Below are 57,671 nucleotides of genomic sequence, written 5' to 3'. Positions count from 1 at the left end.
GCTGTCAAAGGCTTTAAAGATGCGGTCAAAGAAGACGACAAGCCCAAACTCACCCAAGCCGATGACACCCAAAACGCCAAAGTAGAAGAGATTAAGGTCAAAAAAGACGAGACGGTCTGATAGGCTATGTTTAATCTTGGGCTGTTTGAACTTGGGCTGTTTGGGGTCATCGCACTCATCATCTTGGGTCCTGAAAAACTCATCATCACCGCACGCACGCTTGGCAAATGGTACGGTAATTTTCGCCGTATGTCGGCACGCCTACAAAGTGAGCTGGTAAGCGAGCTTGAACTCACCGAAGTACAAAACGCCCTAAAAGCGGAAATTGATGAGATTCGTGCGTCCGAAGCCAAGATGAAAGCCCAAATGCAGGAACTGCAAGCCAAAATCCGCCAAACCGACCAAATGGCACGCACCAATCAAAGTGCGATTTTGGATAATTGGCAAGAAATTCAAGACACCAAGCAAGCCAATCAAAACACCGACACAAAAAGCACAAATCCCCAAGCAAATACCCCCCAATACGATACCTTGCCTTTAACTTATCGCTTTTTTTTATTGGGCGATTATGACAAAAAACGCCGTCTGCCCCCCGCCCCATTTTTACCCAATTATAAAGCCGACAAACTCTTATATCAGGGGGGCGTGTGAGCGAGCTAGATAAACACAACACGGACGGCGATATGCCACTCATGGCACATTTTGCTGAGCTAAGAACCCGATTTATTCGCATGGCGGTGGCGGTGCTTGTCGTGTTTTTACCGCTCATGTATTTTAGTCGCCCCTTGTATGACTTGATTTCAAGCCCGCTTGTCGCCCTACTACCCCATAACGCCAGTATCATCGCAACCCAAGTGGCTTCTGGCTTTTTGGCTCCGATAAAACTGGCATTTTTTGTGGCGTTGTTCATCTGTGTGCCGTTTATCATCGCCCAGATTTGGGGCTTTGTCTCGCCTGCTCTATATAAGCATGAAAAGCGGGCGGTTGTGCCACTGTTACTATCCGCCATTGTGCTATTTTATGTGGGCATGGCGTTTGCGTATTTTGTGGTGCTTGTCCCTGCCCTAAAATTTCTCGTCTTGTTCGCCCCTGACAACGTCCTGCCGATGACCGACATTGAGAGTTATTTGGATTTTGTCATCAAGCTGTTTTTGGTGTTTGGACTCATGTTTGAGATACCTGTGGCGACCATGCTACTGGTGCTCATGCGTATCGTAACGCCTGAATGGCTCGCCGACAAACGCCGATACATCATCGTGGGCTGTTTTTTTGTCTCGGCAATCATCACACCGCCTGATGGGGCAAGTATGCTCATGCTTGCCATTCCCATGTGTATTTTGTTTGAATTGGGGCTTGTCGTGGCAAGGATGATTGTGAAGCCTGATAAACAGATTGCTGATAATGGGGCGTAGGGATAAAGTGTAATTTGCCCAAGCTTATTTATCTTAGCTAAATTAAGAATAAAAGGCGTGTTTATCACGTCTTTTTTGTGATTATTTTTGACCTATTTGGCAAAACAAACAGTTTTTTGGTAATTTTTAATGGTTTATGCTACAATGCCAAAAATTTTTATCTCTTTTAAATTTGTCTAATTTGGCACCTGTCATGTCCATTGAGCTACCCCCATACCGACCGATAAAAAAACGCAGTGGACTGGCCGTCATGGGTGCGGCGTTTCATGCCCTGTTCATGCGTGAGTTACAGACCCGTTTTGGCAGTTATCGTTTGGGTTATCTGTGGGCTCCCTTAGAAGTCATTTTGCAAATGGCGATTATGATGATTATCTTTGGAGCCATCATGAAACGTGCCTTGCCTGGCATGGATTATATGCTGTTTTTGGTGGCAGGGTTTACGCCGTTTTTTATGATGCAAAAAATCGCCACTCGCTCACTAGGAGCGGTCTCTGCCAATGCTGGATTGCTCATGTATCGGGCGGTACGGCATATTGATGTGATTATCGCTCGCTCGTTTTTGGAGCTGGTGATTTATTTTATGACCTTTGTCATCTTGTTGTGTGGGCTTGCCTTTTTTGGCATTGGGTTTAGTACCGAGCATTTGGACATGGTGCTGTTTTGTTGGCTGATGATGTTCTTTTTTGCCTTTGGGCTTGCCATGATACTCATGATTGTGGGGCATTATGGGGGTGAGCTAAGTAAGATTATTAGCATTATTTTCACGGTGCTATACTTTGCCTCTGGGGTGATTTATTCGGTGCATATGATACCTGAGCCGTATTTGAGTTATCTGATGTACAACCCCTTTATTCATAACTTAGAGATGATAAGGCACTCGCTGTCGCCGACATATCCGATTTATCATGTGGACATGTGGTATTTTGCCAAATGGACGGTGTGTGTGAATTTTTTGGGACTGCTATTGTATAAAGCCTTTGAGCGTGATTTGATTCGTGCCAAATGATGATAAGAGATGATTGAGATTAAAAACATTACCAAATCCTTTATGACCCCACACGGTCGACACTATCTTTTTAAGGATTTGAATTTGACCATTGCCGATAAGCAGTCGGTAGGACTGCTTGGGCGAAACGGGGCGGGTAAATCAACCTTGCTACGCATCATCTGTGGGCTAGACACCCCCGATAAAGGCGAGGTGGTTACTGATAGTACCATCAGCTGGCCGGTGGGCGTGGCAGGGGGCTTTCAGGGCAGTCTGACAGGCAGACAAAACGTGCGTTTTGTGTGCCGTTTGTATTCAAGTGGTGATTATATCGATGAGAAGATTCGCTTTGTTGAAGAGTTTGCTGATATTGGTAAATACTTTGATATGCCAGTCAAAAGCTACTCATCGGGCATGCGTTCACGGCTGACCTTTGGGCTGTCGCTTGCCTTTGATTTTGATTATTATATGTTAGATGAAGTGGGTGCGGTCGGTGATGCGGCGTTTCGTAAACGTAGCGAAGAGATATTGGAAGCCCGCCGTAAGCAGGCAGGATTTTTGATGGTGTCGCATAACCTAAAAGACATCGAGAAAAATTGTGATATTGGCATTGTGCTGATGGAGCAGACCGCCAAAGTCTTTGACGACCCCAAAGAAGCCATTGAGGTGTATAACGAACATGTTCACAAAGCTAAAAAATAAGCGTAATCGCTCAGCCATCATCTTGTTTATCTTGGTGGTGATTTTGCCGTGGATTGCCATCAGTGCTTATACACTCGTATTGGCTCACCCACGCTACGTCAGTACATCGGATGTGGTCATCAAGCAAGTCTCCGAGCAGGGCGTATCCGCCACGGGCATCTCATCACTGCTTGGGGTTAATAACACCAACCGTGAAGATGCTCTATATTTGACCAAATATATTCTGTCTAATGACATGATAGATAAGCTGGATGCAGAATTTAAGTTTCGTGAGGCGTATCATGTTAATGGGGCGGACTTTATCAATGAAATCCCAAGTGATGCTACCCAAGAAGAGCTAAGAGAGTACTTTAAAAAACGTGTGTCGGTGTCGCTTGACGAGCTAAGTTATGTACTTACGGTAACAACAGAGGGCTTTGAGCCAGAATATGCCTTAAAGCTCAACCAAGCCATCTTGCGTGAATCTGAAAAATTTGTCAATAACATCTCAAAAGATGTGGCAAATGAACAGCTCGCCTTTGTCGCCGCCCAAGCTGCTGATGCCGAGCAAAAGCTTAATGATGCCAAAAAGGCGGTGATTGACTACCAAAACCAAAATGAAATCTTTGACCCGCAAATCAATGCCCAAATGGTCAATCAAGTCATCGGCACCTTGCAAGGACAGCTAAGCTCACTGCGTACCGAAGAACGTCAACTGCTCAGCTATCTTAATCCAGAAGCTCCGCAAGTGGTGAGCCTGCGTAGTCAGATACGTTCGGTAGAAAAGCAAATCAAAGATGAACAAGCCAAACTCACCTCGCCACGAGATGCCAAGCTTAACGCCAAAACGGTGGAATTTGAAACCCTAAAAGCAGAGGCGGAGTTTGCCAGTGAGCTTTATAAAATCGCCTTGACGTCCTTAGAGAGTTCTCGGGTAGAAGTCATGCGTAAGATGAAAAACTTGGTGGTCATCACCTCCCCTCATCGGGCAGAAGATGCCTTATACCCCCGTGTGGGCTATGTGTTGGGAACGTCGCTTGTGCTACTACTCATCTTGTATGGTTTTATCGTATTGGTACTGGCGGTCATCAAAGACCACGCCAAATAATGGAAAATAAGACATGAAACATTTGCTAATAAAAACACCCTTAGCCGCCGCTTTGATGCTAAGCGTTACTGCCTTTGCCAATACCAATTTTGCCACGGACAATAATACAGGCAGACTGGCAGGCGTGGTCAATGGTACGGGCGTGCCGTCAGAGGCAACCACTGCCGAAGCGGTGGCAATGGCAAGTATGCCGACCAATGCCATCATTAACAATAGTCCCGTCATCCAAAATGTCAAAACAGACGTGCGTATTTTTGGTGAACAGCTCTTTCGTGGGGCGTTCTCTACCACATCAGGCTCCACTTTTAATGACAGCTATGTCATCAATGTCGGCGATAACGTACAAGTGCGAATGTGGGGGGCGTATCAGTATGCCGCCACGATGACGGTGGACCCGCAGGGTAATATCTTTTTGCCAAATGTGGGGCCAGTACGCATTGCAGGCGTGCAAAATGGGCAATTACAAAGCGTGGTACAGTCGGCGATAGGACGGATTTACCGCTCTAATGTGGGCGTGTATGCGTCTTTGGAGCAAGCCCAACCTGTCAAAGTGTTTGTCACGGGCTTTGTCAATCAACCAGGGTACTATGGCGGATTGGCAGCCGATAGTGTCTTATCCTACCTAGACCGTGCAGGGGGCGTGGACCCTAAGCGTGGCAGTTATATTGATGTGCAAATCCTGCGTGGCGGTCAGGTTGTCCAACAAATTAACCTGTATGATTTTCTTATCATGGGGCGTTTGTCGCCATTTTCGTTCAGAGATGGGGATGTAATTAATGTCGCCCCCCAAAAACAGACCTTTTCCATCTCAGGTCGAGTACAAAATGAATATGTCTTTGAGTTTGGGGTCAATGACTTGACCATCTCGGACGTGCTTGCTGTTGCAAACCCCCTGCCAGATGCGACCAACGTCAGTATCACAAGAGCTTCAGGTAAAGCGAAGACGGCAGAATACTATGCTCTAAATGAAGCACAAAACATCCCTGTCCAAAATGGCGACACGCTCGTGGTCACCTCCGACCGTCATGCAGGGACGATAGCGGTGCAGGTCACGGGGGCTCACAAGGGTAATGGGGCGGTGGTACTACCCTATGGGTCAAGATTAAAAGATGTCATCGCACAGCTTGAACCGTCTAGCCTTGCCAATGTCAATAATTTGACAATTTATCGTGAATCAGTCAAAGCAAGCCAAAAAGTGTCTATCAACAGAGCCTTAGACCGCCTAGAAGAGATGACACTGGTTACCCAGTCCACAACCCGAGAAGAAGCCCAGCTACGCTCTGAGGATGCCAAACTGGTGGAGCGGTTCATCAATAAGGCTCGCCGCATTGAGCCGACAGGGCGTGTGGTGGTCGTGCCAAACTCATGGCAGGACATCATCTTGGAGCAGGGCGACATCATTCATATCCCTGCCCAAACGTCCGTCATCACCGTAAATGGTCAAGTGCGTAACCAAGGGGCATTGACCTTTAATGCCGATTTGACGGTGGGCGATTACATCGCCAAGTCAGGCGGATTTGATGATAATGCCGACAGCGAAGAGATTTTGGTCATGCATCAAAACGGCGAAACCAGCGTGGTTAACACCGCCTATCGCATACAGCAGGGCGATGAGATTATGGTGTTGCCAAAAGTCAAAACTCGCAAAGTGGAAATCGCTCGTGGCATTGCACAGGTCATCTATCAGCTTGCCGTGGCGACAGGCGTGATTGTCAAACTCTGATGATGCGTTTGTCTTGTGCCACCAAAGGGATTATTAAAAATAATCCCTTGCTTGGCGTGGCACTTGGGGCGAGCATTGTTTATAAAGACAAAACTGCCCAAGCCGTGCTAGCATGGGGAAAAAAACCAAGCCGTAGCAAGGCGACCGCTTTTGCTGAAATGTACAACTTACCACTCATCACGGTAGAAGACGGCTTTTTACGCTCGCTTGGCAGTGGCATACACAGCGTGGGGGCGAGTTTTATCAAAGACGATTTGGGCGTGTATTTTGACCTAACCACCCCCAACCGCTTGCAAGCACTCATTGCTGATTGCGTAGCACAGTGGAGTGATGACAAAGAACGACACGCACAGCAGTTAATCAACGAAATCATCACACACCAATTATCCAAATATAACCAAACCACCACCGCCCCTGATTTATCGGCATTGGCAAATAACGACAAACCCCACATCATCATCATCGACCAAGTGGCAAATGATGCGTCCATCACAGGAGCAGGGGCGAGTGCGGACAGTTTTTTTGCCATGCTCGCCCACGCCAAAGAGCGGTATTCCAATGCTAATATCTGGATAAAGGCACACCCTGCTGGCAAGGGCTATTTTACCCCGACCGACATCGCTCCGCCGTTCTATTTAGATACGCCCTGCAACCCTATTGCCCTTATCCGTCAAGCCTGTGCGGTCTACACAGTCAGCTCGCACATGGGATTTGAGGCGTTAATGCTTGGCAAGCGTGTGTATAATTTTGGGGTAAATTGGTACGCAGGCTTTGGCTTGACCGATGATGATTTTGTCAAAAATACGCCCATTTATCAAAACCTTATCCGTCATTATCAAACATTAAATATCACACAGGCAAGCCTTAGTCAGCTTTTTTATGCCAGTTATGTACGATATAGCCATTATGCCAATCCTGCCACAGGAGAGGCGTGCGACATAGAGACGGTCATGGACTATCTCATCACCAACCGTGATTGGCAAAATCGGCTTGGCAGAGAATTGCTCGTTTATGATTTTAGTCGCTGGAAAGTGCCATTTGTGCGGGGATTTTTGGGATTTGATAAGGTAAATTTGACCGTCAAACCCAAAAGCAAATGGTGGTTTTTTTTGCCATATGGTATCAATGAAAAACGTGCCAAACGTGCCGACAGTAAAGTATTTGACGCTTTATCTAATACTACCAATTATGTCGTATGGGGGCAAAAATCCAAACGCCTGTTAAAAGACAAGCTTGCCAAACGTGGCATGACAAACCCCACCATTTGGTGCATGGAAGACGGCTTTATCCGTTCAAATGGCTTGGGGGCAACGCTCATCGCCCCGTTGTCGGTAGTCATGGACGATGTGGGGATTTATTTTGATGCGACCGCTCCGAGCCGTTTGGAGCAGATTTTAAACGGCATTTGCCTAACTGATGACGAGATACAGCGTGCCAAAGGCTTGCATGAACTGCTTTTAACCAAACGAGTGAGTAAATACAACGTCCCCACCAAAAATCATGATTTTGTCAGACAAATCAATAGTTTAAAATCAAACCACCCCATTCGTCTGGTGGTCGGACAAGTTGAAGATGATGCATCTGTACAGACATGTACGAGCGTGATTAAAAAAAACAGCGAGCTTTTGGCAAGGGTGCGAGCCGATTTCCCTGATGATGTGATTATCTACAAGCCACACCCCGATGTGGAGGCAGGGCTAAGGGTCGGCAAGGCGGACAATCATCATCTGGCGGACATCATCGCCCACGATGTCGCCATGCCCGACTGCCTAGATGTGTGCGATGTGGTGCATACAATAAGCTCTTTGACAGGGTTTGAAGCCCTGCTGCGAGATAAAAAGGTGGCGTGTTATGGCTTGCCGTTTTATGCAGGTTTTGGACTAACCGATGATGTGGTTGAGATTGATAACAACCCCAAAATCAATGCCTTAAACAGACGCACTCGCCCCAATCTGCTCCCATTAACCCTAAACGAGCTGATATATGGCACGCTTATTACTTATCCTATGTATCATCTACCGCATGGAATAGGACTTGCCACGCCTGAGCAAGTCATCGAGTATTTGTACAATCAAGCTCATACCGCCAAGCCAAGTCTTGCCAAACGACTGACCCAAAACGCCAAAACCACCGCCATGCAATTACGCAAAATCATCATACGGTAAAAAATTGTATAAAAACTATGGTAAAATACGTCAGCCAACTGTTTGTATTTTAATCAGTTTTTATTTTCATTTGTTAGTTTTTATCATCTTTTTACTTGTTTGATTGTCTATGTCTTTAACCTTAAAACGTCTGCTATCTCATGATGATATTTTGCTACTGCAAGGCAAAATGGGGACGTTTTTTTGTCGTTTTGCCACATTTTTGATGAGTGAGGGCAAGCGAGTGCATAAGGTTAATTTTAATGCAGGCGATGCTCTTTTTTATTGCCACAAGGACAAGATGAGTAATTTTCGGGGGCGTCAAAGTGAGTTTGATGAATTTTTAACCAAACTCATTGATGACAAACAGCTAAAAGCGGTGGTTTGTTTTAACGACTGTCGCCCTTATCATGAGATTGCACGGCAGGTGTGCGAGCGGTTAGGGATTGCCTTTTTTGTCTTTGAAGAGGGTTATCTGCGACCTGATTATATCACCCTAGAAGAGCATGGCATTAACGGCTATTCACGACTGGACTCAACGCTCATTGATACCCTGCAACGGGCAAATGACAAGCCAGAATTTACCGACAACCGTTTTTATCGGCTGTGTGTGGCGAGCATGGTGTATTATGTGGCGGTGTTTGTGGGGCAGTGGCGATATCCGCATTATGAGCATTATCGGGGCTTGTCCCTATGGGCGGAAGCGTGGGCGTGGGTCAAAGCCCCTGTGCGTAAGTTTACCCGTTATCATTCGGACAAACGTTTGCAAGAGCGACTGGTTGGGCAAAAAAACTTCTATCTCGTTAGTTTGCAGGTGCATAACGATTCACAAATCAGCCATCACAGCGACTATCAGGACGTGCGTGATTTTATTCGTGAAGTCATGATAAGTTTTGCCAAGCATGCCCCCAGTGGCACGAGTCTGCTGTTTAAACATCATCCGCTAGACCGTGGACATCGTGACTATACTCGCATGATTGCTAAGCTCGGTGATGAGCTTGGGGTGCAGGGCAGGGTGTTTTATGGCTGTGACATGCACTTGCCAAGCCTGATGAAGGCAAGTATGGGCATGATTACGGTAAACAGCACCACCGCATTGCAGTCGGTATATCATCAAAAACCCACCAAAATCATGGGGCGTGCCTTGTATGATGTGGCAGGGCTGACCGACCAAAAGCCTTTGGATGAGTTTTGGGTAAATCCGACCGCCCCTGACCGTGATTTTTATCTAAAATTTAGGGAATATCTCATTGAGCAGACGCAGTTGAACGGCTCGTTTTATGGTAAAGCCCCGTGGGAGCTGTCGGGCTTTTATCAAAGTTTGGCACAGGATGCGATAACAACCAAATAAGCCCAACCCCTTTTCACAACCACCATATTTATCATTTATCACACCGTGATGAATTTTTATAGGCATTTTTTTAAAAAACTGCTACAATATCCTGTTATCATTTAAATTTTATAGACACCATGACCGCACTTTCTCATATCCGTAATTTTTCTATCATCGCCCACATCGACCACGGCAAATCCACCCTTGCCGACCGTTTTATTCAGGTGTGTGGCGGTCTATCTGACCGTGAAATGCAGGCTCAGGTGCTTGACAGCATGGATATTGAGCGTGAGCGTGGCATTACCATCAAAGCCCAATCGGTAACGCTATATTACAATCATCCGAGTGGCGAAAAATATCAGCTCAACTTCATTGACACCCCTGGACACGTGGACTTTTCTTATGAAGTATCTCGCTCGCTTGCTGCCTGTGAAGGGGCGTTACTTGTCGTGGACGCTGCCCAAGGCGTAGAAGCCCAAAGCGTGGCAAACTGTTACACTGCCATTGAGCAAGACTTAGAGGTTTTACCTGTGTTAAACAAAATTGACTTACCACAGGTTGAGCCTGAGCGTGTCATCGAGGAGATTGAGGACATCATCGGCATTGAGGCGGTGGATGCTCCTAGGGTGTCCGCCAAAACAGGCGTGGGCATTGATGAATTGCTACAAGCCCTAGTGGAGAAAATCCCTGCCCCGCAAGGCGACCGAGATGCTCCCTTGCAAGCCTTGATTATTGATTCATGGTTTGATAATTATCTGGGCGTGGTGTCTTTGGTGCGTGTGCGTGAAGGGCAAGTCAAAACAGGCGATAAGATTTTTATCAAATCCACAGGCGAGAGCCATTTGGTTACTTCCATTGGCGTCTTTACCCCAAAACGCCTTGAAACGCATCGTTTGCAGGCGGGCGAAGTGGGCTTTATCATCGCAGGGATTAAGGACATTGCAGGGGCTCCTGTGGGTGACACCATTACCCTTGCCAAAACGCCCGAGGTGGATAGCATTGCTGGCTTTAAAAAAGTAACTCCGCAGGTGTATGCGGGTATGTTCCCCATTGATTCGTCTGATTTTGAAAAATTCCGTGAAGCCTTGCAAAAGCTACAAATCAACGACACTGCTTTATTTTTTGAGCCTGACACGTCCGAGGCATTGGGCTTTGGTTTTCGCTGTGGCTTTTTGGGAATGCTCCATATGGAGATTATCCAAGAACGGCTTGAACGAGAATATGACCTTGACCTTATCACAACCGCCCCAAGTGTGATTTATGAAGTCGTCAAAAAAAATGGCGACATTGTCTATGTGGACAACCCGTCCAAGCTCCCCGATACAGGCACAATCCAAGAGTTTCGTGAGCCGATTGCCCGTTGCAATATTTTGGTGCCACAAGAATATCTGGGCAACGTCATCACGCTTGCCATTGAACGTCGTAGCGTGCAGGTGGACATGAAGTTTATGGCTCGCCAAGTGCAAGTCGTCTTTGACATTCCGATGGGCGAGGTGGTCATGGACTTTTTTGATAAATTAAAATCGGCAAGTCGTGGCTTTGCGTCCTTAGATTATGGCTTTGAACGTTATCAAGCGGATAAATTGGCTCGTGTGGACGTACTTATCAATGGTGAAAAAGTGGACGCCCTTGCCATGATTTGCCATCAAGAACACGCTCGCCGTCGTGGTAATCAGCTTGTTGAAAAAATGAAAGAGCTGATTCCAAGACAGATGTTTGATGTTGCCATTCAAGCGGCGATTGGTTCGCAGATTATTGCTCGCTCCACCGTCAAAGCCATGCGTAAGGACGTACTTGCCAAGTGTTATGGCGGGGACGTAAGTCGTAAAAAGAAATTGTTAGAGAAACAAAAAGCAGGTAAAAAACGCATGAAGCAGGTAGGTAGTGTAGAAATCCCCCAAGAGGCGTTTTTGGCAGTGCTAAAAGTGGACGGCTAAGGCTTTCTAAATTGGTATAAAACTTGCAGATATTTATGATAAAGGTGGCTTGTGGAATTTGACATTAATTTAATCTTGGTGCCTGTTACGCTGGTGTTACTGGTGGCGTATTTGGCGGATAAATTTGTGTTAAAACAGCATAAATTGGTCGCCAAGCAAACCAAGCTCATCTTACACGCTCAGACTCATTTGGAGCAAGTGGAAAAAGAGTTTAAAGCGACACTCGTGCGTTTTGGACATGATGAGGCACCGGCTGAGTTCATCGGCAATGAACATACGCCAGAGATGCTCAAAAATCAGTCGCTTGTCTATAATGAAGCCAGACGTACCCTAGCCGAGGCACAAAAGCAGGCAGGGATGAACGTGGGCGAACCGGCGGTTGAGCCAAAATTAGTGCAGTGGGCGTATGAGTACCTGCCCATCTTGCTCATCATCGTGTTGGTGCGTTCGTTTGTGGTTGAGCCTTTTAATATCCCATCAAGCTCGATGGTGCCAAGCCTATACACGGGCGATTTTATCATTGTCAATAAAGCATCTTATGGACTAAGATTGCCAATTACGCATACCAAGATTTTAAACACGGGCAGTCCCAAGCACGGTGATGTGGTGGTGTTCCGCTATCCTGAAAACCCCAAACGCTACTACATCAAACGCATGATAGGTCTGCCGGGAGATACGGTGGCATTTAGTAATGGCGTGCTGTCTATTAATGGGCAAGCGGTAAATACAACACCCGTGGATTACCAAATGGCGGATAAGCTCAATGCCAAGCTGATGCCAGCTGTGATTGAGAGTCATCGCCTGTCCGATGAAGAGCGTGCCAAATATGGCTTGGAAGAAGAAAAGCATGCTCACTATTACCGTGAGACATTGGGTGAGCACGACTATACGGTGCGTTATTTGGGCGATTTAAATAGTGCGTCCATTGCTCCATTCTTATTAAAAAACTCACCACAAACTGCCATATCAGGTGGCACAGCATGGCAAATTACCGTGCCAACTGGACAGTATTTTGTCATGGGCGATAACAGAGACCGCAGTGAAGACGGGCGGTTTTGGGGCTTTGTGCCAGAGAGTCATTTGGCAGGCAGGGCAACTTATATTTGGATGCACAAAGAGCCTGGGTTTAATCTACCCAGCTTTGGGCGAGCAGGAGCGATTGATTAGTCGCTTAACATAAACTTAACAGGTGTGATATGCAACAACTAACTTCATTAACCAACCAACGTGGGGCGAGCGTTACCACGATTATTGTCGGTTTGGCGATGGCAGGTATCATCATCAAGCTGGGACTTGGGATTATTCCTGCTTATGTTGGTGATTATCAATTCACCAAATTGGTGGCAGGCGAGCTTAAAAAAGCCAATGATGCCAAGCAAAACGAGCGTCAGTTCATGCAGAGCTTATCTCAGCAGTTGTCTATCAATGCCAACTATAATACCAAGCCAGAAGAAATGATTGTCTTTACCAACAAAACCCCTGGGGCATTGGCGGTCAAAAGCCAATACGAGGTAGAAAGCAACTTCTATGGCAACACCTTTATTGTCAATCGCTTTGAAAAAGACATTACCGCAGCCGACGCCAAGTAAGAGTTATGTCTAAACACACCACATTGCCGACACATTTTGCTACCTTCGAGCAGGGCTACCCCGCCCTTTGCTCAAAATTGGGCTACACCTTTAACGACCCCAATTTGCTCAGACGTGCCTTAACACACCGCTCGTATGACCCCAAGATGAGCTATGAGCGTTTGGAGTTTTTGGGTGATGCTCTTTTGGGGGCGGTGATTGCCGAGGCATTGTTTACCTTTTTTCCCCGTCATGACGAGGGTAAGCTGACCCGTATGCGTGCCACATTGGTACGCCAAGAGACCCTTGTGCAGATTGCCGAGAAGTTGGAGTTGTCATCTCATCTGATACTGGGCGTGGGCGAGCGTAAAGGTGGTGGGCGACACCGTGCTAGTATTTTAGCTGATGCGGTGGAGGCGATTTTGGCGTCCGTGTATTTAGACAGTGGCGATATTGAGCGAGTGAAAGGCTTGGTTAAATGCTGGTATGAGACCTTGATTACCGAAGTGGGCGAAGAAAAAGTGCTAAAAGACGCCAAGTCCCGCCTGCAAGAATGGCTTCAAGGCAATAAACTGCCCCTGCCGACTTATACGCTTATGGATACCATTGGCAACGCCCCCAATCAAACCTTTGTGGTGAAATGTACTGTGGCTGTGGCGGACTGCACGCCCATTACCGAGACGGGCGAGAGCAGACGTATTGCCGAGCAAAAATGTGCCGAACGCATGATAAATCAGCTCAATAAATTGGAAAAACCTAAGGCGTTATAAAGCATATTGTAAATTTTGAACCGTAGGGGCGAATCATATTCGCCCAAAAATCAAGACGTTATCACAGGGCAAATGTAATTCGCCCCTACAAATCCACAACCCTAAAACAACCCAAATCACCACCCATTTTTAATCATTCGTATTTTAAATTCCCAAACCAACCCACATTTACAAATACCATTTGCCCCGCCTGTGTTGTCGTTATATAATGACAGCATTGCCCTTATTTTTACAATTTAGGAAAACCATGACAAACGCACACGACCAAAACCAGACCAATAACGAAAATACCATTTCCGCCTTTTTCAATGACAATCCCACGCCTGTGATTTCTGATGACTTTAAAGCAGGGTTTGTGGCGATTGTCGGTCGCCCCAACGTGGGCAAATCCACGCTCATGAACCATTTGCTTGGGCAAAAATTATCCATTACCAGCCGTAAACCGCAGACCACACGTCATCGCATTCATGGCATTTTGACCAACGACACTTGCCAAATGGTGTTTGTGGACACCCCCGGCATTCACACCAAAGAAGTTAAAGCAATCAACGAGCGTATGAACAAAACTGCCGTGTCCGCCTTGTCAGACGTGGATTTGGTGCTGTTTGTGGTGGACAGTGTCCAGTGGCGAGAAGACGACCTTTTGACCCTTGAAAAACTGTCAGCGACCAATCTGCCTGTGGTGCTTGTCATCAACAAAGCTGATACTATTAAGGATAAATCCAAACTTTTGCCACTCATCGGCGAATACCAAGAAAGTTTTGATTTTGCCGACATTGTGCCTGTGTCCGCCTTGCGTGGGCATAACTTAGATAGGCTTATGGACGTGATTGCAGGCTTTTTGCCGACCCGTCCGCCGATTTTTGACCCCGAGCAGATTACCGACCGCAGTGAGCGGTTTTTGGCGAGCGAGATTATCCGTGAAAAAATCATGCGAGCGTCTGGCGATGAAGTGCCGTATGATTTGACCGTGCAAATTGACACTTTCAAAGACGAACCTGCTCACAAAGACCCCGAAACAGGCAAATGGCGAAAAGCCTGTACCTTTATTGATGCCACCATTTTTGTGGAGCGGGCAGGGCAAAAAACCATTGTCATCGGCGACAAAGGCTCACGCATTAAGCAAGTCGGCATAGAAGCTCGCCAAGACATGGAAAAGCTGTTTGATAAGAAAATCATGCTCACCTTATGGGTCAAAGTCAAAAAAGGGTGGAGCGATGATGAGCGGGCGTTAAATAGTTTGGGGTATTAAATTGGGCTTTTAAAATTTGCCAATGTGGGGGCGAATTGCAATTCGCCCTTGATAAATCCATCACTGATACAAAGTTGAGAATAGGGCAAGCCCCTTTATTTTGATACATGCCATTTTACGACACCATTTAACAAGGAAGACATTCATCATAAGGAAAACCCATGTTTCACACCCTAAAACATGCTTGGGCAAAGCACCGCCTACCTGCTAATTCCCCTTATCTGCCCCTATACGAACCGCACCCTGATGAGCTAGTGAGTTTTGATTGTGAGACCACCAGCCTAAACGTCAAAGAAGCCCATATCATCTCCATCGGGGCGGTTAAGATTCGGGGTAATCGCATTTTAACCGATGAGTCTTTTTATGTGCTGGTCAAGCCTGACGGTATCATGACAGCAACCAACGTTACCATTCATGGTTTGCGACCTAAGGATTTAAAAGACGGACTGGACACCGAAACGGCGATACGGCAGTTTTTGGACTTTGTCGGTGGGCGGACTCTTGTGGGCTATTTTTTGGAATATGATGTGGCAATGGTCAATAAATTTTTAAAACCGATGGCAGGAATAACCCTACCCCAAAAACAAATAGAAATATCAAGGATTTACCACGCCCAAGAAACCCGCCATAAATATTATGATGCCGAGATTGACCTAAAAATGGCAACGATGGTAAACGCCCTAGGCATTCCCGACCTGCCACGCCATGATGCTTTAAATGACGCCATCAACGTAGCGATGATGTATTTGGCTTTGAGGCATCGCAGAGTTTGATGATAACCATTCTTTTTATTAACAAAAAAATTTTTGTATAGACTATTGCAATTGCTCACAGTTGTGCTATTCTAAATCAAGGTGCAAGAAAACACCTGTAATTTGCAAGGAAGCAATGAATTATTCAAGGGAGAAAACCCACCAAAATCTGCTTTCTTTGCTTTTTTACCAACTTTGGAGAAAGCAATGTCAGAAACTTCAAATAACACTCACACCCCAACAAACACCCCGCCCGCAGATGCCCAAGGCTATTGGCGTGCCAACGTGCGTATCATCATCGGCTGTTTGGTCGTTTGGGCGGTCGTATCGCTCGGTTTTGCCATTATCCTACGTCCTGCCTTGATGGGTATTAGCTTTATGGGGACGGATTTGGGGCTGTGGTTCGGTCAGCAAGGGGCAATTTTGACCTTTGTCGCCTTGATTTTCTTTTATGCGTGGCGAATGAATAAATTGGACAAACAATATGGCGTTGAGGAGGACTAAGGATGAGTCAATTTGCCATTAACTTGATTTTTGTGGGGCTGTCCTTTGCCCTGTATTTTGGGATTGCCATTTGGGCAAGAGCAGGCTCAACGAAGGAATTTTATGTCGCAGGCGGTGGTGTTCACCCTGTTGTAAACGGCATGGCGACAGGGGCGGACTGGATGAGTGCCGCATCCTTTATCTCCATGGCGGGCATGATTGCGATGGGCGGTTATGCAGCGTCCGCTTATCTCATGGGTTGGACGGGTGGATTTGTACTGCTTGCTCTGCTACTTGCTCCGTATTTGCGTAAATTTGGTAAATTTACCGTGCCTGACTTTATCGGCGACCGCTTTTACTCAAAACCTGCTCGCTTGATTGCGGTGGTCTGCCTTATCCTAGCATGTACCACTTATGTCATCGGACAGATGACAGGGGCGGGCGTGGCGTTCTCTCGCTTTTTGGAAGTGGATAAAAACACAGGGCTTATCATCGCTGCCATTGTCGTGCTGTTTTATGCGGTACTTGGCGGTATGAAAGGCATTACCTACACGCAAGTGGCTCAGTATGTCGTTTTGATGATTGCCTATATCATTCCTGCGATTTTTATCTCTTTAAACATTACAGGTAACCCTATTCCTGCTCTTGGTATGTTTGGCACGGTAGAAGGTGGCGAAACCATGCTTGCCAAGCTCGATGGGCTGATTACCGACCTAGGTTTTGCCGCTTATACTGCCGATGTGCCTGATAAGCTCAATATGTTCTTATTGACCTTGTCGCTTATGATTGGTACGGCAGGTTTGCCCCACGTTATTATCCGCTTTTTTACGGTAAATAAAGTCTCGGACGCTCGCTCATCAGCAGGTTGGACGCTGGTATTTATCGCACTGCTATACACCGCTGCCCCTGCTGTAGGTACGATGTCTCGCATGAATTTGGTGGATACTGTATATCCAAATGGCACGCAGTCTGCCCCCATTGAGTACGAAGCTCGCCCTGAGTGGATGAAAAACTGGGAACAAACAGGTCTTTTAAAATTTGAAGACAAAAATAATGATGGCAAAATTGACTACTATAATGACAAGTCAAAAGATGAAGCCTTCCTTGCTGCTGCCGAATCCAAGGGCTTAAAAGGTAATGAGCTTGACGTAAACAATGACATCATGGTGCTTGCCAACCCTGAGATTGCCAACTTACCACCATGGGTCATCGGTCTGATTGCCGCAGGGGGTATCGCTGCTGCTTTATCTACCGCCGCAGGTCTACTGCTTGCCATCTCGTCTGCCATCTCGCACGACCTTATCAAGATGGTTATCAAGCCTGATATTAGTGATAAAGGCGAACTTAATGTCGCTCGTGCCTCGATGATTGTGGCGATTGCGATTGCAACATGGCTTGGCATGAATCCCCCTGGTTTTGCCGCCCAGACGGTTGCCCTTGCCTTTGGTATTGCAGGTTCGTCCTTGTTCCCTGCTCTCATGATGGGTATTTTCTCAAAACGCATCAACGACAAAGGAGTGGTGGCAGGCATGCTGGCAGGTCTTATCGTAACGTGCGTGTACATTTTCCTATTCAAAGGCTGGTTCTTTATCCCTGGTACTAATATGCTTGCCGATGACGCATCAGGTTGGATTATGGGGATTAGCCCACTAGGCTTTGGTCCAATCGGGGCATTGATTAACTTTGTGGTTGCCTTTGCTGTGTCGTACATGACCGCACCGCCATCACAAGAGATTCAAGACTTGGTTGAAAGCGTGCGTTATCCAAAAGGAGCGGGTGCTGCTGTTGACCACTAATCGGCTCTCATCAAAAACTGCTTAAAATCTCGGTTTTAGGCAGTTTTTATATGGATTTGATTTATAATGATAAAAATTTGGGTGTTGTTCAATACGGTAATGTTGAGTTTAGACACTGTGTGTAACTCTATTTTTTAAAATATATTTTAAGGAAAAGACATGATGTTTTGGGACATTACGGCAATGATTTTTGCAGGCTTTTTATTTGCAGGGCTTGCCATGCCGATTAAGATTTTTTATAAAAAAACGCCAAAATGGTTCATTCCTGCCATGGCAGGGCTTGGCATGATGAGTTATCAGGTGTACAGCGAATACCAATGGTTTGGCGATACCAGTGCCAAACTGCCAGACGGGAGCGTGGTGGTGGCAAGCGTGCCAAAGACGACTTGGTTTCGTCCGTGGTCGTATGCTAAGCCCCAAGTTTTTCAATTTGTGGTGTTAGATACCGCCAATGTTGTCAGCCTTGATGAGACAACCAAACAAGCCCAGGTGTATTTTTTTGAAAGGCGATTGCCTGCCCAAAAATTGGACGTACTATTTGACTGTCAAAAGGGCGTGCAAAGTTATGTGATAAATCGGGATTTTAGCCGTCTTAATTGGCAAAAATTGGACTATACCGATAAGGCGGTGGGGCTGGTGTGTCGCTAGGTTGGGCGGAACAGGAAGAAAGGGAAAGAAAAAAAGGGTATTGTTAATTAACTATACCTTTGGGTGGATTTGTAGGGGCAAATCACATTTGCCCTGTGATAACGTATTGATTTTTGGGCGAATATAATTCGCCCCTACACGTTCAATTTTAAAATATATCTTTATTGAACAATACCGAAAAAAGTAAAAGCGGTCTTGATTTTACTGATAAATCCGTGTCTAAATAACTTGCCATTAAGACACGGATGTTAAATTAGGAAGTATTCATTGTGATAAGGGCTTGGCAAAATCCAGTCCCTTTCCATCATCAAATCACGGTGTTTCGGCAGGCATGGACGTATCAGCCACAGGCACATCTAGGCGTAGTTGGTCACGGGCTTCTTGTTGGGCATGATAACCTAATGCCAAGCTCGTGCAGAAAAATATGGTGGCAAGGATGGCGGTGGTGCGAGTTAGAAAGTTTGCCGAACCTGCCGCCCCAAACACCGTGCCTGCCGCTCCAGAGCCAAAACTTGCCCCAGCATCCGCCCCTTTGCCGTGCTGAATGAGTATGAGACCTGATAAGGCAATGGCGACAATGATATGAATGGCTAAGATAAATGTAAACATGGTGTTCTCGTTATTTTGATTGGCTAAATGCGTGGATAATGGCGGTAAAGCTGTCGGTTTTCAAGGACGCTCCGCCCACCAACGCTCCATCGATGACATCCGATTTGGCAAATTCGGGGGCGTTTTTGTCGTTCACGCTACCGCCATATAAAATGGGGGTGGTCATACCAAATGTAGCTAATTCGTCTTTGATAAAGCGGTGTGTTTTTTCAATTTCATCAAAGGTTGGGGTTAGTCCCGTGCCGATTGCCCAAACAGGCTCATAAGCAATGATAAGTTTGGCAGCATCGGTATCTGCTTGATTTACAAACGCCTTTAAAATGGCTAATTGGTTTTTTAAAATCCCAAACGTCTCGCCACGCTCATACTCGTCTTTGGTTTCGCCAATGCAGTAGATGACCGATAAGCCGTGAGCAAAAGCGTGGGCGACTTTGGCGGATAAAACCTCATCGGTCTCGCCATGATATTGACGGCGTTCGGAATGTCCCACAAGGGTAAAAGTTGCCCCAATATCCGCCACTTGGCAAGCTGACACATCGCCTGTAAACGCCCCTGTCTTAGCCGTCTTATGGGCGATGTCTTGCACGCCGAGCAGGATGCCGTCCGCCAAAACTGATTTGACAGCTGATAAATGCACAAGGCTCGGCACCACGCCCACAGTACAGCCATCATTGGCAGGCAGGCTTGTGGCAAGGGCGGCCGCGTCTGATGCGGTGGCAGGGTTTAACTTCCAGTTGCCGATGACGTATTTTTGGCTCATGGGATTTCCTTTGGCTCTATTGTAATTTTAACCTAGCAACATATTATAGCAAACATTCCCCAAAAAATCAGCACACAAATGATGGGCGGTATTATTGGCGGTGTTTCTCCCGATAATCCCAAAACTTTGCCCTTTGAGTAAAATTTTATGCTAAAAGCACAGCAAATTTTTTATTTTTGGAGTAAAATAAGCAAAAATATATGCAATTTTCACGCCAATTTTCATCTGATGACACATTTCTTTTAAAATTTGTCGCTCATTTGATTTTAATAAACATTGGCAAATGATTTAGGAAAATATTATGTCCGCTCCGAATTTTGGTGGTTTGGCACACATTTTGGTGTCAAATGGCTTGGTTGCCCCCGAAGCCATGACCAAGGCTCTGACTGAAGCCCAGCAGCAAAGCATGGCGATTGTGCCATATTTGGTAGAAAACAGAGTTGCCCCTGCAAATAAGATTGCCAGTCTGCTTGCTCATGAATTTGGCGACCCATTATTTGACCTAAATGCACTGTCTCCTGATGCGGTCAATAAAGAGCTGGTTGATGAAAAAATCGTCAATCAGTATGGGGCATTGCCACTCTTTAAACGGGGTAATAAACTTTTTGTGGGTTTGTCCGACCCCACCCGCTTAGATGCCATTGATGCCATCTCCTTTAACGCCAAGCTGACCGTTGAAACCATCGTTGTCGAAGAAGACAAGCTCAAAAAGATGATTGAGGATGTCTACTCAGGCGGTGGCGGACTGGGCGACCTAGGCGATGTCGATCTGTCAGGGGACTTTGATGGTGGGTCAGGTGATGAAGACGATGAGGGTACTGACGTCAATTCAGGCGGTGGTGAAGATGCCCCTGTTGTTAAGTTTGTCAATAAAATGCTCCTTGACGCCATTCGTATGGGGGCGTCGGATTTGCACTTTGAGCCATATGAGAAATCTTACCGTGTGCGTTTTCGTGTGGATGGGGTGTTGCAGATTATCAGCCGTCCGCCCATTCAACTTGCCGGTAAAATCGCCGCTCGTCTTAAAGTCATGTCACAAATGGACATCTCCGAACGCCGAGCCCCCCAGGATGGTCGTATTAAGCTAAAAATCTCCAAAACAAAAGCCATCGACTTTCGTGTGAACTCCTGTCCGACACTCTTTGGTGAGAAGCTCGTACTGCGTATTCTCGACCCGTCATCAGCGATGCTTGGTATTGATGCACTCGGCTATGAGCCTGACCAAAAAGAGCTGTTCTTAGAAGCTCTTGATAAACCTCAAGGCATGCTACTTATCACAGGCCCGACAGGTTCGGGTAAAACGGTATCGCTCTATACTGGTCTTAACATCCTAAACACGCCCGAGACCAACATCTCTACCGCCGAAGACCCTGTGGAGATTAACTTGGAAGGGATTAACCAAGTAAACGTCAACCCCAAAGTGGGTCTCACGTTCGCCTCCGCCCTAAAAGCATTCCTACGTCAAGACCCTGACATCGTCATGGTCGGTGAGATTCGTGATTTGGAGACTGCCGAGATTGCCATTAAAGCCGCCCAAACGGGACACATGGTTTTATCCACCCTGCACACCAACTCTGCCCCCGAGACCTTGACCCGTCTACGCAACATGGGTGTGGCATCATTTAACATCGCAACCTCAGTAAACCTAGTAATCGCTCAGCGTCTGGCTCGCCGTCTGTGCAAAAACTGCAAAAAGCCAACCAACGTACCCAAGCAGAGCCTGCTAGAAATGGGCTTTACCGAAGAAGATCTTGCCAACCCTGATAACGTCATCTATGAGCCAGTAGGCTGTTCTGAATGTCGTGAAGGCTACAAGGGACGTGTGGGTATCTATGAAGTCATGAAAATCTACCCAAGCATTTCACGGATTATCATGGAAGACGGCAACGCCATTCAAATCAAAGACGAGGCAATGAAGTACGGTTTTCGTGATTTGAGACGTTCAGGTATTATGAAAGTACTGCAGGGTACAACCAGTATCCAAGAGATGTATCGGGTAACTTCTGAATAATATCGCTTAAATAATCAAAGCCCTTGTATATTCAAGGGCTTTGATTGTTGGGTTGTTTTTGATATTTGTCTTTACTTGACACTAAACGCTGACGGTGTACGTCCAAAAAACTGCTTAAATGCCTTACTAAAGCATTCAGGATTATCATACCTTGCCAAATACGCCGCACCACCTACACTCTCGCCACGCCTTAGAGCGTTGAGTGCCACATAAAGGCGGTATTCCCTGCTATATTTGATGACCGACACGCCAAAGATGTTTTGAAACTCCTTTTGTAATGTTGTACGGTTTGTCAGGCATTGTTTGGCAAGCATATCAATACTCGGTATTTGTTCGCAGTGCTGTAATAATTGTCCTGCTTGAATGATTCGATGATGATACTGATAAGAATAATTGTCCTGACATACCTGCTTAAAAACTTGTTTTGTCAATAAATGGTATTGTTAATTGAGTATACTTTTCTAGAAAGCCGTTCGTGGTGAGCTTGTCGAACCATAACGGTTTTCCTAGACTTCGACAAGCTCAGTCCGAACGGAAAACCTTAAAATCTATCTTTATTTAACAATACCCAATAAATTAATCAGCTTTTTTGGAGTGGTTTTGTGGATGTGATAATGGGTAATGATTTGACTTAACAGCCCTGCCGTTGCATTCATGTCAATAGTAAAAGGCATTAAATGAGCATTTCTAAACATTTTGATAATCATCGGAGAGATGCCTAAATTCTCCAAATAATAATAATTGCAAAAAATCACAAGCTCGCTTTGCCTGCCCTGCACAAAACATTTATCGCCCAATGTCTTTTGGTTGATGGGAAATAACAAACCCTGCCCTTGTGCCTGATAAATATGCCAATACTCGCCGTCTCCCCCATCAAACCGTAAATGTGTCTGCCCATCCAAGGTAAATACCAGTCGCACACCTGGTTCAAAATAATCCCAAGCTGTCGTATATGTAGGTGCAAGCGTATCAACATGGGTTATTTTTAAGCAAATATGCACGTCAATCACGTCCGTGATGAGCCGAATGTGCTGACAATTCGCCTGATGCTCGTGGGGATTTATGGTGATGCTCATTGGTTAAAAAATTGCTTTTTATTCGGTTGGGTGTGTTGCGATTGTGTTAAAATTTTATTAATTATCATTTATATTATTATTTTTGTCAAGAATTAGGAGTTAAAATGCAAAACTTTTCAACCTATCCTTTGCCAAAATTACACCCCTTAGCCCTTGCTGTACTCGGTGTTTTGGCGTATCCTACGGCATTTGCTAACACTGATGATAATGTTGGCGAACCGCACGTTACTCTTGCACCAGAAACCATTATTATTCAAAGAAACGGGGCAAGGTACAGCTATATCCGCCCTTATGATGAAATTACCGCCCTAAAAACAGATGCGTATCTAGATACCACGCCTCAATCTATCAACGTGGTAACACGCCGTCATCTGGATGAGCGAGAGCCGATTGACGTGGCAGAGACACTTGCCTATACCAGTGGTGTGCAAGGGGGTTATCGTGGTGAGAATGGCAATATTGAAATGACGGTGCGTGGCATTGGTAACAAGCATGACGGTGGTGGGTCAGCCTTGCTTGTGGATGGCATGAGCTATGCCACTTCTCTTGAAATGAACCCCTATCTTATCGATAGTATTGACGTACTAAAAGGCGGTATCTCTGCTCTATATGGCAAATCTTCCCCTGGTGGCGTGGTTAATATTAACCTAAAAAAGGCAAGTGGTAGTAATGAGAAAGAGATTGCCCTAAAAGTAGGGGCAAATAACCGTACCGAGCTTGGCATTGATATCGACAACAAATTAAATGATAAGGTGGACTATCGTTTGATTGGGGCGGTTAAAAAACTAGAATGGCAAGCAGGCGATGCTAAGCAAGAAAGCCATGCCTTATCTTCATCTATCAATTGGGCAATCAGCGACAAAGCCAATTTGCAAGTGTTTGCCTTACATGAAAATCAGCCCAAAGCGGGCGACCGTAATTTTCTGGTGGCGCAAGGTTTATTAACCCCTGTCAATGGCAAATACATACCCTATGACTTTTTTGGTTCTGACCCCAATTTTCACGACATCAGAACCAAACAAACCCAGCTTGGCTATCAGTTTGATTATGATGTTAATGATAATTTAAGATTCAGCCAAAAAACCCGTTATGGCAAATATAGCGACATTCTAAAATCCGTCATCGTTTGGTATCCTGATAGCAACAACCCCAGTACTCTGGTGCGCAAGGCTCGAATGTGGGATTATTCACATACCTCTTTTCAGACAGATAATTCTGTGAATTTCAAGCTTAATACAGGTGGTCTATCGCACAGCATGATGGCGGGTGTGGATTATACTGATATTGACCGTGATGAAACAACTCATCTTGGTGATGCCCCGAGCATTGACTGGCAAGCTCCTATTTATGGTGTTAATATTGCTCCGCCTGCCCTTCGTACCAAAAGCAAGCAAGAAAATCGCCAAATTGGAGTGTACGCCCAAAATGAAATGGCATTTGATAAGTGGCATTTTTTGGTAGGGGGTCGTTATGACAAATCAAAAACAAGCGAGCTAAACCTGCTTAATAATCAATTCACAAGCCAAAAAGACAGTAAATTTACATGGCGAGCAGGGGCATTGTATGCTTTTGATAACGGTGTGTCGCCCTATATCAGTTATGGCACGTCTTTTGTCCCTGCCATCGGTACAGACGCAAATGGCAACGCCCTAAAACCAACCACGTCCACCCAGGCCGAACTTGGCGTAAAATACCAAATCACGCCACGGGTACTTTTGACAGGGTCGCTATTTGACATCAAACAGCAAAATCTTGTGCAGTTTGACCGTGCCACTCGTAGCAATAAACAAATTGGCGAAGTGCAAACATTGGGGGCTGAGATTGAGTTACAAGGCGACATCACACCAAATTGGGGGCTAAGTGGCAGCTACACTTATCTTGACAAAACCATCAAAAGAGATACTGACCCTAGCAATGTTGGCAAAACCCATTGGAATGTACCAAAACACAACTACTCACTATGGACGGACTATCGTTTTTCTGGCACTTTGGACGGTCTAAGCGTAGGCGTGGGCATGCGTCATCAAGACAAAACTTATGACCGCACTAACACACTGACTGTACCTAGCTACACACTTTGGGATTTAAAAGTTGGCTATCGCCCGGCAGTACTATTCCCACGACTAAAAGGCATAACCCTACAACTCAATGTCCAAAATGTTGGCGACAAGCATTATGTGGCATCTTGTAGTAATGCCGATTCATGCTTTTATGGCAAAGAACGCCAAATCATCGGTTCGGTGAGTTATCGTTGGTAATCAAATCACGCTTGATGAAAAAAGAGCAATAATGATTGCTCTTTTGTTCTTTAAAGTGCCAATTTAAATAATAAAACAGGACGCTTATGAAACATTCTGCCAAAACCTTAGTCATCTTAATCGCTTTGTCTTTTTATCAAATCAGCCATGCCGACATCACAACCAAGCATAGTCATAATGATATTTTGCAAGCCACACATCAAGGTTGTATTCATGGCAATTACGCCCAAATTCCTCTAGATAGTAAGCAACTAAATACCCTGGTAGCGGGCAAAATCTCATTTAGCAACAACGACAAACTACATGGCATGACGCTTGATTTTCATCAGGATAAGGTCAAACGTGTGATTTTTAATAACAAAGTCAATGAGCAAAGTTTTTTGCTATGGCATGCTCATACCAATGATCGGCTGATCTTAGACGCTCCCACAGGATCACAGGCTTGCTATACCCTGTCTTTAACCTATAATCACACCGTTCAAGACGACACAGATTACCATAATGATAAACCACAAAGCCCTCTGTTACAACAAGTACAACAAGACCCAACCGCCCAAAACTTAGCCAATTTTTGGCAAAATGTTGCCAAAAATGGCACTCCCTTGATAGAGCAAGTGGGCGATAAGACATTGATGACATTTTTGTGGCGTGAAAGTGAGCCGACCGTCAACGTCCGCCTGCTTGGCTCGCCCAGTAATGACCATGAATGGCTATATAAATTACCAAAGAGTGATATTTGGTATAAAAGTTTTTGGGTTAAAGATTCTCTTTTGCTAAGTTATGAATTTGCCCCCAACGTCCCCATGCTTGCCCCAAATCCTGCAATGAGTGCTGATGATATTCGCTACAAAAAACGTCAAGCCATGCTCGCTAAACTCACGCACGACCCCCTAAATCCCCATCGTTTTGGTAACGGCTCTTGGGTGGGTGTGAATGCTGCATTTTCACAGACCAAGGCTCATCAGGGTAAACTGGTAGAGCGGATTTTTAAGAGCGAGTTGCTAAATAATCAAAGACGCATTTGGCTTTACCAAACCAATAATGTCAAAAAAGACAGTCAGCCGATTGTGCTGTATCTGTTCGATGGTGATGTGTATTTAAATGTGGTTGGTGTGCCAAGCTTGCTTGATGATTTTGCCACGCGCACAGGCATCGGTGTGATTGCCGTGCTGATTGATAATGTCAATCGCCATGCCGAGCTACCGATGAATGATGAGTTTGCTAAGATGATGAATGATGAGCTTGTGCCATTTGTGGTGCAACAGATGGGTGTATCGACAAGTGCAGACAGGACAGTGATTTCAGGGTCAAGCTATGGCGGACTGGCTGCGGCATTTGTGGCATATCGCCATCCTGATATTTTTGGCAATGTGTTGCCATTATCTGGTTCATTTTGGTATAAAAACGGACAAGACCAACACCTATACGACCTAATCCAGCAAAATCCTGCAAAACACACCCAAAAATGGCATATCATGGCAGGTAGCTACGAGACACACCGTCAGGGCGAGACAGTTAATGACAGCATTTTGGGGTCAAGCCAAACACTGGTTGCCAGCCTAAACAAACAAGGCAATCAAGCGACTTTTCGGCTATATGAAGGCGGACATGATTATGCTGTATGGCGTGTGGCGTTGATTGACGGATTGGAGAAATTGTTTGCAAGATAAGAGAATCGGGCGTTATCACAAAATAACGCCCTTATTTTTGGTCATTTACCAGCCTTTGACCACACCGTCTTTAAATTGGTTTTTGGCTTCGGCTTCTACTTCATCAGACTGATAGGCTTGAACGAAGTTTTTGATGGCGTCCGAGTCTTTGTTGTCGGCACGGGCAACGATGATGTTCACATAAGGCGAGTCTTTGTCTTCAACAAATACGCCGTCATTGGCGGTTAAGCCCACTTGACCTGCATAAGTGTTGTTCACCACCGCCAAATCCACGTCATCTAAGGCACGAGCGGCGACTGATGTATCCACTTCTTTGATTTCAAGTTTTTTGGGGTTTTCTACTATGTCAAGCGATGTTGAGAATAGGTTGGTGTTGTCTTTGAGTTTAATCAGCCCTTGCTTTTCAAGCAAAATGAGTGCACGAGCTAGGTTTGACGGGTCGTTTGGTACTGCCACGATAGCACCGTCTTTAAGCTCGCTTATGCTTTTGATTTTCTTAGAATAGCCTGCCAATGGATAGACAAAGGTATTGCCTACGATGACCAGATTATCCAGTTTTTTCTCTTGGCTGTCTTTGTCAAGATAAGGCTTGTGTTGCATGGCGTTGGCGTCTAAGTCGCACTTGGAGACGGCGGTGTTGGGCAGGGCGTAGTCGTTAAACTCAACGTATTCTACCACCAGACCGTATTTTTCTTGGGCGACTTTGGCGGCCACTTCGGCAACTTTATGTTCAGGCCCGCTCATCACGCCCACTTTGATTTTGTTGGGGTCGCCAGCAGGGCAAGAGGTAGCGGTTGCCGTTGTGGTTTGGGCGGTTGTGTCGGTTTTGGTTTCGGTTTGGGCAGGTTTGTCGCCACCACAGCCAACTAGGGCAATGCCTGATGCCAAGGCACACAGACCAAAAAATTTGTTTGCTTTCATAAGGGGTCTCTATTTAAAAAGGAATGATATTTATCTGTTTGTCAATTTAAAATCATTGAATTTATCAAATGACAAAATCATGACAACAATAAATTTTAACATATTAAAGCAAAAAATTAGTCAAACTTCAATATGAATTTTGACTAACATAACGCACTATACTTATGCCATTTTGGCATATCATCTATGGTCAAACCGCTCGGCAAGCATATCCCCCACCTTTTGGCATATCATGACAATCGCCACGATGATGACGGTCGCTATCCATTTGACATAGACCATACCACGATGTTCGCCATAGCTGATAGCAAGATTGCCCAGACCGCCACCACCTACCACACCTGCCATTGCCGAATAGCCGATGAGCGAGACGAGCGTGAGCGTTATGGCGTTGATGAGTATGGGTAGGCTCTCGGGGAAGTAGTATTTTGTGATGATTTGCCAGTTGGTTGCCCCCATGGCATGAGCCGATTCGGTCAAACCTGTGGGAATCTCGGCTAGGGCGTTGGCGGTAAGCCTTGCCACAAAAGGAATGGCGGTCATGGCAAGTGGCACAATGGCGGCGGTCGTGCCGAGCGTTGTCCCTACAATCAGGCGAGTAAAGGGCAATAAAATAATGAGCAAAATGATAAACGGCACCGACCGCCCCACGTTGATAATCACGTCCAATATGGCAAATAAAGGCTTATTCGCCAAAATCCGCCCCTTACCCGTCAAAAACGCCAAAAATCCAAGCGGTAGCCCCACCAGCACCGATATGGCGGTAGAGACCAGTCCCATATAGACCGTCTCGTAAGTGGACTTATAGACCATTTGCCACATTTGGGGGGTCAGCTCGCTCATAAAGCCTTGATAAATCTCATGCCACATAGCCTAACACCTCAAATCCAACATGATGTTCTGTAAAAAACGCCAATGCCTCCACGCACGCCGTCCGCTCGCCAATCATTTGGCTTATGGTTACGCCAAACTTGACACCGCCCACATAGTCCATTTGTGAAGTCAAAATGTTAAACGCCACGCCAAATCGCCGTGTCGCCTCCGAAAAGAGCGGACTGTCCACCGTTTTGCCACTAAATTCAAAGCGTATCACAGGATAAGTGCCGTCCGTCTCATGGGCGTGCAGGCGTGCCAAAAATTCATCAGGCAAGCTCACATGAAAAGTCGCCTTGATAAAGTCGTGGGCAAGTTCGGTTTGGGGATTGGCAAAAATCTGCCCCACCGTGCCTTGTTCCACCAACACGCCCTTGTCAATGACCGCCACTTTATCACAAATGCGTTTGACCACGTCCATTTCGTGCGTGATGAGCAGTATGGTAATGCCAAGTTCGCTGTTGATTTTTTTTAATAAATCCAAAATCGCCCCTGTTGTGGCAGGGTCTAAGGCACTGGTTGCTTCATCGCAGAGCAAAACTTTTGGGTCGGTTGCCAATGCTCGGGCAATGGCGACACGCTGTTTTTGACCGCCTGATAGGCTAGACGGATAGGCGTGATGACGCTCGGATAAGCCCACGAGTTCAAGCAGGGAGCTTACCTTTTCTTTGATGTTGTGTTTGGGTGTGCCAGACAGTTCAAGGCTTAAAGCGACATTATCAAACACCGTGCGAGATGAGAGCAGGTTAAACTGCTGAAAAATCATGCCGATATGACGGCGAGCCTTGATAAGGTCAGCATTGTCTAGGTTCATCAAGTCCACACCGTCCACAAATACGTGTCCTGTCGTGGGGCGTTCTAGGAGATTGACACAGCGAATGAGCGTGGATTTGCCTGCTCCGCTGGCTCCAATCACACCAAAAATCTCGCCCTTTGCCACCGTCAAATCGGTCGGTTGTAGGGCGGTAAAGGTCGTGGGTTTGCCGTCTTTTTTTATGGCGAAAGTTTTGCTAACGCCTTGTAATCTTATCATAATGGGTAAATTTGGGAAAATTGGTTATTATAGCATGGATTGCGTGAATATTATGGCGAAAATTGACTGATTGATGGTCTTGTTATTAGAGCATGCCTACCATTGACAACATTTTTATGAAATAGATGAAAATTTGACAATTTCAATCAATTTTTGCATGAAAATGGCTAAAACACAAATGACAAATCATGAAAAACCAAAAAATTGCCCAAAATTTACTCAAAATCAACACTTCTCCCCACAATCACGCATAACTACGACAGTTGCAACAATGGCGTAACATTTTTAAAATTTCTAGGGCAAAGCACGCACAAGACCGCCGATGATTTTACATTTTATGGCTATCACGCACCCCGAAAATCGCCTATCATACACTCATCACCAACAAGAAACATACCAAATGAATGCTTAATATCTGTTGGACTAATGATAAGCATGAATGACGTAGCATGGTTGGTGTCGTGGGTAAAGCCAATTTTGGATGATTTTAATGATGATTTGCTAGGTTGTTATGTTAGTTTAAATAATGCATAAAATCAACGTTAAATGAAAATAGAATTTCACTTTGCCCAAATCAGTAATAACCAAGTGACAACTCCATCTTTAATAAGGAATTCATCATGAGTAACTATGACCATATCGACCGTGACGTTGTAAAAAATATGTCCGATGAGACTAAAGCAGACCTAAACGCTGACCCAATCACAGGCGAGCCAGGTTCACACCCAGTAGGCACGGCAGTCGGTGGTCTAGGCGGTGCAGCCGCAGGGGCAGCCATTGGTGCATTGGCAGGTCCACTAGGGGCACTTATCGGCGGTGCCGTGGGTGCAATCGTTGGTGGTGGTGCAGGCAGTGCCGCAGGCGAAGCCTTTGACCCAACCATTGAAGAAGCCTACTGGCGTGCTCACTATGCCACATCGCCCACTTATGTAGCAGGCTATGACTATGACCGTGACTACCTACCTGCTTATGCCGTAGGTTATGCCAACCGTCCACATTATCCTGCTGATGCTCGCTTTGAAGATCATGAAAGTGATTTGGAGCGTTCATGGAATGAAGTTAAAGGCGAATCACGTCTGGCGTGGGAACAGGCCAAACTTGCTGCTCGTGATGCATGGTATCGTGTAAAGTACTAAGAAGTGCTAAATAATAAGTTAAATTTACCTGATTAATTTTAATTGGGTTCATAAAATAAAACCACTTAAATGCTCTGCATTTGGGTGGTTTTTTGTGCTGTTTTATCATTGTACACTCTGCAAAATGAAAAAGTGCTACAGTTTCCGTTCGTGGTGAGCCTGTCGAACCATAACGGAAACCGACCCACAGGCATAGCTCAGGGCGAACAGTTTCCGTAGTAAAATTCAATTTTGTTAGCTGTAAATTTTGGTTATTGCTATTTCAAATTTTAAAAACACCCCCATTTATAAACCTATCGTATTTTAAATACCTAAACATTTATCAAAATATTAAAAGGTACATCATGGCACACGAATACATCAGTATCAAAGGGGCAAAAACCCATAACCTAAAAGACATCAACGTGGACATTCCACGAGATAAGTTGGTTGTCATTACAGGTTTATCGGGTTCGGGCAAATCATCGCTCGCCTTTGATACGCTCTACGCCGAAGGGCAAAGACGTTATGTGGAGAGTCTGTCCGCTTATGCTCGCCAGTTTCTATCACAAATGGAGAAGCCTGACGTGGATAGTATTGAAGGCTTGTCCCCTGCCATTGCCATTGAACAAAAATCAACCAACCACAACCCCCGCTCCACGGTCGGCACGATTACCGAAGTGTATGATTATTTGCGATTACTGTTTGCTCGTGTCGGCACGCCCCATTGCCCTGAACACGGTTTGCCCATGGTCGCCCAAACGGTGAGCGAAATGGTGGACGACATTCTTGCCAAACCTGACGGCACACGGCTCATGCTCCTTGCCCCTGTCGTGCGTGAACGTAAGGGCGAGCATATTGCCCTATTGGAGAGCTTACAAGCACAGGGTTTTACCAAAGTTCGCATTGACGGGGTAGTCTATGACATGGACGAATTGCCCACGCTTGCCAAAACGCACAAACACACCATAGACGTGGTGGTGGATAGATTTAAGGTGCGAGATGATTTGGGTAACCGTGTGGCGGAGAGTTTGGAGACCACGTTACGCCTTGGCTCGGACATTGCCATTTTGCACAACATGGACGATGAGAGCGAGACGGTGCTGTCTGCCAAGCACTCTTGCCCTGCCTGTGATAGGGCAGTGAGCGAGTTGGAGCCACGCCTGTTTAGCTTTAACAATCCTGCTGGGGCGTGTCCGTCTTGTGATGGACTGGGCAAACGCCAGTATTTCTCTGCCGAACGTATCGTTACCGAACCTGCCAAATCCCTAAATCAAGGGGCGATACACGGTTGGGACAAACGCCACGCTTATTATTTTGGGCTTTTGACAACCGTTTGCACGCATTTTGGCATTGACATGGATAAGCCGTGGCAAGACTTAACCAAAAAAGAGCAAACTATCATTTTAAACGGTTCGGGCAAAGAGAAACTCACCTTTAACTTTACCGATGAACGTGGGCGTAAAACAACCAAAACCGTGCCATTTGAAGGGATTTTACCGTACCTAGAACGCCGTTATCACAGCACCACAAGCAACATCGTGCGAGATGAGTTAGCCCAATATTTATCTGATACCACTTGTAATGTCTGTAATGGCGTTCGCCTAAATGACATCGCTCGCAATGTCAAAGTGGACGGACGGGGCGTGGGCGACATCATTGCCCTGCCGATAGGGCAAGCGTGGCAATATTATGAAAACCTGCACATCGGCGGACACAAAGGCGAAGTGGCGGATAAGATTTTTAAAGAAATCCGTGAGCGTTTGGGCTTTTTGACCAAAGTGGGGCTAGAATACCTAACCCTTGCCCGCTCTGCCGAGACCCTATCGGGCGGGGAAGCTCAGCGTATCCGTCTGGCAAGCCAAATCGGAGCAGGGCTTATGGGGGTCATGTATGTGCTTGATGAGCCGTCCATTGGCTTGCACCAACGAGACAATGACCGCCTATTATCCACGCTGACTCACCTGCGAGATTTGGGCAACACCGTCATTGTCGTGGAGCATGATGAGGACGCCATTCGCACCGCTGACCACATCATTGACATTGGTGTGGGGGCAGGCGTGCATGGCGGACGTGTGATTGCCACAGGGACGGCGGACGAGATTGCCAAGAATGACAACTCATTAACAGGGCAATATTTATCGGGCAAAAAACGCATTGAGATTCCCAAAATCCGCCACAGTGCCAAAACAGGCGAGATTAAAAAAGGCAAAAAAACCGTAACCGAACCCCTATATATCCGCCTAGACGGAGCAAAGGGAAATAATTTAAAAAATGTAAACCTAGCCATTCCAATCGGTGTCATGACCTGTATCACAGGCGTATCAGGCTCGGGCAAATCCACGCTCATCAACCGCACGCTCATGCCACTGTCTGCCACGCACCTAAATAACGCAACCACGCTTGTGCCTGAGCCGTATGACAAAATCACAGGGCTAGAACACCTTGATAAAATGGTGGACATAGACCAGTCGCCAATCGGTCGCACGCCACGCTCCAACCCTGCCACTTATACGGGCGTGTTTACGCTCATCAGAGACCTATTTACCCAAACGCCAGAAGCTCGGGCAAGGGGCTATAAGGCAGGGCGGTTTAGCTTTAATGTCAAAGGCGGTCGCTGTGAAGCCTGTCAAGGGGACGGCATGATTAAGGTAGAAATGCACTTTTTGCCAGATATGTATGTGCCGTGCGATGTCTGTGCAGGCAGTCGCTACAATCGTGAGACCCTAGAAGTCCACTACAAGGGCAAATCTATCTCGGACGTGCTAGACATGACGGTAGAAGATGCCTTGGTGTTTTTTGAAGCAATCCCTGCCATTCATCGCAAATTAGAAGCCCTGATGCAGGTGGGTTTGGGCTACATTCAGCTTGGGCAATCCGCCACGACATTGTCAGGGGGCGAAGCACAGCGAGTTAAGCTCGCCAAAGAGCTTGCCAAACGGGACACAGGGCAGACACTCTATATCCTAGATGAGCCAACCACAGGGCTACATTTTGAAGACATTGCCAAACTGCTTGACATCTTGCACGCCCTTAGAGATAAGGGCAATACGGTGGTGGTCATTGAGCATAATTTGGACGTCATCAAGACCGCTGACTACATCGTGGATTTGGGCTATGAAGGTGGCTCAGGTGGGGGCGAGATTGTCGCCACAGGCACGCCAGAGGAGGTGGCGGACGATGAGAAGTCGCATACAGGGCGGTTTTTAAAAATGGTGCTGGATAAGGGCTGATGAAAAAATCCAAACTGCTTAAACTGACCCTAACCGCCTTGGTATTGTTATTGATACCAAGGCGAAGTAGTCCCAATCCGCCAAAAAGGTAGCTCATGTATTTATTTGACACCCACACCCATTTTGACGTACCCGAATACGACAATAAGCGTGATGAATACAATCACACCGCCTTTACGCATGGCGTGCGTCATGTGGTGCTTATTGGCTATTTGGCAAAATATTTTGATAGAATGAGACAGGTCAAATACCATGCCGATAGCCATTATCCAATCAAGCACCATTTGGCGTGTGGCTTACACCCGTTATATATCAAAGAACATAGCGATGATGATTTGGATATTTTAGATAATTATCTAAACAAATATCCCAACATTGCCATTGGCGAGATAGGGCTTGATACTTATCCTGATGAATTAAAATCGGTGGATAATTATGATAAGCAATGCCGTTTTTTTATAGAGCAAATCGGCTTATCAAAAACGCATGATTTACCCATTTTATTACACATTCGCAAATCGCACGCCGATACCCTAAAACTTTTAAAGATGCAAAAATACAACGCTCACAATCAAGGCGGTATCGCTCATAGTTTTAGCGGTGGCGAAAATGAAGCGTTGCATTTTGCCAAATTGGGTTTTAAAATTGGCATTACAGGGCAAATCACCAACCCTAATGCCAAAAAATTACGCCAAGCGGTAAAAACGGTATTTGATAAAATTGGCATATCTGCTTTTGTGATTGAGACCGATTGCCCTGATATGAATCCTATCCCTGCTCAACTGGGCGGTAATTATTTTAATGAACCCAAAAATTTAATATATGTTTTAGATGAATTGGCGGTGTTATTTAATATGGATAAAGAAACCTTGGCATATCAATTTTGGCAAAACAGCAATGAGGCATTTAAAACTAATTTTGAATATCATTAAATAATTTTTAAAAATAAAAATTGGTAGGGTGCGTATTACGCACCATTAAATGATTTAATTTTAATTTAAAATGCCTACTTATCAATTATTAAATAATTATTTTGGCTCTGGTTCAAAAAGTATGCTACAAAGAAAACCGTTCGTGGTGAGCTTGGGAAACCTAACGGTTTTCCTACCCGCAGGCAGGCTCAGGGCGAACGGAAAATCTAGTTCAGCATACTTTTTAGACCACTACCATTATTTTTAGCTTGTAGGGGCAATTTATTCGCCCAAAATTTAAAGAGTAAAATAAAATGACCAACCGCAGATTTGCAGGCACCCGCACGCTATATGGCGATGATTTTGACAAATTTACCCACGCTCATGTTTATGTGATTGGCATTGGTGGTGTGGGGTCATGGGCGGTGGAGGCGTTAGCTCGCACAGGTATTGGTGAGATGACGCTCATTGATATGGACGTGCTGGTGGAGAGTAATGTCAATCGCCAACTGCCCGCCCTAACCGACACCTTTGGCGAATCAAAAATTGGCGAGATGACAAAACGAGCAATTGGCATTAACCCCAATATCAAAATCAATGCCATTGATGACTTTATCACGCCTGATAATATTGATAAGCTATTACCAAGTATTGATGTTATAAAAGACTATAAAGCCAAAAAAAGACCGCTTATTATATTAGACTGTGTGGATGACATGAATGCCAAATTGGCAATTGCCCTATATTGCCGATTTAATAAAGTTAAACTCATCATCTCAGGTGGAGCAGGGGGCAAAATCGACCCTTTGCAAATAAAAGTGAGTGATTTAAAAGATGTATATCAAGACCCCTTACTTGCCAAATTACGCCAACACCTAAGAGATAAAAATATCAATAAATCTTTAAAGGAAAAGTTTGGCATGAAATGTGTCTATTCGTCCGAACCCTTAAAACTTGCCAATGCCTGTGAAAGTGGACTTAACTGCGGTGGCTATGGCTCGGCGGTTACGGTAACGGCAAGCGTGGGTATGATAATGGCGAGCGAATGTTTAAAGATGATTGCACAATCATCAAAACCCCATTGATAAATATTTAACCCAACTATTTAACCCAATTCATTGACGGAGCATATTATGAAAATTTTAAATTCCCCTTATTATAAACCCAGAAAAGTATTTAACGAAAATTACATCAACAACCAACATCAAGTCGTCATACAAGACTTAGATGACAAAATCAAAGTCAATGACAATCCTTATGACAACCTACTATACTCTATTTATCCTTACATCATTTTTGAGGATATGGTCATCAGAAGAGACAGGCTTGCTGATTTTATCAAATGCACTGATTATTATACCGTCTCTTTTGATAAAAAGAGCGGGCAATTTTATGAAAATGAGCATTGCTATTTTTATGAAAAATACAAATTTTTTATCGTTGCCAGTGAGGATTTGAGCAATGACTATCATAAAACGATTTTTGAGGCTGGATTATTGCAGGTACATAGTGTCTATTATGACCCCACCGATGAAAATGTGCTTGCCAATATGCGTGAATTTTTTAACAACTATTTTGAAAAATATGTCTCGCCTGAAAGTAAGATTTTGCTATTGTTAAAAGAATGCCAAAACTTAGTTTTTAAACACCAAAGCATTAAGCCTTATACGCTGGATTTAAAGACGATGTATAATGATGACTTTTTGCCAGTACACACCAAAATTAAAAACGAACTGGGTCAAGGCAAAAAAGGCGTGGTATTATTGCATGGTTTGGCAGGTACGGGTAAGACCAATTATATCAAATGGCTGACCGCTCAAATTCCCGATAAAGATTTTATTTTTGTACCAAATAATATGATTGGTGAGCTTGCCAAACCTGAATTTATGAGTATGCTCATTGAGCAAAAAAATTCGGTGCTGGTATTAGAAGACTGCGAAAACTATATCGCCGAGCGTGTAGGCGGTGGCAATCAAACGGACGTGGTGGGGATTATTCTAAATATCGCTGATGGGATATTGTCAGACGTATTAGAATGCCAGTTTATTTGTACCTTTAATGCCGATTTGATGGATATTGACCATGCACTGCTTAGACGAGGGCGACTGATTGCCGAATATCAATTTGGTAAATTGTCCATTGAAAAATGCAATGCCTATCTAAAATCCATTGGCAAAGACATCACGGTGGATAAAGAGATGACCCTTGCTGAATTAACCCATATTGATGAAAAAGAATATAAAGCGGTTGATGATAAAAAAGTGGGATTTGGGTTTGTTTAAATCTATTGGTATTAATATTTTAAATAGATAAATAAGGGTAAATTAAATTTGCCCTTATTTTAATTGCTCTTAATAAACACCAGCATATCCATAACGCTGATTATTCACTTGGGTAACAAAGGTGATGCCATAGCGTAAATGGGTGTTATCATGCCATTTATAAACAAAGCTATACGGTTTATAAAATTGATGTGTATCATACATCAAGCTTAAATGCAGTCGCTCTAAATCGCTAATGTCTTCGGTGATAAGTCGGTCATTATCAAGATAAATAAAATGGCATTGCGACTGTGCTTGTGGCGTGGTAAAAATTTGCTCACTAAAATGATAGTGGCAATATACCGCTTTATCCTGTCCGATATTGGGCGGAGCATAGCTGACATAATCCACATCATCAGGGATATGGGGTGCTAATTTGGGATTGACGTGCTTGGCGTGGTAGTTAAGATTGGAGATATGGCAATTATCCGCCCACGAGTGCGTATTTTGGCTTTGATTAAATTCATCTTGGATTGTTTGAATGGTTTGTTTATTGCCAGTCACATGAAGGGCAGGCATATCAAAATCGTGATTGGTCATAAAATCCGCCCCGTGTTTTAGGGCAATCTTGCCCCGTGTTTTAGGGCAATCTTGCTCAGCTCTTTATGCATGCACATATCATAGCTGATATGGGTAAATTGGCTTTGATTATTGGGTAATAAAATCATGGCGATAATCGCCACGCATGATAGGACGATAAGCAAGGGAGTGATAAATTTCATGAGTGGCAATCTTTTTGAGTTATCCTAAATCAGCCAAACAATTTTGTCAAGGATGGAGAATGCCTGCCTTTTAAACGGATGTTTTCGTTGTAAATACAAAGGGTGGGTAAGATCTATGTTTCATGGCTTTTTAAAAACCACTAAACAAAAGATTGATTTATTACAAAAGATAAAAAATAAAAAACAGCTTATAAGCAATTTTAAGCTGTTTTTTTGTGAAAAGGGTGCCCCAACCACTGCTTATCGAACGTATCAAAACGGTTGTCAGATTGCTTTATTTTGGCTTGTTTGGCAACTTCTTTGGGGTCTATGCCTTGTGTTAACTGCTCTTTGATTTCTATATTTTTGGCTCGTGCTTGTGCCAACGATAAGGCAGGGTATTTGCCTAATGCCTTTTCTTTTTACTTGCCATTGTGGCTGTAAATTGATACAAAAACCTTTGTGCCTGTATGTCGAATATAAAGCCATGGCCCATTACCATCACTGATTTTATTGGGCTTATTCGGTGTGCATTTTTCATTGAACTGTAAGCATTTAATGGCGGTATCTGTAAGGCTCATTTTTGGTATATTTCGGTTACGAACTCGTATACCAGTTTTTTATGGATAGCAATAGATTATGACGGACAGCCAAAGACAAGAAAAGGGCTAAACACAAGAAAAATCAAGGGCTATCTCACAATGTGAGATAGCCCTAGACTGTTATATGGTCGGAGTGGCGGGATTCGAACTCGCGACCCCTTGCACCCCATGCAAGTGCGCTACCAAGCTGCGCTACACCCCGAATAGGCGATTATTATAGCAGGTTTTTGGTAGATTGCAAGCGATTTTTAACTTGTATTGTGATTGTAAGGCAAAACCGCCCAATAAATTTGGGCGGTTTTGTATGGCGGTTTATCCTGCTTGATTGTCATCAGATGATGGGGTATCAAGCGGGGCGGTGTCATCGGCTTTGGGTTTGCGTTTGACGACTTCTGCCTTTTGGGCTGCCTTGGATGTTCTTTTGGCAGGGGTTTTGGCAGGTTTTGGGGTTTTTGCTTTGGCAGGTTTGGGCTTTTTGGGCGTTACCAAATTCAAAATCCCTGTTGGTTGTAGCAGTTGACCTGAGACGCTCTCAATCATGTCCTTATAACTGGCAGGACTGGTTTTGGTGGTCTCATCATTTGTCTTATTGTCAGTTTTATCAGCTACTTTGGGGGCTTTGGCATCTGACATTTTACCGTCGTCTTTGGATTCATCGGTTGGGCTGATGATATCATCCAAGGCTTGCACCAAAGATTCTAAGGCGGACTCAGCGGATTCTAACACTTTATCCATGGTGTCGCTGGCAGACTCTAATAAGCTTGGCTCGGTAGTGTCATGTGTACTAGGCTCCGCCATGTCGCCTACTGGCAGTTCAGGGCTGTCCACAGGCTCAGGCTTGTGAGTTTCCGTGGCAGGGGTTGCCGTCTCGTCTGTAATCGTACTCGGGACGGATTCACCTGCTGTCTCATCAAGGATGGGACTTGTGCCTAAGTCAGGGTGTTGACCACGAGGGTCGTTACTGGCACGCTGAGTGATGGGGCGTGGAATGGCTTCGGTTTTGCCTTGTCCGATGTGCCATGCACGCTGTGCGGTGGTATGCTTGGCAAAGTCCGCCAGATATTCGCTTGAGAGTGGAGCGTAGCCATAGTTGACGAACTGCTTGGCGAACGCCTGTTCAAACTCTTGCTCTCCGTCTGTCGCAGAGTGAGTCTCTGTGGGTTTGTCAGCGTGAATGGCGTCTACCGCACGCAAAAAGTGTGCCACAAAGTCATCACGCCATGCTTGGGGCAGGGTGTCGCCCAGTACGCTTTGGATGAACTCGCCTGCCGTGCCTGTGATGGTCGGGCGAGTTGTGGTGGGGGCTGACTGTGCTTTGGTCAGACCAAGCTTCTCACGCAGGGCGACCGCCACGACTCGGGGGTCGTTGATTGCCTTATTCATCTCTTGGGCGAGCGTGGTTAGGCGTTCTGCACTCACGACATCAGCGGTTGGCATGTCTGCTTGTTGTACCATGTCATGAGCATTAGCACTTACTTCATCTGCTTGGGCGGATGTGGCTTGCTCTTTCTGATTTACCCCTGTATCATTGGCAGGTGTGGTAACAGGAGTGGTAACATTATCATCCACATTGATGGTTTCTGTCACCACTTCTGCTCGTGCTTCTGCTTGCACCGCCAAGTCTACCACTTCGCTGTCTTTGTTGGGTTTATCGGCGGGTTCGGCTTTTTCAGCTCTGGCGCGTTTTGGTTTGGGTTTGCTGTTGTCTAGCGAGACATGCACCACATCGCCTGTCATCTCAGGCTCGATGATGGGGCTGATGTATAGCACCACTTCATCAGGGTTGGCAGATTTGTGTGCGGTGCGGTCAGCTTTGGCAGGTTTATCAGTATCCTTATCTGCTCTTGGCTCATGTTTTGATTCTGGCTTTGGCTCATGGGCTTGGGGCTTGGTTGCCGATTTGTCCATGCCCTTGTCTGTGCTTTTATCTGTTTCTTTGTCTGCTTTGTCGGCAGGTCTTAGTGTCTCGCCACGCACCATTTCGCCACGAGATTCACGCTGAGAGTTTGGCTCACGCTTGGGATAGTCTGGCTCTTTTCTGCGACGGTCGGTTTTTTCGTTTCTGTCCTTATCATAGTTTTCGCGTTTGTCGGTCTTGTTCTGACTGTCACTGTCGCTGTGGTCACGTTTGGTCTTTTTCTTGTATTTGTCATCACGTTCAGAGCGAGCAGGGCGTTCTGTCTTGTCATGATGTTTGTCACTGCTCTTGTCGTGGGCTTTGTCGTCAGCTTTTGCTTCTTTGTGTTCTTTTTCGGGTAGAGCTAGGGTGCCAAACGAACCTAGGCTCACGCCCCCGCCATTGACGATAGATTCGATGGCAGCGGCGGCGTCTTCGTTATTTAGGGCGTGAGCAAGGCGTGCCTGTGGTTTGGGAGCGAACAAGTTGGATAACCATGCCACGGCTTTGACTTCTTGGGACTGTTTGGGGGTCTCTTGGGGGATTTTGTCTCGTTTGTTGTCGCCTTTTTGGTCTTTGTTTTTGGCGGTGGCATTATCTGCCTTTTGCCAACGGTTTGCCACTGTGGTTGGTTCATCGGTTTTGGTTTGCCAGTTCACTTCATAGCCACGGTCAATGTTTTCACGCTCTTCAACATCAACAATCCGCTCATAGCTTGACGGGGCAAAGCCGTCTGGGTTGAAGTGCAGGCTAAAATTGGGCGATTCTAGATGAGCATGGGGCAAAATGGTAATGCGTGTGCCTGAGTCTTGCTCTAAATAGACAAGGCTTTCACGTTTTTCGTTAAGCAAAAAGGCGGCAATCTCGGTCGGCACTTCGGCTTGAATCTCGCCCATACGCTCTTTTAGGGCAATCTGCTCAATCTGACGCATGATAGACAGAGCAAGCGAACGCAAATCCCGTATCATGCCGTTGCCATGACAACGAGGGCATAGATAACCTGTGGCTTCTTCTAGGGACGGACGCAGTCTTTGACGACTCATTTCCATCAAGCCAAATTTGGAAATCTCGGCAAACTGCACTCTGGCACGGTCGTAGCGTGTGGCATCAATCAAGCGTTTTTCCACGTCCTTTTGGTGGCGTGGGTCGTTCATGTCAATAAAGTCAATGACGATGAGTCCGCCCATGTCTCTTAGGCGTAGCTGACGGGCAATCTCATCGGCGGCTTCTAAGTTGGTGTGATAAGCGGTCTCGGCAACGTCTGAGCCTTTGGTGGACTTGGCGGAGTTGATGTCGATTGCCACCATGGCTTCGGTTTGGTCAATGACAATAGAGCCGCCAGATGGCAAGCGAACTTCACGCTGATAAGCGGTCTCAATCTGGCGCTCTACCCCAAAACGGCTAAATAGTGGCTCATAATCGGTGTATTTACGTAGTTTGCCCATCTGGGTAGGCATGACGGACGCAATAAAATGCGCCGCTTCGTTATAGGCGTTCTCGCTGTCAATCCATACCTCACCGATGTCATCGCGCAGATAATCACGCACCGCACGAGTGACCACGCCTGCTTCTTGGTGGACAAGGCAGGGGCTGGGGCGAGTGCGTTTTTGCTCTTGGATGGCTGACCATGCTTCTAGCAGGTGGTTTAGGTCGTTTTGTAGGTCATCAAAGCCCTTACCCAGTCCTGCGGTGCGTACAATCACGCTCATGCCACGGGGTATGGACAGACTGGCGATGATTTGTTTCATCTCTTCACGGACTTTACCTGAGATTTGGCGGCTGATACCGCCTGCCTTGCTGTTGTTAGGCATGAGTACCAGATAACGCCCAGCGAGCGAAATGTAGGTGGACAGGGCAGCCCCTTTGTTGCCACGTTCTTCTTTTTCGACTTGAACGATGACGCTGTCGCCTTCTTTGATGATGTCTCTGATGTTGTCGGTGCGTGGGTTGCCTTTGAGATATTCTGGGGCAATCTCTCTGAGGGGCAAAAAGCCCTGACGAGCCGAGCCGTATTCGACAAATACCGCTTCTAATGACGGCTCAACACGGGTGATATGTCCCTTGTAGATGTTGGCTTTTTTTTGTTCACGAGTGCGATTTTCTAGGTCAAAATCGTAAAGGTGGTGGTCTTTGCACAGTGCCACACGAATTTCTTCGTTGTGGGTGGCGTTGATAAGAATGCGTTTCATGATGTTCCTTAAAAAAGTAAACATCAAGGCGGTAAGATAGGGCGTTGCCTATTAGACAAATGGTTGGGCTTTATGGTGTGTTAGGTTTGCAAAAATCGGGTACATAAGCACCCATGTTTTGGCTTTTTACAATAAAAATCTACAAAACTAAAAACCCATTTGGTAAATCATTACCAAATCAGTTCAACGCCTAAAAATTGGTTGGGAATAACCCTTATCATACAGTCATCGCTTGCACCGATGAGACCAAACAGCGGATTCTACAAAAACAGTGTTTGTCTTGTGTTTTTGTGTGTGTTTGGCAAAAAATCTTACGCACCTTGATGTGCAAAATAAAAAAATTGGGTGGGCTACCTGTGATGAATATAAATAATCAATACCAAGATTATGTTTGGTATTTTTAATCAATACGCCATTTTTGGCAAAAATTTCACTTTTGTCATCACTTTATTTGGTAACGTGCTAAACTATATCAGATTTACCCAAATTTTCCTATCAAAATTTTAAAAATTTAACAATATGATCCAAAATTCCCCCAAAACGCCCCAATCGGCTGATGATGCGATTAGCGATTTTAGCCGTGTCAATTTTTTGACCGTAACTGAAAGCCAAGACGGACAACGCATTGATAATTTTTTGCTCGCTCGCCTAAAAGGCTTGCCCCGCTCGCACCTATATAAGCTCATCAGAGACGATGAAATCCGCATCAATAAAAAACGCTGTAAGCCCCATGACCGCATTAGTACAGGCGATGTCGTGCGTGTCGCTCCCATTCGCCTATCGGTGCGTGATGAACCTGTGGTGTCAGACGACTTTGCCAAAGGCTTGCTTGGACGAGTGGTGTTTGAAAATGACGGCTTGATTGTGCTAAACAAACCGCACGGCTTGGCGGTGCATGGCGGAAGTGGCGAGAGTTTTGGGGTGATTGAAGCCATGCGAGTGGCAACGGGCAAAAAATATTTAGAACTTATCCATAGGATTGACAAAGACACGTCAGGGCTACTGCTTATCGCCAAAAAACGCAGTACCTTAAAAGACTTACAAGCCCATTTTAGAGAAAAAACCATACAAAAAGACTATCTGTGCGTGGTGCATGGCACGGTCAAGAGCGGTCAAAAAATAGACAAACCACTCCTTAAATACACCCTAAAAAATGGCGAAAGACGGGTCAAGGTGGACAAAGACGGCAAACCGTCCCAGACTGTGATAGAGGTGCTGGCGACTTTTGAGATGGACGGCATGGCGGTAAGCCTTGTCAAGGCAAGTCCCTTGACAGGACGCACGCACCAAATCCGTGTGCATATGGCAAGTATCGGTCATGCCTTGCTTGGCGATGACAAATACCAATCGCCCACGCAAGCAAGCCTTGCGACCCAAAAAGGCATAAAACGGCTGTGTCTGCACGCATGGCGGATTGCTGTGCCGAGCGATGATGGTGTGCAGGTGTTTGAAGTGGATATGCCTGATGATATGAGGGGGTTTGTGGGGGATGGGGTTTAGGATTGTGTGCGATTATTTAACATGGGTTAAGAGCTGGTTAAGAGTAAGTAAGGTGTATACCACGCACCACTATGTTTTTAGGCATTGTTAATGGGTAAGTTTTTTGGATAAATTGGTAGGGAAAAATTGCAATTTGCTCCTACAAATCCATCCAAAATTATCATCAATTAGCAAAGGCTTAAAAAAATATTGGTGCGTAATACGCACCTTATCATTACGACAGACAAACACAGAACGCTTCCCCAAATCAACCCAATTTCCCCAAAAAGCCCTAGACAATTTGCCAATTTTATTTTACAGTAGTCATTTATATTTTTTGGAAAAACCGCCATGAAACCTGTAATGATAGACACGACCGCCCGCCATGAAGCCATTGCCAAATCCATTTCTGACACAGGACTATCTCGTGATGAGCTGTTGGGGGCGATTGATTTGGGGTCGAACAGTTTTCATTTGGCAATCGCTCGGCTTGACCACGGGGAGGTGCGCCGTATCGCCAGCATTTCTGAAAAAGTGCAATTAGGGGCAGGGCTTGACGAAAACAACGTCCTATCTGAGGAAGCCATGGAGCGTGGCATTGACTGCCTAAAACGCTTTTTACCCCATGTTAGCGAAATCAGCCCCGACCGCCTAAGGGTGGTGGCAACCAACGCCCTAAGAAAGGCGGTGAACGCCCAAGAATTTATCCGCCGTGCCAATGCTTTTTTGCCAAAGCCCATTGAAGTCATCGCAGGGCGTGAAGAAGCTCGCCTTATCTATCTTGGCGTGTCGCACTCCAACGCCAGCACCGACAAACGCCTTGTGATTGACATCGGTGGGGGCAGTACCGAATTTATCATCGGGCAAGGCTTTGAACCCATTGAAATGGAAAGTTTGCAAATGGGCTGTGTGTCTTTTACTCGTAAATTTTTTGCAGACGGACGTATCAGCGAGCGTGCGTTTGACGGGGCGATGACGGCAACCCAAACCGAGCTGTTAAGTATCGCCAAACGTTACAAAAAAACAGGCTGGGACAATGCCATCGCGTCATCTGGCACAGCAAAGGCGTGTAAACTTGTGCTAGAAGAGCTGGGATTTGCCAAAGATGTCATCACGCTGGACGGCATGATAAAATTAAAAAAACACCTTATCAAACTTGGTAATATTGACAAAATCACCTTTGAAGGGGTAAAAGCTCATCGCCAAGCGGTATTCCCAGCAGGAGTGGCGGAGCTGTTGGCAATCATGCAAACGCTTGATATTAAAGAGCTTTATTATTCGGACGGGGCGTTGCGTGAAGGCGTGATGTATGACATGCTGGGGCGACTTGACAATGAAGACGTGCGAGACCGTTCGGTGTCCGCCCTTGCCGAGCGGTATTCGGTGGATTTTAAGCAGGCGGGGCGTGTCATGACGACCTGTGGGCGACTGTTTGATATGGTCAAGGCGGATTTGGGCTTTGATGATGAAGACAGGGACTTGCTCCGCCGTGCATCCAATTTGCATGAGATTGGGCTTGCCGTGGGTCATAGCAACTATCAGCGTCATAGTGCGTATTTGCTTGAATTTTCGGACATTGCAGGATTTGCCCAGACAGGGCAGGCGAGCATGGCTCAGATTGCCCTAAACCACAGACGAAAACTCAAATCCGAAAACCTAGATATTATTGAAAACCTAGGCGGTCGCAAACTTGCCTATCTGTGCCTGATTTTACGCCTTGCCGTTACCGCTAACCACTCACGCACCATAAAATCCGCCCCCATTTATTTATCCATTGGCAAAGACAAAGACCACTGGAAAATCACGCTAGGGGACGGCTTGCACAAAGAGCTTATCGTTAATGAACTAAATAATGACATTGCCCAATTTGCCAAATGGGGGGTGAAATTGTCGGTGGTGGGGTAAATCCATGACCGCACACAAGAGCAATGATGACATTCCAAGCCGTATGAGTATTCCCTTACCATTTGTCATCATGCGTGAGAATGTCGACAAAGAGCAACTTGTCGAGCAATATGGCAGAGTTTTTCAAAATGCTTGGCGGATTTATGGTTTCTTTATGATAATGATGATAATGCCAATAGCATGGTCGTTTATTGGTGGTGCGACACCAGATGATTTAATAGCGGTTGGGCGTTTTTGGTTAATTATAACAGTGACAATGACTGGAACTGTGTTTTTTCAAAAACGCCAAAAAGAAAACACATTAAAAGAAATCAAAAATCTGCCAAAAATTACCCCTTTTATCGCTATCACTCATCAGGACGTGCGTGTGTACAATAGGTTTGGCAAAGAGCTTGTTGCGATACCGATTGACAATATCGCAACAATGTATGCGTTTGATTTATCAGGCGGTAGCAAATTGCACATTCATTACAAAAGACCATTTTGGCGGTTTTTTGTTTATACAATTGGCTCCAATGAAATGGGGGCGACTTTTTATTTTGAACATCAAAATGAAAAATACATTCCCGAAAGTCTCAAAAGTTGCGTCTGGATAATTAGTAATATGGTAAAAATGCTCCAACAAGACCGAGTCGCCAGCCATTTCCCTTTTGTTAAGAAAAACTACACCAATGGGCGAGCGTGGGACGACCCCTAAACCATTTCCCAAACGCCAAAAAATATGCTAAACTATTTAAGTTTACATTTGTATAGATTATAAGGAAAAACCTATGAGCCAAGCTGTTAGCCAAGTTTGGGAAAGTGTCAAACTTGCCCGCCATGCCGACCGTCCGCTGTTTTTGGATTATGTCAAGACGCTATTTACTGAATTTGATGAGTTGCATGGCGACCGTGCATTTGCAGACGACCGTGCGATTTTGGGCGGTCTTGCTCGTTTTGACGGCAAGCCTGTCATGGTCATCGGTCAGCACCGTGGGCGCTCTACTCGTGAGCGGATTACCCACAATTTTGGTATGGCAAGCCCCGAAGGTTACCGCAAGGTCATTCGCCTTGTGCAGATGGCGGAACGCTTTGGCTTGCCTGTTTTGACCTTCATTGACACCCCAGGGGCGTACCCTGGTGTGGGAGCAGAAGAGCGTGGGCAGGCAGAAGCCATTGCCCGTGCCATTGCGGTATTTAGCAGTCTTAACACCCCAATCATCGCTACCGTCATCGGCGAAGGCGGTTCGGGCGGAGCGTTGGCAATCGGTGTGGCGGATAAGGTCAATATGCTCCAAAACAGCATTTATTCGGTCATCTCCCCCGAAGGCTGTGCGTCTATTCTATGGAAAACCGCCGAAAAAGCCCCTGATGCGTCCGAAGCGTTGAAACTGTCGGCAAATAATTTGCACCAGTTAGGACTCATTGACGAAGTTGTGGACGAAGGGCAAGGCGGACACATTGAGCCTGATGTGGTGATGACAAATTTGAAAAATTTGTTAAACGAGCAATTAAACGAGCTTGAAATGCTGGGCAAAAATGAGTTGCTCGCTGGGCGGTACGAGCGTCTTATGAGATTTAATTCTAAGATTTCGCTGTGATTGTGATGTCAGACAAACCGCCAAAAAGGGCGGTTTATTATTGCCAAAACTACCGACAATGCAGGCAAAATTTGCTATAATACCACGTTTTATCCAGACCGACCGCCATGACCGCATACGCCCCCACCGATGAGCAATTATCCGCCCTAAATATGGCGATGACAGGCGATTCCTTTAAAATCGTGGCGTATGCAGGGGCAGGCAAGACCACGACACTCAAACTCATCAGCGAGAATTTGCGTGGGCGTGGGCGTGGGCTGTATTTGGCATTTAATAAGTCCATCGCCAGTGAAGCCCAAGGCAAATTTCCCCCCAATGTCAAATGCCAAACCTTTCACTCACTTGCCTATCGCCATGTGCCACGGGGCATTACCGCCAAAGTGAGCCTGCCACGGCTGACCCCTGCTAGACTGGCAACGGAGCTTGGCTTGAGTGCCATCGAAGTGGAGCGAAGTTTTGACGGGGTCAAAAAATCCGTGGTGCTGACCCCTGTCAAACTTGCCAATATCATAAGCGAAGCCATCATTACGTTTTGTAAGACGTCATCTGCCTATCCTGCCCCACGCCACATCACGCCCCCGTCTTGGCTATCGGATGCTGACAAGGTGCGCTTGCAAGAGCTACTCTATCCTGCCTTTGAATATCGCTGGCTGTCGTCTATCGACCCCCGCCATCAAGCAGGGATAGGGCATGATGTCTATCTAAAACTGTGGACGCTCTCAAATCCCATCATTCCTGCCGACTTCATCCTGTTTGACGAAGCCCAAGATGCCGACCCGCTCATGATGGGGGCGTTATTACAACAAAATAAGCAGACCATTTATGTCGGGGATGCTCATCAGCAGATTTATGAATGGCGGGGGGCGACCAATGCCATGAAACGCTTGCCGTATCCTGCCACGCTACTCACGCAGTCGTTTCGCTTTGGTGATGAGATTGCCAAAGTTGCCAATATTTTTTTAAAGGCATTACAAGAAGAAATCCCTCTAAAAGGCAACCCTGCCAAACATTCGATGACCGCACGCCTGCTGGCAAATGGACAAAAAGATGCCATTCTTTGTCGTACCAACGCCAACGCCATGGCACGTCTGTTGGCAGGGCAAAAGATGGGGCATAAAGTCGCCCTGCAAGCCGACAGTGCAAGAATACTGCGATTTTGCCAAGGGGCAGACAGCTTAAAACATGGCAAATCTGCCTATGGCACGCCCGAGCTTGCCTTTTTTAGTCATTGGGGCGAAGTCCAAGAGTTTAGTGAGACAGGCGAAGGCAGTGACCTAAAAACATGGGTGCGACTCATCGAAGAGCATGGCACCAAGACCATCACATCCGCCATCAATAACCTAACCACGCATTCACACGCTGACTATGTCGTCTCTACCGCCCACAAATCCAAGGGGCTAGAATGGGGCAGGGTGCAGATAGATGATGACTTTTTGTACGATGTCAATCGCCAAACCGTCAAAATCAGCCCAGAAGAGCTACGCCTGCTCTATGTCGCCTGCACTCGGGGCAAGGACGTGCTGGACGTGGACGGCATTAAGGAGCTGTTGGCAGGACTGGTCAGTGGTAAGAAATTGGTGTATGGGTAGGGTAATGGGTGTAGTGATTTAAATTGGGGATGACACGGGGCGATTTGTTACATCCATTTTAAAAAGGGACGTGTAAAAAAGGCGTGTATGCCACGCCCCTATGCATTATGCATTTGATAAATGAGTTGTTATTTACCAGACTTGCCAAACTTTTTACCAAACGCCTTATTGGTAAAATCAACCGCTTTATTTAGATAAGGACGAGCCTGCTCAAAATACGGCTTGGCTTGTTTGACATAATCAGCATAAGGCTCAGGCAAGCTCGCCCCTTGCTTGGCAACACCTGCAAACCACAGTACGAGCTTATAATCGCCCGAGATGACCACATCGCCATCTTGGACGGCACTCATAAAACTGGCGATGTCGCCTTTGGCAAGCAGTCGCACGCCCGTCATGGAGTCTTTAAAATCAATGGTCAAATCAGCATGTCTGGCAGTCCCCAACGCCTGCCCAAAATGCCCATCAACAAAGCGGTAGTAGCGTGCCACGTCATCGCCACCTTTAAATTGAATGGCAAGCTCTTTGTCTTTGACTAGGTTGTGATAAGTTTCGTTATCGCCCTTGGATAGGGATAACAGTCGCAGTCCCAAGCCGTACAGCAGGGCATCCAAAGGGTTGGTTTTTACGTCAATGATGGGTAAAGTTGGCATGGTGTTCTCAAAAATGATAAAAGACAATACTCTAACGCAAATCTGAGCGTTTATAAAGTGTTTTTTGGTAACTTGCATTTATCAGTGCTTATCAAAGCGATGACCCATGGCATACAGTACGCCTTCTAGTCCTGTGATATTGACCGAAGTGTCAGCTTTAACACGCACGATGGGCTTGGCTTTATAAGCAACACCAATGTCACTAATCGCCATCATCGGCAAATCGTTTGCCCCATCGCCTACGCACACCACTTCTTCCATGTCTATCGCCATCTTGTCAGCGACATGAGCGACAATGCGGGCTTTGGCTTTGCCGTCAATGATATCAGACCCAACCCCGCCTGTCAGCTTACCGCCTGTTGCCAGTAGGGGATTGGCATGATATTCATCCATGCCCAACGTTTCAGCAACGTATTTGGCAAACGGGGTAAAGCCCCCTGATATCAGCACCGTGCGACAGCCTTTGCTTTTTAGGGCTTTGATGGTGGCAAATGCCCCCTCTGAGAAGCTGATGTGGTCTTTGATAATCTCATCAACCACCGAGACATCCACGCCCTCTAAGAGTGCCACACGTTTGGCAAAACTTTCATTAAAATCTATCTCACCACGCATGGCAGATTCGGTGATTTCTGCAACCTTGTCCGCCACGCCAGCAATGCGTGCCAACTCAACGATAACCTCTTGATGAATGAGCGTTGAATCCATGTCAAAACAAACAAGTTTATGACGGCGAAGCATTTGGGCGATGGATAGGATATGAACGTCAATATAGTCTTTTTTGAGTTGTGCCATCTGCTCGGGGGTAAGTTCGGATACTTGCCCTGTCTCATCAACTTGAAATTGATAGTTGGGCTTGGGCTTTAAGGTTTTTCTTAGATAAGCGGTCAGCTGTTCATCGATGATGTGGGCGACCGCCTCACGCTTGTCGGCATTCATCTCTTTGTGGTCGGTTGGGATGAGTAAATAACGATATACCGCCACGTCAGAGAGATGCTCATGAGTACCAATCAGATGTGCATTAGCAACCGCCATCTCATCATCAGCGACCACCACCGCTTGCCAGCCCCTTTGCTCACTGCTCCATGCTTGCACCACGTCATCCATTTGCCGACCACTGTCTGTCAGTTTATCAACTGCTGTCTTTGCTACCACCACAATAATGGCAAAAACGGGCAGCTGTTTTAGAGCTTGAATACTGCCTGTTGTACCCTCAGGCAAAAGATGTGCCACACGGTCAATGGCATTTTGCCATGCCTTAGAATCTTTGGGAAGTGCATAAGTATTCATCGTTAGTACTCGTTATTGTTGATGTTGCGTTTTATTGTAACATTTTTAGCTGGGCAATGAAAAGTTAAAATTGGCATGAACATGAATTATTGAAATTTTATAACAACTTGGTCAATATTATGTAAAAATTTTATCCAAATCATGCCAGTATGAGTTTAAGTGCTTAAAATTTCACAAAAAAAATGATAAAATCTACACCCTATTTGTCCACATGCCCAATGAACGATTCATCATGACCTATCCTGCCCCCCGTCACGGCTTATTTGCTGTTTTTATTTTGGTAAGCCTAACCCTAAATTTGCTGTTTTTTGTCATCAGTGCCGAGCGACAGCAAAAAGAGCGTTATGAGCGTAGCATACAGGCAGAAGCGGTGGCGATTGCCGAAGAGCTGTCCGCACCGCTTAGCATTAACGACCGCATCAGCATGAGCGTGGTGGCAAATCGCTACATTCGGGGCGATGACGTGGCATTTGTGGGGGTGTATGATGTTAATGACAATCTGCTCGTGCCTGTGGGCAAAGAGACAAACGGGGAGGCGGTCAAAGAAGTGGTGACAGGCAGTCAAAGCGTGTTGGGCTATGTGACGGTGCAGACGCATGAGATTAATCGAGCCAAGATTATCTCTGATAACTGGATGTATCTGGTGGGGGTGGCGTTTTTACATGCACTGCTATTGCTTATTTATGGCTATGTGGCACGCCCGACCGACGCCATCCGCATTGAGATTTCCCATGACGTGCGTAACCGCCTGCTTGCCAAGGGACTGCTGTATGATGTCAATCAAAAGAACCACGCCCACAGCAGTGGCGACCCCATCGGCACTCAAACAGGCTCATCTAGTACACATCACGCCAAGCATGATACGCCCCCCGCCCAATCTGAACCGTCACATCAAACACAAAGCGAGCATACTTATGTCATCCAAGCCCGCTTTGACGACCCCAATGACCTGCTTGCCACGGTGGGCAATCAGACCAAAAACGTCTATTTTTCGCTGTGCCATCAGCTACTGAGTAAGGCGACCACAGAACTGCTTGCCCTGCCGGTGTTTCATGGGGTCAGTGTCGAGAGTATTTCGCCCTTTGGTGACCAAGGCTGTCGTATCGTGCTGTCAGGCAAAGACAAATACAGCAAATCTGCCCTAGCATCCATCCTGCTGGCACGACTGACACTCATGCTCAATCAAACCATCTATGACAAGCACCGTGAACTCAAACGCTTTGCCCTACCCATGCGTACTTATGTCAGCGACGTCGCCCGTCAAGATGAAGTGGTGAGCGTGGGCATAAAACACCGCAAAACACCACTGGTGCTGATGCCAAATCGTGTCATCACGGGTCTGTCGCCCCATGGTAATTTTCTAAAACTTGCCGACCCGATTAGTGTTGCCGAGCGTGAATGCCGTCATCTAAGACACGTGAGCGTCTCCCATGCCGAGACATTGGAGCGAGTGCGAGACAAGGTATTGCTGTCTGGCTGATGGATAAACATGGGGAATGGTGGCAATATTTTTAAAAATTTACTTGACAAAAGATGATTTTACCTTTATAAGGATTTTGAAATTGGGTCAGTTTGTTTTTGCCAAATTGATTTAAAAATAAAAACAAATTTACCCATTTTACCCGTTATTTATTTACCCCAACCCATTTATCCAAAAGGAGTTATCATGAGCGGTCTTGATGATGATTTTGATGATGATAATTTTGAAGAAGATGCCGATGCCCAACTGGCAGACGACACCAAAGCCAAACCCTTAGAAAAACGCCTTAAAATCGACGCCATGCTCGAAGAGCAACGCCTAAATAAACTCATGCGTGCCTTAGAAGATGACGATGATTTTGCCGAATTTGATGATTTGGACGATGATGATTTTGATGCCTAAACTTGCCTTAGGCTAAGTTTGGTGTTGTCATTTGCCTGTCATCTAATTATACCACTTTTAGTCATGCTATTTTAATCCAAACCCTAAGAGTACACCCATGACCCGTGATGAATTAATGACGCTACTATACAGCGAAGAGACGAACCCTTATGGCTTTGACCCTGTTGCCACGCATGGGTTTTTGACTGCCAGTATCGTCGGCAAGCCTCTGCCAAATTGGCTGTCTGTCTATTTTGATGGGCATGAAAATGACGTGAGCGACGATGTCAAAACCGCCCTGACGGCATGGCGAGATGAGATTTATCAAACCCTAAAAGACGAAGAGCTTGTTGAACTGCCCTTTGATGCTGATGACGAAGAAGAAGACTTTGGCGAAGACTCAGACGTGGTGGCGTGGTGTATCGGCTTTATCGAGGCGATGTATGGCGATGAGTCTGTGGACTGGTTTGATGATGCCGACACCGAAGAAGACGTGGCGGAGCTGACCTTGCCGATGGTCATCTTGTCAGGCATGGATGAAGAGAGTGAAGAGCTTGGCATGATGCGAGGTGACATTGACATGATGGTGCAGCTCGCCAATAGTCTAGAAGGCAATGTTACTGAGTTGTTTTTGTTGTTCCATACCAATGATTGATGGCGATGACTATACCGATTTTTATGATTTTTGATAATTTTTATAAAAATTAGTCATAATTATGCCAAACTTTGTGACAAAATGATTAAAAATGCGTTATAATAGAAGTGTAAAACCATTTTACACTTCTTTTTTATTAACACAGGTAACCCCCAATGTTAAAACACATTCTTTTAGCGACCAGCGTAATTGCGTTGTCTGCCACAGCGTCTGCCAACCTAACTTTTAAAGCAGGTCTAGGCTATCTTGACCCAACTGCCGAAAAAGACATTGCCGCAGGTCTCCCGAATGCCAAAGCAAGCAGTGAGATGGCGGTATTGCCTTCTTTTGACTATCGCTTTGCCAACAGCCCATTTTCAGCAGAGTTGTTATTGGCGAGCCCATTTGAACACACCGTAAGTGTTGGTGCCAATGATGCCAACAGAGGCGATGTGGCTAAATTCAAGCACCTGCCACCAACTTTGACATTTAAATACAACACGCCAGAATACAACGGTTTTGGTGCTAACATTGGTATCGGTGCGACTGTACTTGTGCCTTATGAAGAAGAGCTTCTTGGTAGTAATGCCAAACTAGAAGCAGACACCGTTGTTGCTCCTGCCGCCCAAATTGGTGTAACTTACTCTAAGCCATCATCACCATGGGGCGTGTTTGCTGACGTGCGTTATGTAGACCTAAAAACTGATTTGGAAGTTGACGGTGCCAAAATCGGTGAGCTAGAAGTGAACCCTGTGGTCTATGCCCTAGGTGTTAGCCATAAATTCTAATCTGTATATCAGTTAGACGTCAAATCCCTGACCGTTGGTTGGGGATTTTTGTTGATAAAAATCTTTACAAGTGTTTTTAAATGAGTTATGCTAAGTCATCAGTCTTAGGATGGATAATTTTAGGATTGATGACTTTTTATTTTATTTGTAAGGACACATCATGCACGACCACATTTACGGCTATGAAGCCAGCCCTCACGCCTATCCTTTTCCACTCATTATCAAACAACTCTTAAATCGAGCCAAAACCGTCTCGCTTGACCAAGAGATTTTTTATGCCGACAAAGCCCGATTTACTTATCGGGAGTTTTTGGGGCGGATACAGCGTTTTGCCAATGTTTTGACCGATTTGGGGCTAAAACGAGGCGACGTTGTGGCAGTCATGGACTGGGACAGTCATCGCTATTTAGAAGCGTATTTTGCCATTCCCATGCTCGGGCTGATTTTGCAAACGGTTAATATCCGCCTGTCCCCTGAAAAAATCCTATATACCCTAAACCACGCCAAGCCCAAGGCGTTGCTCCTTAACTCTGAATTTATGCCGATGATTGGCAATCATGTCCATGACGTGCCAAGCGTTGAGAAAATCATTTGGCTTGATGACCACGCCACGCCTGCCCCTGATTTTGTGGTGGGCGAGTACGAAGAGCTGTTAAGCCGTGCCGATGATGTATTTGAATTTGAAGATTTTGACGAAAATACCATTGCCACGACTTTTTATACGTCAGGCACGACAGGCGACCCTAAGGGCGTGTTTTTTAGTCATCGTCAAATCGTCCTACACGCCATGGCGGTGGCAACGGGGGCAAGCCTAAACCCCGATGAAGTTGGGCTTAGATACTCGGACGTGTATATGCCGATTACGCCAATGTTTCATGTTAATGGCTGGGGCATTCCCTATGTGGCGACCATGGTTGGGTTAAAACAGATTTATCCAAGCCGTTATGTGCCAAGCCTACTGGTAGATTTGGCAATCAAACACAAGGTAAGCTTTACCCACTGCGTACCGACTATTTTACAAATGATGCTAAAAGAAGCAGGCGAGCGTGATATTGCCTTTGACGGCTTAAAGATGATTATCGGTGGCTCACGCCTGACCGAAGGGCTTGCCAAATCCGCCCTAGCCCGTGGCATACAGGTCTATACCGCCTATGGCATGAGTGAAACCTGCCCTGTGATTACGGTGGCAACTTTTGACAAAAAAGAGCCTTTAACGCCTGAAAACTCACTTGCCATTCGGGTAAGTACGGGCGTGCCTGTGCCACTGGTGGACTTGCAAATTTGGAATGAACACGGGCAAATCCTACCCCAAGACGGCAAAACCACGGGCGAAGTGGTGGTGCGTACGCCGTGGCTAACCCAGAGTTATTTTAAAAACCAAGACGCTGGCGATGAGCTGTGGACGGGTGGTTATCTGCACACCCAAGACATCGCCCACATGGACGATAAAGGCGTGGTGCGAGTTACCGACCGCCTAAAAGACGTCATCAAGTCAGGGGGCGAGTGGGTGTCGTCATTGGAGATTGAGACGATTTTGTCGTTGCACCCGTCTGTGGCGGACATTGCCGTCATCGGTATTCCTGATGACAAATGGGGCGAGCGACCTTTGGCGTTGGTGGTCAAAAAGCCAAATCATGATGACATTACACCTGATGATATTTTGGCATTGGCACACCAAGCCTATGAACGTGAGATTATACCCAAATATGGCATACCGAGCGAGCTACGTTTTGTCGCCGACATTCCCAAAACCAGCGTGGGCAAGCACGACAAAAAGGTGATTCGCACGCTCGTGGCGGACGGTGAGTTGTAACTGATTGCCATAGGCTTTATGGGGCTGACTTTGCACCCCAAAATTGGCATTATTAAAGGACGTGCTCAGCACGTCCCTACATCCACATGACATGAATTTGTGGTAATTTTATAATTCTTTGACTGTATAACAGAAGTGGGGCAGGCGGTCAAGACAACTGGCGATATCTGACCTGTTCTGCCCATAACTTACGGCTGTTTAGGGGTTTGTAGTCAAGTAGGTAGTCTATCATCGCCCGATGTACCTGTCCGAGCAGTGCCAAGGCGGTGGGGCTTGGCTGATGATGGTCAGACTCGCTGACCGCCCTAATCACCGCCCCTGACATGCCAGTGCCGTCGGTGCTAACAAAGCCCCATGCGGGGATAAAGTCATAATATGCCTGCACATCAATCGCTCGCCCTGTCTCATCTGTACCCCAGTCAATGCCTACGCCCAGCTCATCAAACAACGCTCTCTCAAACTGCCGTAGTGTCCGTTTCATCTTGTTCATGTTGCTCATCTCATGAGCGGTGCTGTTGCCCGTTTTATTATTTTTATCATCGCCCATGTTATGACTGACAGCTTGGAGTTGTGTTATGCTGTCATGGTAGTGTTGCCATAGGGCGGGGCAGGGGTTTTCGGGGGCGATGAGTCGGCAGATGAGTTCATTAAGATAGAGTAGGGCGTACTGATTTTGCCCCAAAGGGCGTGGGGGCGATGTGGTCGTGATGTGAATTTGGGTGAAGTTTTTTAGGGTGTTTTGTCCACTGGCAAACAGCTCAATGACCGCAAAGGACGGCATGCCACGCACGCCTACGCCATGCACCACGCCATGTTCGGCACTAAAAAACTGATAAATCGCCCGTTTTTCTTGATAGGCTCGGGCATGTAGTAGATAGCCGGTCAGTGGCTCGTTTTTCATGATGGGTCGCTTGATATAAAAAGAAGTTAGCGATAACTAAGTGCCTCCGCCAAATGAGCCGTCCCCACGCTCTCTGCCCCTGCCAAATCAGCAATGGTGCGAGCAACCCTGAGCACCCGATGATAACTTCTGGCGGACAGGTTGAGCCGTGATTGGGCGGTGGCTAGAAGCTGTTTTTCGGCTGTGCCAAGCGGTATGTGTGCATCAATCTCGCTCGGGGTCAGCTCGCTGTTGGCTTTGCCTTGACGGTCTAGGGCAATTTGGCGAGCCTTTGCCACACGTTCACGCACGGTGGCGGACGACTCACCAGCAGGGGCATTTTGTAGGTCGTCTATCGGCATGGCAGGGACGTGGATATGTAGGTCAATACGGTCAAGCAGGGGGCCTGAGATTTTGTCCTGATAACGGCGGA

The 57,671-nt window shown here is 46.0% G+C and carries 51 protein-coding genes and 1 tRNA gene (2 of these 52 cut by a window edge); 37 read left to right on the top strand and 15 right to left on the bottom strand.

Annotated features, from left to right (window positions below):
- The 18 genes from tatA to DX073_RS06195 all read left to right on the top strand — a co-directional run.
- Positions 1 to 120, top strand: the 3' portion of a protein-coding gene (gene tatA, locus DX073_RS06280; RefSeq protein WP_115006702.1) for a Sec-independent protein translocase subunit TatA. 102 nt of this gene lie to the left of the window's left edge; the window shows 120 of its 222 coding nt (coding positions 103-222); its start codon lies beyond the left edge, outside the window; its stop codon occupies positions 118 to 120.
- Positions 121 to 126: 6 nt separating this feature from the next.
- Entirely contained in the window at positions 127 to 651 is a 525-nt protein-coding gene (locus DX073_RS06275) for a Sec-independent protein translocase subunit TatA/TatB (RefSeq protein ID WP_115006701.1), read from the top strand.
- A 32-nt stretch (positions 652 to 683) separates the two neighbouring features.
- Positions 684 to 1,412 (top strand): twin-arginine translocase subunit TatC, encoded by a 729-nt coding sequence (gene tatC, locus DX073_RS06270; protein ID WP_115007532.1) that lies wholly within the window; start codon positions 684 to 686, stop codon positions 1,410 to 1,412.
- Positions 1,413 to 1,605: 193 nt separating this feature from the next.
- The gene (locus DX073_RS06265; RefSeq protein ID WP_115007530.1) at positions 1,606 to 2,418 is read left to right on the top strand and encodes an ABC transporter permease; all 813 of its coding nucleotides are present in this window, start codon (positions 1,606 to 1,608) and stop codon (positions 2,416 to 2,418) included.
- Between the two features lie 9 nt (positions 2,419 to 2,427).
- Positions 2,428 to 3,099, top strand: coding sequence for an ABC transporter ATP-binding protein (locus tag DX073_RS06260; protein WP_029102398.1), 672 nt, complete (start codon positions 2,428 to 2,430; stop codon positions 3,097 to 3,099).
- Positions 3,077 to 4,186, top strand: coding sequence for a KpsE/RkpR family capsule polysaccharide export protein (locus tag DX073_RS06255; RefSeq protein WP_115006700.1), 1,110 nt, complete (start codon positions 3,077 to 3,079; stop codon positions 4,184 to 4,186). Before DX073_RS06260 ends, DX073_RS06255 begins: the two co-directional genes overlap by 23 nt.
- Before the next feature lie 13 nt (positions 4,187 to 4,199).
- The gene (locus DX073_RS06250) at positions 4,200 to 5,909 is read left to right on the top strand and encodes a polysaccharide biosynthesis/export family protein (protein ID WP_115006699.1); all 1,710 of its coding nucleotides are present in this window, start codon (positions 4,200 to 4,202) and stop codon (positions 5,907 to 5,909) included.
- Positions 5,909 to 8,074, top strand: a complete 2,166-nt coding sequence (locus DX073_RS06245; protein ID WP_115006698.1) for a capsular polysaccharide biosynthesis protein — start codon at positions 5,909 to 5,911, stop codon at positions 8,072 to 8,074. Before DX073_RS06250 ends, DX073_RS06245 begins: the two co-directional genes overlap by 1 nt.
- 109 nt (positions 8,075 to 8,183) lie before the next feature.
- Positions 8,184 to 9,404 carry a capsule biosynthesis protein gene (locus DX073_RS06240; protein WP_115006697.1) on the top strand — a complete coding sequence of 407 codons (1,221 nt, stop codon included), beginning with the start codon at positions 8,184 to 8,186 and terminating at the stop codon, positions 9,402 to 9,404.
- 119 nt (positions 9,405 to 9,523) lie between these two features.
- The gene (gene lepA, locus DX073_RS06235) at positions 9,524 to 11,323 is read left to right on the top strand and encodes a translation elongation factor 4 (protein ID WP_115006696.1); all 1,800 of its coding nucleotides are present in this window, start codon (positions 9,524 to 9,526) and stop codon (positions 11,321 to 11,323) included.
- Positions 11,324 to 11,374: 51 nt separating this feature from the next.
- Positions 11,375 to 12,490, top strand: a complete 1,116-nt coding sequence (lepB, locus tag DX073_RS06230; RefSeq protein ID WP_115006695.1) for a signal peptidase I — start codon at positions 11,375 to 11,377, stop codon at positions 12,488 to 12,490.
- Positions 12,491 to 12,519: 29 nt separating this feature from the next.
- Positions 12,520 to 12,912, top strand: coding sequence for a DUF4845 domain-containing protein (locus DX073_RS06225; RefSeq protein WP_115006694.1), 393 nt, complete (start codon positions 12,520 to 12,522; stop codon positions 12,910 to 12,912).
- A 5-nt stretch (positions 12,913 to 12,917) separates the two neighbouring features.
- Positions 12,918 to 13,661, top strand: coding sequence for a ribonuclease III (gene rnc, locus DX073_RS06220; protein WP_115006693.1), 744 nt, complete (start codon positions 12,918 to 12,920; stop codon positions 13,659 to 13,661).
- Positions 13,662 to 13,908: 247 nt separating this feature from the next.
- A complete protein-coding gene (gene era, locus DX073_RS06215; protein WP_115006692.1) occupies positions 13,909 to 14,913 on the top strand; it encodes a GTPase Era in 1,005 nt (334 codons plus the stop codon).
- A gap of 161 nt (positions 14,914 to 15,074) precedes the next feature.
- Positions 15,075 to 15,686 carry a 3'-5' exonuclease gene (locus tag DX073_RS06210; RefSeq protein WP_115006691.1) on the top strand — a complete coding sequence of 204 codons (612 nt, stop codon included), beginning with the start codon at positions 15,075 to 15,077 and terminating at the stop codon, positions 15,684 to 15,686.
- Positions 15,687 to 15,872: 186 nt separating this feature from the next.
- Positions 15,873 to 16,169 (top strand): DUF4212 domain-containing protein, encoded by a 297-nt coding sequence (locus DX073_RS06205; RefSeq protein WP_115006690.1) that lies wholly within the window; start codon positions 15,873 to 15,875, stop codon positions 16,167 to 16,169.
- A 2-nt stretch (positions 16,170 to 16,171) separates the two neighbouring features.
- Entirely contained in the window at positions 16,172 to 17,944 is a 1,773-nt protein-coding gene (locus tag DX073_RS06200; protein ID WP_115006689.1) for a sodium:solute symporter family protein, read from the top strand.
- 159 nt (positions 17,945 to 18,103) lie between these two features.
- A complete protein-coding gene (locus DX073_RS06195; RefSeq protein WP_115006688.1) occupies positions 18,104 to 18,592 on the top strand; it encodes a hypothetical protein in 489 nt (162 codons plus the stop codon).
- Between the two features lie 312 nt (positions 18,593 to 18,904).
- Here the strand turns inward: DX073_RS06195 and secG are convergent, their stop codons facing one another.
- Together secG and tpiA are read right to left on the bottom strand one after the other, a co-directional pair.
- Entirely contained in the window at positions 18,905 to 19,201 is a 297-nt protein-coding gene (gene secG / locus DX073_RS06190) for a preprotein translocase subunit SecG (protein ID WP_115006687.1), read from the bottom strand.
- A 10-nt stretch (positions 19,202 to 19,211) separates the two neighbouring features.
- Positions 19,212 to 19,961, bottom strand: a complete 750-nt coding sequence (gene tpiA, locus DX073_RS06185) for a triose-phosphate isomerase (RefSeq protein WP_115006686.1) — start codon at positions 19,959 to 19,961, stop codon at positions 19,212 to 19,214.
- 301 nt (positions 19,962 to 20,262) lie between these two features.
- On the opposite strand from tpiA, the gene pilB reads away from it, so the two are divergent.
- Positions 20,263 to 21,972 (top strand): type IV-A pilus assembly ATPase PilB, encoded by a 1,710-nt coding sequence (gene pilB / locus DX073_RS06180; protein WP_115006685.1) that lies wholly within the window; start codon positions 20,263 to 20,265, stop codon positions 21,970 to 21,972.
- A 71-nt stretch (positions 21,973 to 22,043) separates the two neighbouring features.
- Here the strand turns inward: pilB and DX073_RS06175 are convergent, their stop codons facing one another.
- On the bottom strand, positions 22,044 to 22,403 hold the full coding sequence (locus DX073_RS06175) for a helix-turn-helix transcriptional regulator (RefSeq protein ID WP_147279688.1): 360 nt from the start codon (positions 22,401 to 22,403) through the stop codon (positions 22,044 to 22,046).
- A 123-nt stretch (positions 22,404 to 22,526) separates the two neighbouring features.
- Positions 22,527 to 23,048 (bottom strand): hypothetical protein, encoded by a 522-nt coding sequence (locus DX073_RS06170; RefSeq protein ID WP_115006683.1) that lies wholly within the window; start codon positions 23,046 to 23,048, stop codon positions 22,527 to 22,529.
- Positions 23,049 to 23,152: 104 nt separating this feature from the next.
- Here DX073_RS06170 and DX073_RS06165 point away from each other — a divergent pair, with 104 nt between their 5' ends.
- Positions 23,153 to 25,306, top strand: coding sequence for a TonB-dependent siderophore receptor (locus DX073_RS06165; RefSeq protein ID WP_115006682.1), 2,154 nt, complete (start codon positions 23,153 to 23,155; stop codon positions 25,304 to 25,306).
- Between the two features lie 86 nt (positions 25,307 to 25,392).
- Positions 25,393 to 26,976: an alpha/beta hydrolase-fold protein gene (locus DX073_RS06160; protein ID WP_115006681.1), complete on the top strand. Its 1,584-nt coding sequence runs from the start codon at positions 25,393 to 25,395 to the stop codon at positions 26,974 to 26,976.
- Between the two features lie 45 nt (positions 26,977 to 27,021).
- Here the strand turns inward: DX073_RS06160 and DX073_RS06155 are convergent, their stop codons facing one another.
- From DX073_RS06155 to metN, 3 genes are all read right to left on the bottom strand, one after another.
- Positions 27,022 to 27,897: a MetQ/NlpA family lipoprotein gene (locus DX073_RS06155; protein WP_115006680.1), complete on the bottom strand. Its 876-nt coding sequence runs from the start codon at positions 27,895 to 27,897 to the stop codon at positions 27,022 to 27,024.
- Between the two features lie 180 nt (positions 27,898 to 28,077).
- Positions 28,078 to 28,767 carry a methionine ABC transporter permease gene (locus DX073_RS06150; protein WP_115006679.1) on the bottom strand — a complete coding sequence of 230 codons (690 nt, stop codon included), beginning with the start codon at positions 28,765 to 28,767 and terminating at the stop codon, positions 28,078 to 28,080.
- Positions 28,757 to 29,803, bottom strand: a complete 1,047-nt coding sequence (gene metN, locus DX073_RS06145) for a methionine ABC transporter ATP-binding protein MetN (RefSeq protein WP_115006677.1) — start codon at positions 29,801 to 29,803, stop codon at positions 28,757 to 28,759. The genes DX073_RS06150 and metN overlap by 11 nt, the downstream gene beginning before the upstream one ends.
- A gap of 620 nt (positions 29,804 to 30,423) precedes the next feature.
- On the opposite strand from metN, the gene DX073_RS06140 reads away from it, so the two are divergent.
- The 5 genes from DX073_RS06140 (at position 30,424) to DX073_RS06120 (ending at position 37,344) form a co-directional block, all read left to right on the top strand.
- Positions 30,424 to 30,939 carry a hypothetical protein gene (locus tag DX073_RS06140; protein WP_115006675.1) on the top strand — a complete coding sequence of 172 codons (516 nt, stop codon included), beginning with the start codon at positions 30,424 to 30,426 and terminating at the stop codon, positions 30,937 to 30,939.
- Positions 30,940 to 31,283: 344 nt separating this feature from the next.
- Positions 31,284 to 34,151, top strand: a complete 2,868-nt coding sequence (gene uvrA / locus DX073_RS06135) for an excinuclease ABC subunit UvrA (protein ID WP_115006673.1) — start codon at positions 31,284 to 31,286, stop codon at positions 34,149 to 34,151.
- A gap of 95 nt (positions 34,152 to 34,246) precedes the next feature.
- Positions 34,247 to 35,083 carry a TatD family hydrolase gene (locus tag DX073_RS06130; RefSeq protein WP_115006671.1) on the top strand — a complete coding sequence of 279 codons (837 nt, stop codon included), beginning with the start codon at positions 34,247 to 34,249 and terminating at the stop codon, positions 35,081 to 35,083.
- A gap of 293 nt (positions 35,084 to 35,376) precedes the next feature.
- The gene (locus DX073_RS06125; protein WP_115006669.1) at positions 35,377 to 36,147 is read left to right on the top strand and encodes a tRNA threonylcarbamoyladenosine dehydratase; all 771 of its coding nucleotides are present in this window, start codon (positions 35,377 to 35,379) and stop codon (positions 36,145 to 36,147) included.
- A 48-nt stretch (positions 36,148 to 36,195) separates the two neighbouring features.
- Entirely contained in the window at positions 36,196 to 37,344 is a 1,149-nt protein-coding gene (locus DX073_RS06120) for an AAA family ATPase (RefSeq protein ID WP_115006668.1), read from the top strand.
- A 69-nt stretch (positions 37,345 to 37,413) separates the two neighbouring features.
- Here DX073_RS06120 and DX073_RS06115 read toward each other — a convergent pair whose 3' ends face one another.
- Together DX073_RS06115 and DX073_RS14280 are read right to left on the bottom strand one after the other, a co-directional pair.
- Positions 37,414 to 37,923: a hypothetical protein gene (locus DX073_RS06115; RefSeq protein ID WP_115006666.1), complete on the bottom strand. Its 510-nt coding sequence runs from the start codon at positions 37,921 to 37,923 to the stop codon at positions 37,414 to 37,416.
- Between the two features lie 17 nt (positions 37,924 to 37,940).
- On the bottom strand, positions 37,941 to 38,105 hold the full coding sequence (locus tag DX073_RS14280) for a hypothetical protein (RefSeq protein WP_181814384.1): 165 nt from the start codon (positions 38,103 to 38,105) through the stop codon (positions 37,941 to 37,943).
- Positions 38,106 to 38,220: 115 nt separating this feature from the next.
- On the opposite strand from DX073_RS14280, the gene DX073_RS14685 reads away from it, so the two are divergent.
- Positions 38,221 to 38,439 carry a hypothetical protein gene (locus DX073_RS14685; RefSeq protein WP_258556892.1) on the top strand — a complete coding sequence of 73 codons (219 nt, stop codon included), beginning with the start codon at positions 38,221 to 38,223 and terminating at the stop codon, positions 38,437 to 38,439.
- A gap of 372 nt (positions 38,440 to 38,811) precedes the next feature.
- Here the strand turns inward: DX073_RS14685 and DX073_RS06105 are convergent.
- Both DX073_RS06105 and DX073_RS06100 read right to left on the bottom strand, forming a co-directional pair.
- Positions 38,812 to 38,888 (bottom strand) — tRNA-Pro (locus DX073_RS06105).
- A gap of 110 nt (positions 38,889 to 38,998) precedes the next feature.
- Positions 38,999 to 42,772, bottom strand: a complete 3,774-nt coding sequence (locus DX073_RS06100) for an Rne/Rng family ribonuclease (RefSeq protein WP_115006662.1) — start codon at positions 42,770 to 42,772, stop codon at positions 38,999 to 39,001.
- 519 nt (positions 42,773 to 43,291) lie between these two features.
- On the opposite strand from DX073_RS06100, the gene DX073_RS06095 reads away from it, so the two are divergent.
- The 5 genes from DX073_RS06095 (at position 43,292) to DX073_RS06075 (ending at position 49,325) form a co-directional block, all read left to right on the top strand.
- Positions 43,292 to 44,272, top strand: coding sequence for an RluA family pseudouridine synthase (locus DX073_RS06095; RefSeq protein ID WP_115006660.1), 981 nt, complete (start codon positions 43,292 to 43,294; stop codon positions 44,270 to 44,272).
- A gap of 330 nt (positions 44,273 to 44,602) precedes the next feature.
- Positions 44,603 to 46,156 carry an exopolyphosphatase gene (gene ppx, locus DX073_RS06090; RefSeq protein WP_115006658.1) on the top strand — a complete coding sequence of 518 codons (1,554 nt, stop codon included), beginning with the start codon at positions 44,603 to 44,605 and terminating at the stop codon, positions 46,154 to 46,156.
- A gap of 4 nt (positions 46,157 to 46,160) precedes the next feature.
- A complete protein-coding gene (locus DX073_RS06085) occupies positions 46,161 to 46,853 on the top strand; it encodes a hypothetical protein (protein ID WP_115006656.1) in 693 nt (230 codons plus the stop codon).
- A 73-nt stretch (positions 46,854 to 46,926) separates the two neighbouring features.
- The gene (locus DX073_RS06080; RefSeq protein ID WP_115006653.1) at positions 46,927 to 47,736 is read left to right on the top strand and encodes an acetyl-CoA carboxylase carboxyltransferase subunit alpha; all 810 of its coding nucleotides are present in this window, start codon (positions 46,927 to 46,929) and stop codon (positions 47,734 to 47,736) included.
- 107 nt (positions 47,737 to 47,843) lie between these two features.
- The gene (locus tag DX073_RS06075; protein ID WP_115006651.1) at positions 47,844 to 49,325 is read left to right on the top strand and encodes a UvrD-helicase domain-containing protein; all 1,482 of its coding nucleotides are present in this window, start codon (positions 47,844 to 47,846) and stop codon (positions 49,323 to 49,325) included.
- A 128-nt stretch (positions 49,326 to 49,453) separates the two neighbouring features.
- On the opposite strand, the gene DX073_RS06070 is transcribed toward DX073_RS06075, so the two are convergent.
- Positions 49,454 to 49,975, bottom strand: coding sequence for a hypothetical protein (locus DX073_RS06070; RefSeq protein WP_115007528.1), 522 nt, complete (start codon positions 49,973 to 49,975; stop codon positions 49,454 to 49,456).
- An 81-nt stretch (positions 49,976 to 50,056) separates the two neighbouring features.
- Entirely contained in the window at positions 50,057 to 51,262 is a 1,206-nt protein-coding gene (gene serB / locus DX073_RS06065) for a phosphoserine phosphatase SerB (RefSeq protein WP_115006649.1), read from the bottom strand.
- A 232-nt stretch (positions 51,263 to 51,494) separates the two neighbouring features.
- Between serB and DX073_RS06060 the strand changes: the two genes are divergently transcribed.
- From DX073_RS06060 to DX073_RS06040, 5 genes are all read left to right on the top strand, one after another.
- Entirely contained in the window at positions 51,495 to 52,742 is a 1,248-nt protein-coding gene (locus DX073_RS06060) for a hypothetical protein (RefSeq protein ID WP_115006647.1), read from the top strand.
- Positions 52,743 to 52,928: 186 nt separating this feature from the next.
- Positions 52,929 to 53,144 carry a PA3496 family putative envelope integrity protein gene (locus tag DX073_RS06055; protein WP_029102430.1) on the top strand — a complete coding sequence of 72 codons (216 nt, stop codon included), beginning with the start codon at positions 52,929 to 52,931 and terminating at the stop codon, positions 53,142 to 53,144.
- Positions 53,145 to 53,241: 97 nt separating this feature from the next.
- Positions 53,242 to 53,778: a YecA/YgfB family protein gene (locus DX073_RS06050; protein ID WP_115006645.1), complete on the top strand. Its 537-nt coding sequence runs from the start codon at positions 53,242 to 53,244 to the stop codon at positions 53,776 to 53,778.
- Positions 53,779 to 53,933: 155 nt separating this feature from the next.
- The gene (locus DX073_RS06045) at positions 53,934 to 54,545 is read left to right on the top strand and encodes an OmpW/AlkL family protein (protein WP_115006643.1); all 612 of its coding nucleotides are present in this window, start codon (positions 53,934 to 53,936) and stop codon (positions 54,543 to 54,545) included.
- Positions 54,546 to 54,705: 160 nt separating this feature from the next.
- Positions 54,706 to 56,358, top strand: a complete 1,653-nt coding sequence (locus DX073_RS06040; RefSeq protein WP_115006640.1) for a fatty acid--CoA ligase — start codon at positions 54,706 to 54,708, stop codon at positions 56,356 to 56,358.
- Between the two features lie 148 nt (positions 56,359 to 56,506).
- On the opposite strand, the gene recO is transcribed toward DX073_RS06040, so the two are convergent.
- Both recO and DX073_RS06030 read right to left on the bottom strand, forming a co-directional pair.
- Complete coding sequence (recO, locus tag DX073_RS06035) at positions 56,507 to 57,259, bottom strand: DNA repair protein RecO (protein WP_115006638.1); 753 nt, start codon at positions 57,257 to 57,259, stop codon at positions 56,507 to 56,509.
- Positions 57,260 to 57,285: 26 nt separating this feature from the next.
- On the bottom strand, positions 57,286 to 57,671 hold the 3' end of the coding sequence (locus DX073_RS06030) for a YifB family Mg chelatase-like AAA ATPase (protein WP_115006636.1). Its footprint extends 1,108 nt past the window's final position; the window shows 386 of its 1,494 coding nt (coding positions 1,109-1,494); the start codon falls outside the window, past its right edge — the gene reads right to left on this strand; the stop codon is at positions 57,286 to 57,288.

Source organism: Moraxella lacunata, assembly GCF_900453205.1.
Taxonomy (GTDB): Bacteria; Pseudomonadota; Gammaproteobacteria; order Pseudomonadales; family Moraxellaceae; genus Moraxella; species Moraxella lacunata_B.
This window is presented reverse-complemented; position numbering and strand designations above follow the sequence as displayed.

What these genes read in the sequence shown, in the direction of transcription:
- DX073_RS06275 (WP_115006701.1), top strand. Translation starts at nt 127, where the DNA reads ATGTTTAATCTTGGGCTGTTTGAACTTGGGCTGTTTGGGGTCATCGCA.
- tatC (WP_115007532.1), top strand. Translation starts at nt 684, where the DNA reads ATGCCACTCATGGCACATTTTGCTGAGCTAAGAACCCGATTTATTCGC.
- DX073_RS06265 (WP_115007530.1), top strand. Translation starts at nt 1,606, where the DNA reads ATGTCCATTGAGCTACCCCCATACCGACCGATAAAAAAACGCAGTGGA.
- DX073_RS06260 (WP_029102398.1), top strand. Translation starts at nt 2,428, where the DNA reads ATGATTGAGATTAAAAACATTACCAAATCCTTTATGACCCCACACGGT.
- DX073_RS06255 (WP_115006700.1), top strand. Translation starts at nt 3,077, where the DNA reads ATGTTCACAAAGCTAAAAAATAAGCGTAATCGCTCAGCCATCATCTTG.
- DX073_RS06250 (WP_115006699.1), top strand. Translation starts at nt 4,200, where the DNA reads ATGAAACATTTGCTAATAAAAACACCCTTAGCCGCCGCTTTGATGCTA.
- DX073_RS06245 (WP_115006698.1), top strand. Translation starts at nt 5,909, where the DNA reads ATGATGCGTTTGTCTTGTGCCACCAAAGGGATTATTAAAAATAATCCC.
- DX073_RS06240 (WP_115006697.1), top strand. Translation starts at nt 8,184, where the DNA reads ATGTCTTTAACCTTAAAACGTCTGCTATCTCATGATGATATTTTGCTA.
- lepA (WP_115006696.1), top strand. Translation starts at nt 9,524, where the DNA reads ATGACCGCACTTTCTCATATCCGTAATTTTTCTATCATCGCCCACATC.
- DX073_RS06225 (WP_115006694.1), top strand. Translation starts at nt 12,520, where the DNA reads ATGCAACAACTAACTTCATTAACCAACCAACGTGGGGCGAGCGTTACC.
- rnc (WP_115006693.1), top strand. Translation starts at nt 12,918, where the DNA reads ATGTCTAAACACACCACATTGCCGACACATTTTGCTACCTTCGAGCAG.
- era (WP_115006692.1), top strand. Translation starts at nt 13,909, where the DNA reads ATGACAAACGCACACGACCAAAACCAGACCAATAACGAAAATACCATT.
- DX073_RS06210 (WP_115006691.1), top strand. Translation starts at nt 15,075, where the DNA reads ATGTTTCACACCCTAAAACATGCTTGGGCAAAGCACCGCCTACCTGCT.
- DX073_RS06205 (WP_115006690.1), top strand. Translation starts at nt 15,873, where the DNA reads ATGTCAGAAACTTCAAATAACACTCACACCCCAACAAACACCCCGCCC.
- DX073_RS06200 (WP_115006689.1), top strand. Translation starts at nt 16,172, where the DNA reads ATGAGTCAATTTGCCATTAACTTGATTTTTGTGGGGCTGTCCTTTGCC.
- DX073_RS06195 (WP_115006688.1), top strand. Translation starts at nt 18,104, where the DNA reads ATGATGTTTTGGGACATTACGGCAATGATTTTTGCAGGCTTTTTATTT.
- secG (WP_115006687.1), bottom strand. Translation starts at nt 19,201, where the DNA reads ATGTTTACATTTATCTTAGCCATTCATATCATTGTCGCCATTGCCTTA.
- tpiA (WP_115006686.1), bottom strand. Translation starts at nt 19,961, where the DNA reads ATGAGCCAAAAATACGTCATCGGCAACTGGAAGTTAAACCCTGCCACC.
- pilB (WP_115006685.1), top strand. Translation starts at nt 20,263, where the DNA reads ATGTCCGCTCCGAATTTTGGTGGTTTGGCACACATTTTGGTGTCAAAT.
- DX073_RS06170 (WP_115006683.1), bottom strand. Translation starts at nt 23,048, where the DNA reads ATGAGCATCACCATAAATCCCCACGAGCATCAGGCGAATTGTCAGCAC.
- DX073_RS06165 (WP_115006682.1), top strand. Translation starts at nt 23,153, where the DNA reads ATGCAAAACTTTTCAACCTATCCTTTGCCAAAATTACACCCCTTAGCC.
- DX073_RS06160 (WP_115006681.1), top strand. Translation starts at nt 25,393, where the DNA reads ATGAAACATTCTGCCAAAACCTTAGTCATCTTAATCGCTTTGTCTTTT.
- DX073_RS06155 (WP_115006680.1), bottom strand. Translation starts at nt 27,897, where the DNA reads ATGAAAGCAAACAAATTTTTTGGTCTGTGTGCCTTGGCATCAGGCATT.
- DX073_RS06150 (WP_115006679.1), bottom strand. Translation starts at nt 28,767, where the DNA reads ATGTGGCATGAGATTTATCAAGGCTTTATGAGCGAGCTGACCCCCCAA.
- metN (WP_115006677.1), bottom strand. Translation starts at nt 29,803, where the DNA reads ATGATAAGATTACAAGGCGTTAGCAAAACTTTCGCCATAAAAAAAGAC.
- DX073_RS06140 (WP_115006675.1), top strand. Translation starts at nt 30,424, where the DNA reads ATGAGTAACTATGACCATATCGACCGTGACGTTGTAAAAAATATGTCC.
- uvrA (WP_115006673.1), top strand. Translation starts at nt 31,284, where the DNA reads ATGGCACACGAATACATCAGTATCAAAGGGGCAAAAACCCATAACCTA.
- DX073_RS06130 (WP_115006671.1), top strand. Translation starts at nt 34,247, where the DNA reads ATGTATTTATTTGACACCCACACCCATTTTGACGTACCCGAATACGAC.
- DX073_RS06125 (WP_115006669.1), top strand. Translation starts at nt 35,377, where the DNA reads ATGACCAACCGCAGATTTGCAGGCACCCGCACGCTATATGGCGATGAT.
- DX073_RS06120 (WP_115006668.1), top strand. Translation starts at nt 36,196, where the DNA reads ATGAAAATTTTAAATTCCCCTTATTATAAACCCAGAAAAGTATTTAAC.
- DX073_RS06115 (WP_115006666.1), bottom strand. Translation starts at nt 37,923, where the DNA reads ATGACCAATCACGATTTTGATATGCCTGCCCTTCATGTGACTGGCAAT.
- DX073_RS14280 (WP_181814384.1), bottom strand. Translation starts at nt 38,105, where the DNA reads ATGAAATTTATCACTCCCTTGCTTATCGTCCTATCATGCGTGGCGATT.
- DX073_RS14685 (WP_258556892.1), top strand. Translation starts at nt 38,221, where the DNA reads ATGTTTCATGGCTTTTTAAAAACCACTAAACAAAAGATTGATTTATTA.
- DX073_RS06100 (WP_115006662.1), bottom strand. Translation starts at nt 42,772, where the DNA reads ATGAAACGCATTCTTATCAACGCCACCCACAACGAAGAAATTCGTGTG.
- DX073_RS06095 (WP_115006660.1), top strand. Translation starts at nt 43,292, where the DNA reads ATGATCCAAAATTCCCCCAAAACGCCCCAATCGGCTGATGATGCGATT.
- ppx (WP_115006658.1), top strand. Translation starts at nt 44,603, where the DNA reads ATGAAACCTGTAATGATAGACACGACCGCCCGCCATGAAGCCATTGCC.
- DX073_RS06085 (WP_115006656.1), top strand. Translation starts at nt 46,161, where the DNA reads ATGACCGCACACAAGAGCAATGATGACATTCCAAGCCGTATGAGTATT.
- DX073_RS06080 (WP_115006653.1), top strand. Translation starts at nt 46,927, where the DNA reads ATGAGCCAAGCTGTTAGCCAAGTTTGGGAAAGTGTCAAACTTGCCCGC.
- DX073_RS06075 (WP_115006651.1), top strand. Translation starts at nt 47,844, where the DNA reads ATGACCGCATACGCCCCCACCGATGAGCAATTATCCGCCCTAAATATG.
- DX073_RS06070 (WP_115007528.1), bottom strand. Translation starts at nt 49,975, where the DNA reads ATGCCAACTTTACCCATCATTGACGTAAAAACCAACCCTTTGGATGCC.
- serB (WP_115006649.1), bottom strand. Translation starts at nt 51,262, where the DNA reads ATGAATACTTATGCACTTCCCAAAGATTCTAAGGCATGGCAAAATGCC.
- DX073_RS06060 (WP_115006647.1), top strand. Translation starts at nt 51,495, where the DNA reads ATGACCTATCCTGCCCCCCGTCACGGCTTATTTGCTGTTTTTATTTTG.
- DX073_RS06055 (WP_029102430.1), top strand. Translation starts at nt 52,929, where the DNA reads ATGAGCGGTCTTGATGATGATTTTGATGATGATAATTTTGAAGAAGAT.
- DX073_RS06050 (WP_115006645.1), top strand. Translation starts at nt 53,242, where the DNA reads ATGACCCGTGATGAATTAATGACGCTACTATACAGCGAAGAGACGAAC.
- DX073_RS06045 (WP_115006643.1), top strand. Translation starts at nt 53,934, where the DNA reads ATGTTAAAACACATTCTTTTAGCGACCAGCGTAATTGCGTTGTCTGCC.
- DX073_RS06040 (WP_115006640.1), top strand. Translation starts at nt 54,706, where the DNA reads ATGCACGACCACATTTACGGCTATGAAGCCAGCCCTCACGCCTATCCT.
- recO (WP_115006638.1), bottom strand. Translation starts at nt 57,259, where the DNA reads ATGAAAAACGAGCCACTGACCGGCTATCTACTACATGCCCGAGCCTAT.